At 71.5% G+C, this 56775-nt stretch carries 46 protein-coding genes and 1 tRNA gene (1 of these 47 only partly in view); 12 read left to right on the forward strand and 35 right to left on the reverse strand.

What is annotated here, in order from left to right:
- Window positions 1–131: 131 nt before the first annotated feature.
- Genes D3A59_RS07970 through D3A59_RS07980 form a run of 3 tightly spaced genes read left to right on the forward strand, consistent with a single transcriptional unit; the run spans window position 132 to window position 4416 of the window.
- Window positions 132–1487: an amidase gene (locus D3A59_RS07970; protein WP_119154386.1), complete on the forward strand. Its 1356-nt coding sequence runs from the start codon at window positions 132–134 to the stop codon at window positions 1485–1487.
- A 6-nt stretch (window positions 1488–1493) separates the two neighbouring features.
- Window positions 1494–2804: an FAD-dependent oxidoreductase gene (locus D3A59_RS07975; RefSeq protein ID WP_119154387.1), complete on the forward strand. Its 1311-nt coding sequence runs from the start codon at window positions 1494–1496 to the stop codon at window positions 2802–2804.
- Between the two features lie 49 nt (window positions 2805–2853).
- Window positions 2854–4416 carry an NAD(P)H-hydrate dehydratase gene (locus tag D3A59_RS07980; protein ID WP_119154388.1) on the forward strand — a complete coding sequence of 521 codons (1563 nt, stop codon included), beginning with the start codon at window positions 2854–2856 and terminating at the stop codon, window positions 4414–4416.
- Between the two features lie 68 nt (window positions 4417–4484).
- On the opposite strand, the gene rnr is transcribed toward D3A59_RS07980, so the two are convergent.
- Window positions 4485–6653 (reverse strand): ribonuclease R, encoded by a 2169-nt coding sequence (rnr, locus tag D3A59_RS07985; protein WP_119154472.1) that lies wholly within the window; start codon window positions 6651–6653, stop codon window positions 4485–4487.
- 79 nt (window positions 6654–6732) lie between these two features.
- Here rnr and D3A59_RS07990 point away from each other — a divergent pair.
- Window positions 6733–6817, forward strand: a tRNA-Leu gene (locus D3A59_RS07990).
- Between the two features lie 223 nt (window positions 6818–7040).
- On the opposite strand, the gene D3A59_RS07995 is transcribed toward D3A59_RS07990, so the two are convergent.
- The 19 genes from D3A59_RS07995 to D3A59_RS08085 form a co-directional block, all read right to left on the reverse strand.
- Entirely contained in the window at window positions 7041–7562 is a 522-nt protein-coding gene (locus D3A59_RS07995; protein ID WP_119154389.1) for a phosphoribosyltransferase, read from the reverse strand.
- A gap of 49 nt (window positions 7563–7611) precedes the next feature.
- Window positions 7612–8943 (reverse strand): adenylosuccinate synthase, encoded by a 1332-nt coding sequence (locus tag D3A59_RS08000; protein WP_119154390.1) that lies wholly within the window; start codon window positions 8941–8943, stop codon window positions 7612–7614.
- A gap of 51 nt (window positions 8944–8994) precedes the next feature.
- Window positions 8995–10158: an ATP phosphoribosyltransferase regulatory subunit gene (locus D3A59_RS08005; protein WP_119154391.1), complete on the reverse strand. Its 1164-nt coding sequence runs from the start codon at window positions 10156–10158 to the stop codon at window positions 8995–8997.
- Between the two features lie 215 nt (window positions 10159–10373).
- Entirely contained in the window at window positions 10374–11264 is an 891-nt protein-coding gene (gene hflC, locus D3A59_RS08010; RefSeq protein ID WP_119154392.1) for a protease modulator HflC, read from the reverse strand.
- Between the two features lie 31 nt (window positions 11265–11295).
- A complete protein-coding gene (hflK, locus tag D3A59_RS08015) occupies window positions 11296–12552 on the reverse strand; it encodes an FtsH protease activity modulator HflK (RefSeq protein ID WP_240635985.1) in 1257 nt (418 codons plus the stop codon).
- Between the two features lie 107 nt (window positions 12553–12659).
- Complete coding sequence (gene hflX / locus D3A59_RS08020) at window positions 12660–13907, reverse strand: GTPase HflX (protein WP_240635986.1); 1248 nt, start codon at window positions 13905–13907, stop codon at window positions 12660–12662.
- A 62-nt stretch (window positions 13908–13969) separates the two neighbouring features.
- Window positions 13970–14212: an RNA chaperone Hfq gene (hfq, locus tag D3A59_RS08025; RefSeq protein ID WP_119154395.1), complete on the reverse strand. Its 243-nt coding sequence runs from the start codon at window positions 14210–14212 to the stop codon at window positions 13970–13972.
- A gap of 68 nt (window positions 14213–14280) precedes the next feature.
- Window positions 14281–15624, reverse strand: coding sequence for a ribosome biogenesis GTPase Der (gene der, locus D3A59_RS08030; RefSeq protein ID WP_119154396.1), 1344 nt, complete (start codon window positions 15622–15624; stop codon window positions 14281–14283).
- A 13-nt stretch (window positions 15625–15637) separates the two neighbouring features.
- Window positions 15638–16780, reverse strand: a complete 1143-nt coding sequence (gene bamB / locus D3A59_RS08035; protein WP_119154397.1) for an outer membrane protein assembly factor BamB — start codon at window positions 16778–16780, stop codon at window positions 15638–15640.
- Complete coding sequence (locus D3A59_RS08040; protein ID WP_119154398.1) at window positions 16777–17442, reverse strand: YfgM family protein; 666 nt, start codon at window positions 17440–17442, stop codon at window positions 16777–16779. Before D3A59_RS08040 ends, bamB begins: the two co-directional genes overlap by 4 nt.
- A 41-nt stretch (window positions 17443–17483) precedes the next feature.
- Window positions 17484–18770, reverse strand: coding sequence for a histidine--tRNA ligase (hisS, locus tag D3A59_RS08045; protein WP_119154399.1), 1287 nt, complete (start codon window positions 18768–18770; stop codon window positions 17484–17486).
- Window positions 18771–18874: 104 nt separating this feature from the next.
- Window positions 18875–20167: a flavodoxin-dependent (E)-4-hydroxy-3-methylbut-2-enyl-diphosphate synthase gene (gene ispG, locus D3A59_RS08050; RefSeq protein WP_119154400.1), complete on the reverse strand. Its 1293-nt coding sequence runs from the start codon at window positions 20165–20167 to the stop codon at window positions 18875–18877.
- A gap of 41 nt (window positions 20168–20208) precedes the next feature.
- A complete protein-coding gene (locus D3A59_RS08055; protein ID WP_119154401.1) occupies window positions 20209–21162 on the reverse strand; it encodes a helix-turn-helix domain-containing protein in 954 nt (317 codons plus the stop codon).
- Complete coding sequence (gene pilW / locus D3A59_RS08060) at window positions 21159–21962, reverse strand: type IV pilus biogenesis/stability protein PilW (protein WP_119154402.1); 804 nt, start codon at window positions 21960–21962, stop codon at window positions 21159–21161. Before pilW ends, D3A59_RS08055 begins: the two co-directional genes overlap by 4 nt.
- On the reverse strand, window positions 21959–23104 hold the full coding sequence (gene rlmN / locus D3A59_RS08065) for a dual-specificity RNA methyltransferase RlmN (RefSeq protein WP_119154403.1): 1146 nt from the start codon (window positions 23102–23104) through the stop codon (window positions 21959–21961). The genes pilW and rlmN overlap by 4 nt, the downstream gene beginning before the upstream one ends.
- Before the next feature lie 54 nt (window positions 23105–23158).
- Entirely contained in the window at window positions 23159–23584 is a 426-nt protein-coding gene (ndk, locus tag D3A59_RS08070) for a nucleoside-diphosphate kinase (RefSeq protein WP_119154404.1), read from the reverse strand.
- A 128-nt stretch (window positions 23585–23712) separates the two neighbouring features.
- Window positions 23713–25743 (reverse strand): 23S rRNA pseudouridine(2605) synthase RluB, encoded by a 2031-nt coding sequence (gene rluB, locus D3A59_RS08075; protein ID WP_119154405.1) that lies wholly within the window; start codon window positions 25741–25743, stop codon window positions 23713–23715.
- On the reverse strand, window positions 25740–26480 hold the full coding sequence (scpB, locus tag D3A59_RS08080) for an SMC-Scp complex subunit ScpB (RefSeq protein ID WP_119154406.1): 741 nt from the start codon (window positions 26478–26480) through the stop codon (window positions 25740–25742). The genes rluB and scpB overlap by 4 nt, the downstream gene beginning before the upstream one ends.
- A 254-nt stretch (window positions 26481–26734) precedes the next feature.
- Window positions 26735–27742, reverse strand: a complete 1008-nt coding sequence (locus D3A59_RS08085) for an RluA family pseudouridine synthase (RefSeq protein ID WP_119154407.1) — start codon at window positions 27740–27742, stop codon at window positions 26735–26737.
- A 51-nt stretch (window positions 27743–27793) separates the two neighbouring features.
- Here D3A59_RS08085 and D3A59_RS08090 point away from each other — a divergent pair, with 51 nt between their 5' ends.
- Window positions 27794–28609 carry an outer membrane protein assembly factor BamD gene (locus tag D3A59_RS08090; protein ID WP_119154408.1) on the forward strand — a complete coding sequence of 272 codons (816 nt, stop codon included), beginning with the start codon at window positions 27794–27796 and terminating at the stop codon, window positions 28607–28609.
- A gap of 51 nt (window positions 28610–28660) precedes the next feature.
- On the opposite strand, the gene D3A59_RS08095 is transcribed toward D3A59_RS08090, so the two are convergent.
- Window positions 28661–30634 carry a DNA repair helicase YoaA gene (locus D3A59_RS08095; RefSeq protein WP_119154473.1) on the reverse strand — a complete coding sequence of 658 codons (1974 nt, stop codon included), beginning with the start codon at window positions 30632–30634 and terminating at the stop codon, window positions 28661–28663.
- Between the two features lie 73 nt (window positions 30635–30707).
- Window positions 30708–30911 (reverse strand): DUF465 domain-containing protein, encoded by a 204-nt coding sequence (locus D3A59_RS08100; protein WP_119154409.1) that lies wholly within the window; start codon window positions 30909–30911, stop codon window positions 30708–30710.
- 79 nt (window positions 30912–30990) lie between these two features.
- Here D3A59_RS08100 and D3A59_RS08105 point away from each other — a divergent pair, with 79 nt between their 5' ends.
- Entirely contained in the window at window positions 30991–31758 is a 768-nt protein-coding gene (locus D3A59_RS08105; protein ID WP_119154410.1) for a PP2C family protein-serine/threonine phosphatase, read from the forward strand.
- Between the two features lie 24 nt (window positions 31759–31782).
- Here the strand turns inward: D3A59_RS08105 and zapE are convergent, their stop codons facing one another.
- From zapE to D3A59_RS08135, 6 genes are all read right to left on the reverse strand, one after another.
- Window positions 31783–32883 (reverse strand): cell division protein ZapE, encoded by a 1101-nt coding sequence (gene zapE, locus D3A59_RS08110; protein WP_119154411.1) that lies wholly within the window; start codon window positions 32881–32883, stop codon window positions 31783–31785.
- Between the two features lie 70 nt (window positions 32884–32953).
- Window positions 32954–34384 carry a dihydrolipoyl dehydrogenase gene (gene lpdA, locus D3A59_RS08115; RefSeq protein ID WP_119154412.1) on the reverse strand — a complete coding sequence of 477 codons (1431 nt, stop codon included), beginning with the start codon at window positions 34382–34384 and terminating at the stop codon, window positions 32954–32956.
- Between the two features lie 198 nt (window positions 34385–34582).
- Window positions 34583–35842, reverse strand: coding sequence for a 2-oxoglutarate dehydrogenase complex dihydrolipoyllysine-residue succinyltransferase (gene odhB / locus D3A59_RS08120; RefSeq protein ID WP_119154413.1), 1260 nt, complete (start codon window positions 35840–35842; stop codon window positions 34583–34585).
- A 133-nt stretch (window positions 35843–35975) separates the two neighbouring features.
- Window positions 35976–38834, reverse strand: coding sequence for a 2-oxoglutarate dehydrogenase E1 component (locus D3A59_RS08125; RefSeq protein WP_119154414.1), 2859 nt, complete (start codon window positions 38832–38834; stop codon window positions 35976–35978).
- Window positions 38835–39088: 254 nt separating this feature from the next.
- Window positions 39089–39889, reverse strand: a complete 801-nt coding sequence (gene soxZ / locus D3A59_RS26765) for a thiosulfate oxidation carrier complex protein SoxZ (protein WP_170162321.1) — start codon at window positions 39887–39889, stop codon at window positions 39089–39091.
- Window positions 39890–40139: 250 nt separating this feature from the next.
- Complete coding sequence (locus D3A59_RS08135) at window positions 40140–42035, reverse strand: propionate--CoA ligase (RefSeq protein ID WP_119154415.1); 1896 nt, start codon at window positions 42033–42035, stop codon at window positions 40140–40142.
- 362 nt (window positions 42036–42397) lie between these two features.
- Here D3A59_RS08135 and D3A59_RS08140 point away from each other — a divergent pair, with 362 nt between their 5' ends.
- The 4 genes from D3A59_RS08140 (at window position 42398) to moeA (ending at window position 46255) form a co-directional block, all read left to right on the forward strand.
- A complete protein-coding gene (locus tag D3A59_RS08140) occupies window positions 42398–43075 on the forward strand; it encodes a C40 family peptidase (protein ID WP_240635987.1) in 678 nt (225 codons plus the stop codon).
- 91 nt (window positions 43076–43166) lie between these two features.
- Complete coding sequence (moaA, locus tag D3A59_RS08145) at window positions 43167–44282, forward strand: GTP 3',8-cyclase MoaA (RefSeq protein WP_119154416.1); 1116 nt, start codon at window positions 43167–43169, stop codon at window positions 44280–44282.
- Between the two features lie 54 nt (window positions 44283–44336).
- Window positions 44337–44945, forward strand: a complete 609-nt coding sequence (gene mobA / locus D3A59_RS08150; protein WP_119154417.1) for a molybdenum cofactor guanylyltransferase MobA — start codon at window positions 44337–44339, stop codon at window positions 44943–44945.
- A gap of 23 nt (window positions 44946–44968) precedes the next feature.
- Window positions 44969–46255 carry a molybdopterin molybdotransferase MoeA gene (moeA, locus tag D3A59_RS08155; RefSeq protein ID WP_119154418.1) on the forward strand — a complete coding sequence of 429 codons (1287 nt, stop codon included), beginning with the start codon at window positions 44969–44971 and terminating at the stop codon, window positions 46253–46255.
- 66 nt (window positions 46256–46321) lie between these two features.
- On the opposite strand, the gene D3A59_RS08160 is transcribed toward moeA, so the two are convergent.
- From D3A59_RS08160 to D3A59_RS08175, 4 genes are all read right to left on the reverse strand, one after another.
- Entirely contained in the window at window positions 46322–49393 is a 3072-nt protein-coding gene (locus D3A59_RS08160; protein ID WP_119154419.1) for an efflux RND transporter permease subunit, read from the reverse strand.
- A gap of 26 nt (window positions 49394–49419) precedes the next feature.
- Window positions 49420–50757 carry an efflux RND transporter periplasmic adaptor subunit gene (locus D3A59_RS08165; RefSeq protein WP_240635988.1) on the reverse strand — a complete coding sequence of 446 codons (1338 nt, stop codon included), beginning with the start codon at window positions 50755–50757 and terminating at the stop codon, window positions 49420–49422.
- 121 nt (window positions 50758–50878) lie between these two features.
- A complete protein-coding gene (rnhA, locus tag D3A59_RS08170) occupies window positions 50879–51337 on the reverse strand; it encodes a ribonuclease HI (RefSeq protein ID WP_119154420.1) in 459 nt (152 codons plus the stop codon).
- The gene (locus D3A59_RS08175) at window positions 51334–52134 is read right to left on the reverse strand and encodes a class I SAM-dependent methyltransferase (RefSeq protein WP_119154421.1); all 801 of its coding nucleotides are present in this window, start codon (window positions 52132–52134) and stop codon (window positions 51334–51336) included. Before D3A59_RS08175 ends, rnhA begins: the two co-directional genes overlap by 4 nt.
- On the opposite strand from D3A59_RS08175, the gene gloB reads away from it, so the two are divergent.
- Both gloB and D3A59_RS08185 read left to right on the forward strand, forming a co-directional pair.
- Window positions 52133–52903: a hydroxyacylglutathione hydrolase gene (gene gloB / locus D3A59_RS08180; RefSeq protein WP_119154422.1), complete on the forward strand. Its 771-nt coding sequence runs from the start codon at window positions 52133–52135 to the stop codon at window positions 52901–52903. The two genes, D3A59_RS08175 and gloB, sit on opposite strands and share 2 nt — an antisense overlap.
- A complete protein-coding gene (locus D3A59_RS08185) occupies window positions 52900–54543 on the forward strand; it encodes a transglycosylase SLT domain-containing protein (protein WP_119154423.1) in 1644 nt (547 codons plus the stop codon). The genes gloB and D3A59_RS08185 overlap by 4 nt, the downstream gene beginning before the upstream one ends.
- A gap of 91 nt (window positions 54544–54634) precedes the next feature.
- Here D3A59_RS08185 and recR read toward each other — a convergent pair whose 3' ends face one another.
- The 3 genes in view from recR to dnaX are tightly spaced (at most 60 nt apart) and all read right to left on the reverse strand, a layout consistent with a single transcriptional unit that may run on beyond the window.
- Window positions 54635–55225 carry a recombination mediator RecR gene (gene recR, locus D3A59_RS08190; protein WP_119154424.1) on the reverse strand — a complete coding sequence of 197 codons (591 nt, stop codon included), beginning with the start codon at window positions 55223–55225 and terminating at the stop codon, window positions 54635–54637.
- A gap of 22 nt (window positions 55226–55247) precedes the next feature.
- Window positions 55248–55574, reverse strand: coding sequence for a YbaB/EbfC family nucleoid-associated protein (locus tag D3A59_RS08195; protein WP_119154425.1), 327 nt, complete (start codon window positions 55572–55574; stop codon window positions 55248–55250).
- A 60-nt stretch (window positions 55575–55634) separates the two neighbouring features.
- A protein-coding gene (dnaX, locus tag D3A59_RS08200; protein ID WP_119154426.1) for a DNA polymerase III subunit gamma/tau crosses the window boundary here: on the reverse strand, window positions 55635–56775 show its 3' portion. 893 nt of this gene lie beyond the right edge of the window; 1141 of the gene's 2034 nt are visible here — the last part of the coding sequence; its start codon lies off the right edge, out of view; it ends in the stop codon at window positions 55635–55637.

The following is a 56775-nucleotide window of genomic DNA, read 5'->3' on the forward strand; positions in this document are numbered from 1 at the left end:
TCCACGCTCCTCGCGAGGCGCCCGACCCGCGAATGCCGCAGGATCGAGACACCCGACTCGAAGCGATTGCGAGTCGACCATCAAAAACGGCGGCACAGCCGCCGGGTAAACCCAAAGAGTATAGCACGCCCATGCTCCCCGACCTCCTGGCCGCCCGCGACGAGCTGCGCGCGGGCCGCACCCGCGCCGTCGAGCTGCTCGCGCAGTCCGAGGCGCAGGCCGACACCGAGGCCGTCCGCCCGGCCTTCCTGCGGCGCTTTCCCGTGCAGGCACGCGCCGCGGCGCTTGCCGCCGACGCGGCGCTCGACGCCGGCATCGCGCCGCCGCCGCTCGCCGGCCTCGCCGTCAGCGTGAAGGACCTGTTCGACGTCGAGGGCATGCCGACCACGGCCGGCTCGCGCGTGCTCGAGCACAGCCCGCCCGCAGCGCGCGATGCCGGCGCGGTGCAGCGCCTGCGCCGGGCCGGCGCCGCGCTCGTCGGCCACACCCACATGAGCGAGTTCGCGTTCTCGGGCGTGGGCACCAATCCGCACCATGCCACGCCAGCCAATCCCGGCACCCGGCTCGCGGATCCGCACACGCCGCGCATCCCGGGCGGCTCGAGTTCGGGCGGCGCGGTCAGCGTTGCCGCCGGCGCGGCCTGGGCAGCGCTCGGCTCCGACACCGGCGGCTCGATCCGCATCCCGGCGGCGCTGCAGGGACTCGTCGGCTTCAAGAGCACCGCGCGGCTGACGCCGCTCGACGGCACGATCCCGCTGTCGCCGACGCTCGACACCGCCTGCGCGATCACGCGCTCGGTGCGCGATGCGGCGCTGCTGCACGAGGTGCTCTCGCAGCAGCGCGTCGCGCCCGGCGGCCGGCCGCTGAGCGGCTGGAACCTCGCGGTGGCGCGCAGCGTGGTGCTCGAGGCGCTCGACGCGACCGTTGCCCGCGCCTTCGAGCGCACGCTGCAGACGCTCGCCCGCCGCGGGGCGCGCATCACCGAGATCGAGCTGCCGGAGCTCGCCGGGCTCGCCGATGTGCAGGCGCGCGGCAGCTTCGCGGCGGCGGAGAGCTGGGCCTGGCACCAGCCGCTGCTCGCGGCGCGGCGCGCCGACTACGACCCCCGCGTGGCGCTGCGCATCGAGCGTGGCGCGACGATGAGCGCGGCCGACTACATCGGGCTGCTGCAGGGCCGCGCACAGGCGATCGGACGCGTGACGCAGGCCCTGCGCCCCTTCGACGCGGTGCTGTCGCCGACGGTGCCGATCGTCGCGCCGCCGCTGGCCGGGATGGCGAGCGACGAGGAGTTCTTCCGCGTCAACGCGCTGCTGCTGCGCAACCCGGCGCTGGTCAACCTGCTCGACGGCTGCGCGCTGTCGCTGCCCTGCCACCGCGCCGACGAGCTGCCGGTGGGCCTGATGGTCTGGGCCGGCGCCCTGCAGGACGAGCGCGTGCTCGACATCGGGCTGGCGATCGAGGCGGCGCTCGCCGCCCGGGAGGACTGAGGCGCCATGCGCATTGCCGTCATCGGCGCCGGCATCGTCGGCGTCACCACTGCCTATGAGCTCGCGGCGGACGGCCACCAGCCGGTCGTGTTCGAGCGGCGCAACAGCGTCGCCGCGGAAAACAGCTTCGCCAACGCCGGCATCGTCGCGCCGGGCTACGTCGCGCCCTGGGCCGCGCCCGGCATGCCGCGGCGCCTGCTCGCGCAGATGCTGGCGCGGCACGCCGCCTGGCGCCTGCGGCCGGGCGCGGACCCCGGCGCCTGGCGCTGGCTGTGGCGCTGGTGGCGCGCCTGCCAGCCGGCCCGCTATCAGGAACAGCGCAGCGCGATGCACCGCCTCGCCGCCTACAGCCAGCAGCGCCTGCACGAGATCCGGCGCCTGCACCGGCTCGACTACGAGCGCAGCGAAGGCTACCTGGTGCTGCTGCGCGGCGAGCGCGACGTGGCGCTGGCGATGCCGGGGCTGGAGTTGCTCAGGCAGATGGAGGTGCCCGCGCAGCTGCTCGATCCGCAGCACTGCCGCGAGCGCGAGCCTCACCTCCACCCGGACACCCCGCTCTCCGCCGGCATCGCGGTGCCGGGCGACGAGGTGGGCAACTGCCGCCAGTTCGCGCACCTGCTGCGCGAGGAGGCGCAGCGGCTCGGCGCGCGCTTCGAGTTCGGCACCGAGGCGCTGGCGATCGACCCGGACACGCGCCCGATCCTGCTGCTCGAGGCCCGCGGCGCGGGCAGCGGCGGGCCGGGCCTCGGCGGGCCGGCCGAGGCGGTCGCGCCGAAGCGGCGCCGCGAGCAGTTCGACGCGGTGGTGGTCTGCGCTGCGGTGCCCTCGCTGAAGCTGCTCGAGCCGCTCGGGATGGGGCTGCCGCTGATGCCGGTGCACGGCTACTCGCTGTCGGCCGCGCTGCGCAACCACGAGCGCGGACCGCTGTCGGCGGTGATGGACGAGCGCTACAAGGTCGTGATCTCGCGCCAGGGCTCGCGCGTGCGGGTGGCGGGCGGCGCCGAGCTCGGCGGCGCGCCGGAGCGTCATTCGCAGGCGGTGCTCGCCACGCTCTACAAGGTGCTGCACGACTGGTTCCCGGGCGCGGCCCAGCTGCAGCAGGTGCAGGTCTGGAAGGGCGCGCGGCCGATGCTGCCGGACGGCCCGCCGGTGATCGGCGCGAGCGGCGCACCCGGCGTCTGGCTCAACCTCGGCCACGGCGCGAGCGGCTGGGCCCTGGCTTGCGGCAGCGCGCGGCTGCTCGCCGACCAGCTCAACCGCCGCTCGCCGGCGATCGACGCCGGCGCGTTCTTGGCCGCGCGCTTCGCGCGGCGCTGACGCGGCCGCGCTGCTGGGCAGCGGCGCGCGCGGGCGCTATCGTTGCGCCATGCCTGTCGAAGCCGCCCTCCCCGCCACCCATCCGTCGCCGCTGCCGGTGCTGCCCGACTCCGGGCAGCACGCGGGCTGCTGGCCGCTGCACGGCGTCGCCGCAAGCCGCGCGATCGAGGCCGCCGCGCAGGCGGCGCTGCCGCCGCACACGCTGATGCAGCGCGCCGGGCTGGCGCTCGCGCGGCTGGCACAGGCGATCGCGCCGCATGCCGCGGTCGTGCAGGTGCTGGCCGGCCCCGGGAACAACGGCGGCGACGGCCTCGAGGCGGCGATGCTGCTCAAGCGCGCCGGGCGCGACGCGCGCGTCGCGCTGCTCGGCGACGCGGCACGGCTGCCCGCGGACGCCGCCGCCTCGCTGCAGCGCGCGCTGCAGGCGGGCGTGCCGATCACCGGGGAGCTTCCGGCGCTGCCTGCGAACGCAGGCATGCTGGTGATCGATGCGCTGCTTGGGCTCGGCAGCTCGCGCCCGCCCGAGGGCTGCATCGCCGAGGCCATCGCCTGGATGAATGCCGGCGGGGGGCCGGTGCTCGCGGCGGACCTGCCCTCCGGGCTGGACGCCGACACCGGCCGCTGCGCCGAGGGCGCGAGCGGCTGCGTGCGCGCCCACCACACGCTCGCGCTGCTGACGCTCAAGCCGGGCCTGTTCACCGGCCGGGGCCGCGAGCAGTCCGGCCGGATCTGGTTCGACCCGCTCGGCGTCGCCCTCCCGCCGGCGGCCGATGCGCTGCTGCCGTCGCGCGCTGCCGTCGACGCGCTGCTGCCGCGGCCAGGGCATGCGAGCCACAAGGGCAGCCGCGGCGACGTGCTGGTGGTGGGCGGCGCGCCCGGCATGAGCGGCGCGGCGCTGCTCGCGGCGCGCGCGGCGCTGCTTGCCGGGGCGGGCCGCGTCTACCTCGCGCCGCTCGGAGATGCGCCGGGCCTCGGCGGCAGCGCCCCTGAACTGATGCTGCGGCCCGAGCTCGCGCGCGCGCCCCGGCAGCTCGGCGGCGACCCGACGGTGGTGTGCGGCTGCGGTGGCGGCGACGCGGTGCGCGAGGTGCTGCCCGGGCTGCTGTCGGCCGCGCCACGGCTGGTGCTCGACGCCGACGGGCTGAACGCGGTCGCGGCCGATGCGGCGCTGCGCGGCCTGCTTGCCGGGCGCAGCGGGCGCGGCCAGGCGACGGTGCTGACGCCGCATCCGCTCGAGGCGGCACGGCTGCTGGGCAGCTCGACCGCGGCGGTGCAGCACGACCGCATCGCCGCCGCGACGCGGCTCGCTGCCGAACTCGGCGCGGTGGTCGTGCTGAAAGGCTCGGGCAGCGTGATTGCGGCCGCAGGCGCGACGCCCGCGATCAACCCGAGCGGCAACGCCGCGCTGGCGAGCGCCGGCACCGGCGACGTGCTGGCGGGCTGGCTCGGCGGGCTGTGGGCGCAGGGGCTGGAGGCGCGCGACGCGGCCCTGGCCGCCGTGCATGCGCACGGGGCGGCGGCCGACAGCTGGCTCGCCGGGGGACGCCCCCCGCATGCTCCGCTGACCGCGTCGCGCCTGATCGAGACACTGCACGAGGCCCTGCAGCGCTGAACGCGGCGGCGGGCGCACAGGCATCCCGCGGGCGGACCGCGGCAAGGCAGCCCGGCCCGCCCTCCCCTTCAGCGTGCCGCGCGGGTCTTGCGGCTTGCCTTGGCGGCCGTCTTCGCCCCGGTGCCGCGCGCCGACGAGGCCTTGCCGCGCCCCTTCACGGCGCGGTCCTCGTCCTTGACCGCCTCGAGCTCGGCGGTGCTGCTGCCGGCGCGGCCGCCGCGCGATCCGCGCGATGCCCCCCGCTCCGCGCCCTCCTCGCGCACCATGCGGAAGTCGATCTTGCGCCCGTCGAGGTCGACGCGGCTGACCTGCACCCGCACCCGGCCGCCGACCACGTAGCGCACGCCGGTGCGCTCGCCGCGCAGTTCCTGGCGCGCCTCGTCGAAGCGGAAGTACTCGCCGCCGAGCTCGGTGATGTGCACCAGGCCCTCGACATAGAGGCTGTCGAGCTGCACGAACAGCCCGAAGCTCGTGACCGCGCTGATCGTGCCGCCGTACTCCTCGCCGAGGTGCTCGCGCATGTAGCGGCACTTCAGCCAGGCCTCGACGTCGCGCGAGGCCTCGTCGGCACGGCGCTCGCACATGCTGCAATGCAGGCCCGCCGCTTCCCACTGCGAGGTCTCGGACGCCGGCAGCTTGCGCGCGCCGCGCTTGGGCCGGGGCGCCTCGTCCTCGTCGGCGACGCCGCTGAGGTGGTAGCGCTTGCCGGCGAGCAGCGCCTTGATGACACGGTGCACCAGCAGGTCCGGATAGCGCCGGATCGGGCTCGTGAAGTGCGTGTAAGCCTCGTAGGCGAGGCCGAAGTGGCCGTTGTTGGCGGGCGTGTAGACCGCCTGCTGCATCGAGCGCAGCAGCATCGTGTGAATCTGCGTCGCGTCGGGCCGTTCCTTGGTCGCCTGCGCGATGGCCTGGAACTCGGCCGGCTTCGGATCGTCGCTCAGCCCCATCGGCACGCCCATCGTGCGCAGGTAGTTCTGCAGGATGGTGCGCTTCTCGGGCGTCGGGCCCTCGTGCACGCGGAACAGCGCCGGATGCTTGGCGCGCGCGATGAAGTCGGCGGAGCAGACGTTGGCAGCGAGCATGGCCTCCTCGATCAGCCGGTGCGCCTCGGTGCGCACGCGCGGCACGATCTTCTCGATGCGGCCGTTCTCGTCGCAGACGATCTGCGTCTCGGTGGTCTCGAAGTCGACCGCGCCGCGCTCCGCGCGTGACTTCAGCAGCACGCGGTAGACCTCGTGCAGGTTCAGCAGGTGCGGCACCAGTTCCGAGCGCTTGACCGCCTCGGGCCCGCGCGTATTGCCGAGGATCGCGGCGACCTCGGTGTAGGTCAGCCGTGCGTGCGAGCAGATCACCGACGGGAAGAACTGGTAGGAGTGGATCTCGCCCTTGGCGTTGATGAGCATGTCGCACACCATCGCGAGCCGGTCCTCGTCGGGCTTGAGCGAGCACAGCCCGTTGGACAGCTTCTCGGGCAGCATCGGGATCACGCGGCGCGGGAAGTAGACCGAGGTCGCGCGCAGGTAGGCGTCCTGGTCGAGCGGCTCGCCGGGCTTCACGTAGTGGCTCACGTCGGCGATCGCCACCACCAGGCGCCAGCCCTTGCTGCGCCCGACCTTGGCCGGCTCGCAGTAGACCGCGTCGTCGAAGTCGCGCGCGTCCTCGCCGTCGATGGTCACGAGCGGCACGTCGCTGATGTCGATGCGGTGGCGCCGGTCGACCGGGCGGATCTTGTCCGGCAGGCTCGCGGCCTGAGCCGCGGTCTCGGGCGAGAACTGGTGCGGCACCTCGTACTTGCGCACCGCGATCTCGATCTCCATGCCGGGGTCGTCGATCTCGCCGAGCACCTCGGTGACGCGGCCCACCGGCTGCGAGTACAGCGACGGCGGCTCGGTGAGTTCCACCGCGACCACCTGCCCGGACTGCGCCTTCGCGGTCGCGTTCTTCGGGATCAGGATGTCCTGGCCGAAGCGCTTGTCCTCGGGGGCGACGAGCCAGACACCGCTCTCGTGCAGCAGCCGGCCGATGATCGGCGTCTTCTTGCGCTCGAGGATGTCGAGGATGCGCCCCTCGGGGCGGCCGCGGCGGTCGTAGCGGATCACGCGCACGCGCACGCGGTCGCCATGCAGCACCGCGCGCATCTCCTGCTGCGACAGGTAGATGTCGGCGTCGCCGTCGTCGCGGATCAGGAAGCCGTGGCCGTCGCGGTGGCCCTGCACGCGGCCCTCGACCTCGCTCATCAGCGTCGCCGCCATGCCAGGAGCACTTGCATTGTTTGAATTTTTGATGATAGAATCTCCTTCTGTCCTGAACACCGCAGCCCAGGTGGCGGAATTGGTAGACGCACTAGTTTCAGGTACTAGCGGGTAACTCCGTGGAGGTTCGAGTCCTCTCCTGGGCACCAAACATTGAAGCCTCGCATCGCAAGATGCGGGGCTTTTTTGTTGCCTCGATCCCGATTGTGCGGCACGCGCCCCTGGGCCCGTGCCGGTGCCGCGCATTGGCGGAATCCGCTCATCGGATGCACCGGCCTTGCGCCCGTGCAAACGACGCTCCCGCGCCCGGGTCGGCGGACACCCGGAAAATCGGCCGGTCGCAGGTTTCGATCATGCGCCGGCCGCCTCCGCTCAGACCTCGTACTTGCGCGCCAGCCCTTCGGGCCGCAGACCGTCGTACTCCTCGAAGGGCTGGTGGATCCAGGGGCTGGTCGGCAGCATCTCGACGTAGTAGTCGGGGATGTAGGTCGACACGCCCTTGACCCAGATCACCGCCGAGCGCAGCTCGCTGATCTGCGGCATGCCGCGCAGGCGCTCGACCACGGCCTTGAGCGTCACGCCCGAGTCCGACAGGTCGTCGACCAGCAGCACCCGCCCGGCGAGCTCGCCCTTGGGCATCGTGATGTACTTGGCCATGTCCAGACGACCCTGGATCGTGCCGGCCTCGGCGCGATAGGAGCTCGTCGACATGATCGCCAGCGGCTTGTCGAACACGCGCGACAGCACGTCGCCGGGGCGCATGCCGCCGCGCGCCAGGCACAGGATCTGGTCGAACTGCCAGCCGGAGTTGTGCACCTTGAGCGCAAGGCGCTCGGTCAGCATGTGGTATTCGTCCCAGGAGACGTACAGATGTTTGCCGTCGTCGGTCAGCATGGAAGTTCCTCGTACTGCGAAGTTCCGCTCGGTTGCCGTGAGTGCCGCGTCACGCCTGGTAGGGGTGGCGCAGCAGGATGGTGTGGTCGCGATCCGGGCCGGTCGAGACCATCGCGATCGGGGTGCCGATGAAGCGCTGCACGCACTCCAGGTAGCTGCGCGCGTTCGCCGGCAGCGCGTCCCAGCTGGTCACGCCGAAGGTGGTCTCCTTCCAGCCAGGGAAGGTCTCGTAGACCGGCTGGCACGCGACGATGTCGTCGGCGTCGAGCGGCAGGATGTCGATGCGCTGCCCGTTCAGCTCGTAGCCGACGCAGACCTTGATCTCCTCGAGCCCGTCGAGCACGTCGAGCTTGGTGATGCACAGGCCCGTGATGCCGTTGATGATGATCGAGCGCTTGAGCGCGGCGGCGTCGAGCCAGCCGCAGCGGCGCGCGCGGCCGGTGACGGTGCCGCGCTCCTGGCCGACGGTGGACAGGTGGTGGCCGATGGTGCCCGGCTCGTCGATGGGCAGCTCGGTCGGGAAGGGGCCGCTGCCGACGCGCGTCGTGTAGGCCTTCGTGATGCCGAGGATGTAGTGCAGCTGGTCGGGACCGACGCCGGAGCCGGCCGCGGCGTTGCCGGCGACGCAGTTGCTAGACGTGACATAAGGATAGGTGCCGTGGTCGATGTCGAGCAGCGTGCCCTGCGCGCCCTCGAACAGGATGTTGGCGCCTTCGCGGCCGGCCTTGTGGATCATGTAGCCCACGTCGGCCATCATCGGCTTGAGCTGCTCGGCGACCTTCATCGCGTGATCGAAGATCGGCTGGAACTCGAGCGGCTGCGACTTCAGGTAGCCGGCGAGCGCGAAGTTGTGCAGCTCGAGCAGCTCGCGCAGCTTCTTCTCGAAGCGCTCGGGGTGCTTCAGGTCCTGCACGCGCAGCGCGCGGCGCGCGACCTTGTCCTCGTAGGCCGGGCCGATCCCCTTGCCGGTGGTGCCGATCTTGCCGGCGCCGCTGGTCTCGCGCAGCGCCTCGCGCGCCTTGTCGACCTCGACGTGGAAGGGCAGGATCAGCGGGCAGGACTCGCTGATGAACAGGCGCGAGCGCACCTCGAGCCCGGCGGCCTCGAGCCGCTCGATCTCGGACAGCAGGTGCGTCGGGTCGACCACCACGCCGTTGCCGATGTAGCAGGGCACGCCGTCGCGCATGATGCCCGAGGGGATCAGCTGCAGCGCGGTCTTCTTGCCCTTGATCACCAGGGTGTGGCCGGCGTTGTGGCCACCCTGGAAGCGGGCCACGCCCTGGGCATGGTCGGTCAGCCAGTCCACCACCTTGCCCTTGCCTTCGTCGCCCCATTGCGTGCCGACGACGACGACGTTGCGCCCACGGATTTGCTGCGTCATGGAATCAGTTCCTGAAATCGATCAAAAAGGGAAAAGCGCAGTCCGTTGCGCTCACAGCGGGACGACGGCCCAGTCGCCGCCGGACTGCACCAGTGCGCGGTCGCAGTCGAACTCCTGCACTTCGTGTTCGTGCCCGGGCAGCACGCAGACGACGGTCTCGCCCTGCTCGCGCAGCCGGCGCACCGCGGCACGCAGCCCGGCATCCTCGCCCCAGGGCGCGCGGATCGCGGCACGGACGCCGTCCACCTGTGCCATGCGCACGAGCGCCTTGAGATCGGCGCTGAAGCCGGCCGCCGGTCGGTTGCGGCCGAACACCGCGCCCACCTCGTCGTAGCGCCCGCCGCGCACCAGCGTGTCGCTGCAGCCGGCGGCGTAGATCGCGAAGCGGGTGCCGCTGTAGTAGGCGTAGCCGCTGAGGTCGGCGAGGTCGAAGCCGACCGTGACCGCCGGGTAGGCGCGCCGCACATGCTCGCTCAGCCAGCGCAGGTCGCGCAGCGCGGCGGCGATCCCCTCGTGGCGCGGCAGCACGCGCTCGGCCTCGTCGAGCACCTCGGCGCCGCCGTAGAGCGACGTGAGGGCCAGCAGCCCTTCGCGCGACGCGGCCGGGAAATCGGCGCTGAGCGCGCGCAGCGTCGGCGTGTCCTTGGCCGCCAGCGCGGCATAGACCTCGTCGCGCACGCCCTGCCCGAGCCGCACGCCGTCGAGCAGCGCGCGCACGATGCGGGCATCGGCCAGGTCGATGATCAGCTCCTGCATGCCGGCGCGCTGCAGGCAGTCGAGCGCGAGCTCCTGCGCCTCGAGATCGGCCTCCAGGCCGCCGTGGCCGTAGATCTCGGCGCCGAACTGCAGCGGCTCGCGCGTCGAGTGCAGGCTCGCGGGACGGGTGTGCAGCACGGGGCCGCAGTAGCACAGGCGGGTGACGCCCTGGCGGTTGAGCAGGTGCGCGTCGATGCGCGCGACCTGCGGCGTCGCGTCGGCGCGCACGCCCATCGTGCGGCCGCTGAGCTGGTCGACCAGCTTGAAGGTGCGCAGGTCCAGCTCTCGCCCGGTCCCGGACAGCAGCGACTCGAGGTACTCGAGCAGCGGCGGCATCACGAGTTCGTAGCCGTAGCCGCGCGCCATGTCGAGCATCGCGCGCCGCAGTTCCTCGATGCGTCGCGCCTCGCTGGGCAGGACGTCGGCAATGTGCTCGGGCAACAGCCAAGCAGACGACATAGGAAATACCGGGGGGTTAAAAAGGCAATTGTACCGGTGCCCCGGTACCACGGCCAGAAAGCACGCGGCGGGAGCGCCACTGGCTGCCGGCCGCCGCTGCCCTGTCCGCGGCGGAGTTGCCGTTGCGCAACCGCCGGCAACGACGCGGCACAGGCACTCCGGGAGGCGGCGCGGGACAGGAGTCCCGCGCCGAAGCTACTTCGCGAGCGCGGTGCTCAGCGGGGTGCGGCGGCGGGTGCGCCCAGCCCGCGCATCGCGCGGAAGAACTCCGAGTTCGGGTCCACCACCATCACGTCCGACTTGTTGCGGAAGGACTGGCGATAGGCCTCGAGGCTGCGGTAGAAGTGCGCGAACTGCGGGTCGCGGCCGAACGCGGCGGCGTACAGCGCGGCGGCCTTGGCGTCGCCCTCGCCCTTGACCTTCTGCGCCTCGCGGTAGGCCTCGGCGATGATCACGTCGCGCTGGCGGTCGGCATCGGCGCGGATCGTCTCGCCTTCGGCGGCACCGGTCGAGCGCAACTCGTTGGCCACGCGCTTGCGCTCGGACTCCATGCGGCGGTAGACCGAATCGGTGATGTTGGCGGAGAAGTCGACGCGCTTGACGCGCACGTCCACCACCTCGATGCCGAAGTTCTTGGCGTCGTCGGCAAGGCGCGCGCGCACGCCCTCCATCACCTTGTCGCGCTCGGTGGAGAGCACCCCGCGCACGGTGCGGCGCGTCACCTCCTCGTTGAAGGCCGCCTGCACGATCGGGGTCAACCGGTTCTCCGCGTTGCGCACGTCGACGCCGTTGTTGCGGATGAACTGGCGCGGGTCGGTGATGCGCCACTTGACCAGCCAGTCGATCACCAGCGTCTTCTTCTCGGCAGTGAAGATCGGGCGGGTTTCGGGGCTGTCGAGCGTCAGGATGCGCCGGTCCAGGAACACGACGTTCTGGAACGGCGGCGGCAGTTTGAACTTCAGGCCGGGCTCGGCGACGACCTCCTTGATCTCGCCGAGCGCGTAGACCACCGCGAACTTGCGCTGGTCGACGACGTAGAGCATGGAGCTTGCGATCACCAGCAGCAGCAGGATGCTCGAAGCAATCAATCCGATACGGTTCTTCATCAGGAAGCCTCTGTTCTTCTTGTCCTGGCCGTCAGCGGGTTTCCCGCTCACGGCTGCGCTGCGCGTCCCGGGTGCGGCTGTTCTCGACCGCTGCCGGTGCGCTGCTCGTGGTGCCGCCGCCCTCCGCCGCGGCCGGAGCGCTCGCCGCGCCTCCGGCCACGCCCGGCGAGCCCGCCTGCTGCATCAGCTTGTCCAGCGGCAGGTAGAGCAGGTTGGAGTTGCTGCGCGTGTCGACCATCACCTTGCTGACGTTCGAGAACACCTGCTGCATCGCATCGAGGTAGAGGCGGTCGCGCGTCACGCCCGGCGCCTTCTCGTACTCGGCCTGCACGGAGCGGAAGCGGTCCGCATCGCCGTCGGCCTGCGCGACCACGCGGGCGCGGTAGGCCGCGGCCTCCTCGCGCAGACGCGCTGCCGTGCCCTGTGCGCGCGGGATCACCTCGTTGGCATAGGCCTGACCCTCGTTCTTGAGCCGCTCGCGGTCGGCGCCGGCGCGCACCGCGTCGTCGAAGGCCGCCTGCACCTGCTCGGGCGCCTGCACGCTCTGCACGTTGACGTTCGCGACGATGATGCCGGCCTTCAACCGGTCGAGCTGGTTCTGGATCGACTTCACCAGTTCGACCGCGAGCGCATCGCGCTGCTCGTAGAGCACCGAGTCCATCAGGCTGCGACCGACGATCTCGCGCACGGCCGAAGCGGCCGCCTGCGTGACCGCCTCGTCGGGCCGGTAGTTCTCGAACAGGTACTCGCGCACGTCCTTGAGCCGGTACTGCACGGTGAAGCGGATGTCGACGATGTTCTCGTCCTGCGTCAGCATCGACGAGTCGCGCAGGCCGGTGGCCGGCGCGACCGCGGCCGCACCGACCTCCACCGAGCGCAGCTGCGTGACGTTGACGACCTCGTGCGACTGAAAGGGATAGGGCATGCGCCACTTGAAGCCGGCGTCCACCGTGTGGCTGTAGCGGCCGAAGGACATCACCACGCCCTGCTGCCCTTCCTGCACGATGAAGAAGCCGCTGCCCAGCCAGATCAGCGCGACGACGCCGGCGATCAGGCCGATGCCGATGCGGGCGTTCCTGAAGTCCGGCGGGAAGCCGCCACCGCTGCCGTCCCCATCCCCGCCCCCCTGGCGGCCGGGGCCGCCCGGCTTGCCGCCGAACAGGCCGCTGAGCTTGCGGTTGAAGTCGCGCCACAGTTCGTCGAGGTCGGGCGGGCCGTCGTTGCGGCCGCCACCGCCCTGATTGCGCAGCGGCTCCGGCCTGGAAACGGCCGGCAGACGCGCTGCCACGCTGGCGGAAAAAGCGCGCGCCAGCGCGATCGTCAACTCGGCCAGACGGCCGGGAAAGGAAGCGACGGCCGGACGCCGGACATTGTGATTCGTGTTGTTTGTCATGCTCATGCAATCAGAACCGGAATATCGGGATCACGGTCGTCTTTGCCATCGTTACGGTCGGGCACATTGGTGTCTTCACCCGAAACGTTGGTTCCCGGAATCGCCGACCCCTCGTCCCAGCCCGGCATCCCGTGCACCGCCGCGTGCGCGATCGCGCCGCGCAACAGGTCCAGCCCCTCTCCGCTCGCCGCGCTGACGAACACGCGCTCGACGCTGCGGTTGGGCTCGAGCTCGAAGCGGTCGTGCGCCGAGCGCGGGCGCTGGCTGGCGTCCAGCAGGTCGGCCTTGTTGAACACCAGCAGCTGCGGGATGTCGCTGGCGCCGATCTCGTGCAGCACGCGCTGCACCTCGACGATCTGGTCCTGCCACACCGGGCTCGCGCCGTCGACCACGTGCAGCAGCAGGTCGGCGTCGGCGGCCTCCTGCAGCGTGGCCTGGAAGGCCTCGACCAGGCCGTGCGGCAGGTCGCGGATGAAGCCGACGGTGTCGGACAGCGACACGGCGCGCTCGGCCTCGGCCAGGTAGAGCTGGCGCGTGGTGGTGTCGAGCGTCGCGAACAGCTGGTTGGCCGCGTAGCTGCGCGCCTTGACCAGCGCGTTGAAGAGCGTGGACTTGCCGGCGTTGGTGTAGCCGACCAGCGAGACGCGGAAGGTGTTGCTGCGCTCGCGCGAGCGGCGCTGCGTCTGGCGCTGGCGCTTGACCTTGACCAGTTGCGTCTTGAGCGCCTTGATGCGCTCGCGGATCATGCGCCGGTCGAGCTCGATCTGGGTCTCGCCCGGACCGCCCCGGTGGCCGACACCGCCGCGCTGGCGTTCCAGGTGGCTCCAGCGCCGCACCAGGCGCGTGGACAGGTACTGCAGCCGCGCGAGCTCGACCTGCAGCTTGCCCTCGTGGCTCTGCGCGCGCTGCGCGAAGATCTCGAGGATCAGCGCGGTGCGGTCGGCCACCGAGACGCCGAAATGGCGCTCGAGGTTGCGCTGCTGCACCGGGGTCAGTGCCTGGTCGAACAGGACGGAATGCGCCTGGTGCTGCTCGACCAGGGCCTTGATTTCGTCGGCCTTGCCTTCGCCGACGAACAGCGCGGCGTCAGGCGCGCGGCGCTTGGCGGTCAGCCGAGCCACGGGCTGGTCGCCGGCCGATTCGGCCAGCAGCGCCAGTTCATCGAGAGTGGGGTCGAAGGACGAGCCGGGACCGAAGTCCACGCCCACGAGCACGGTCGGATGGGGCGTCGTCGAGACGGTGGCGCTCAATGTGGATGTCGGGTGGGGGTGTGTCGGTGTAATCGGGCCCGCTTTCGCGGGCCCGGGCAGCATCAGCTGGCGTCGTTGGGTTCGCCCGCGTGGAAATTCACCGCGCGACCGGGAACGACCGTGGAGATCGCGTGCTTGTAGACCATCTGGGTGACGGTATTGCGCAAGAGCACCACGTATTGATCAAAAGACTCAATGTGGCCCTGCAGCTTGATGCCGTTGACGAGATAGATCGACACCGGCACATGCTCCTTGCGCAGCAGGTTCAAAAAGGGGTCTTGTAGGAGTTGCCCTTTGTTGCTCACGATATTCTCCGTGTTGAGTTTTTGGACTTCCGACGTTAACACAGGGTTTGCAGTACCCCTCCCCCCAGTCAGGATTCCTTGTCCGTGAAGGGGTTGCGGGACGAGCGCATCTCGATGCGCAAGGGCGTGCCGACGAGCTTGAAGTGCTCGCGGAAGCGCCCCTCCAGGAAACGCTTGTAGGCGTCGGTGACGTGCTCCAGCGAGTTGCCGTGGATCACGATCAGCGGCGGGTTCATGCCGCCCTGGTGCGCGTAGCGCAGCTTGGGCCGGAACATGCCGGCACGCTTGGGCGCCTGGTGCTCGACCGCCTCGTGCACGAGACGCGTGAGCACGGGCGTGGACATCTTCTTGAAGGCCGAGGCGTGCGCGTCAGCCACCGCCTTCCACACCGGGCCCAGGCCCTGCCGCTTGAGCGCCGAGATGTGCAGGATCGGCGCGAACTTCAGGAAGGCGAGCCGCTGCTCGATCGAGCGCTGCAGCATCTCGCGCTGGTAGGCGTCGACCGCGTCCCACTTGTTGATCGCGATGACGACCGCGCGGCCGCTGTCGAGGATGTAGCCGGCGATGTGCGCGTCCTGGTCCGACACGCCCTGCGTCGCGTCGAGCAGCAGCAGCACGACGTTGGCCTCGGCGATCGCCTGCAGCGTCTTGACCACCGAGAACTTCTCGATCGCCTCGAACACCTTGCCCTTGCGGCGCAGGCCCGCGGTGTCGATCAGCTCGAACTTCTGCCCGCCTCTCTCGAAGGGCACGCGGATCGCGTCGCGCGTGGTGCCCGGCATGTCGAAGGCCACCAGCCGCTCCTCGCCCAGCCAGGCGTTGATCAGCGTGGACTTGCCCACGTTCGGCCGTCCGGCGACCGCGAGCTTGATCGGGCCGTGCCCCTCGGCGGGCGCGGCTTCCGCGTCGTCCTCGTCGAACACGAAGTCCTCGAGCGCCGCGTCGAGCAGGCTGCGCACGCCCTGGCCATGAGAGGCCGACACCGGCAGCGGCTCGCCCATGCCGAGCTCGTGGAACTCGGCCACCGCGGGCGAGTCCTGCATGCCCTCGGCCTTGTTGGCCGCCAGCAGCACCTTCTTGCCGCAGGTGCGCAGGTAGCGCGCGATGTCGTGGTCCTGCGCGGAGAGACCGCCGCGCACGTCGACGACGAAGACCACCACGTCGGCCTCGGCGACCGCCTGGCGCGTCTGCTTGGCCATCTCCTTGAAGATGCCTTCGGAGGAGTCGGGCTCGAAACCGCCGGTGTCGATGACGATGTACTCGCGGTCGCCGATGCGGCCGTCGCCGTAGTGGCGGTCGCGCGTGAGGCCCGCGAAGTCGGCCACGATCGCGTCGCGCGAGCGGGTCATGCGGTTGAACAGCGTGGACTTGCCGACGTTGGGTCGGCCGACCAGCGCGATGACGGGTTTCATCAGGAAGGATGCCTCATTCGATGCGGAAGGCGAACACGCCGCCGGAGCGGGTGACCACCACAAGATTGCCGGCGGCGAGCACCGGTGCGCCCACCACCGGCGAGCCGTCGGTGGAGACGCGCGCGAGCGGGCGGCCGTCGTCGCGCGACAGCAGGTGCACCCAGCCCTCGCCGTCGCCGAACACGACGGCCGACGGCGCGAGGGCGGGACTGCCCAGGCCACGGAAGCGGAAGCGCTCGCTCTGCCACGCGACCTCGCCGTTGGCGCGGCGCCACGCGGTGATGCGGTCGGTGCTGTCGGCGCCGTAGACATGCCGCTCGTCGGCCTGCAGGCCCTGCGCACCGCTGGTGTTGCGGCTCCAGGCGAGCGTCGCGCTGTCGGCGTTGACGCAAGCCACGGCGGCCTGGTAGGCACGTGCGCAGACCATGTCGCCGACCCGCGCCGCGGGCCCGACGAGATCGGCGAGGCGCTCGACCTCGTTGGTGCCACGCGGCGACGCGAGCAGCACGTCCCAGCGCATCGTGCCGTGCAGCGGATCGAGCCCGGCCAGGCGCGTGCCCTGCCCCACCAGCAGCGTGTCGCGCACCGGCAGCAGCACGCCGGGCTGTGCGAGCGTCAGCGGGTCGCCCGGGCGCTGCAGGCGCCACAGCCGCGTGCCGCTGTCCGCGTCGAAGGCCTGCACCGAGCGGTCGGTGCCGTAGACGAACACGCGCTCGCCCGCCAGCAGCGGTGCGGTCAGCGAACGCGCGCCGAGCGGCTGCTTCCAGCGCACCGTGCCGGACTCCATCACGACCAGGTCGCCGCCGCGCGTCACCACCGCGACGCGGCGTGCGTCGCTGCCGACGCCGGCCCCGATCTCGGCACCCGCGGCGCCCCGCCACAGCGGCTGCCCGCTGTCGGCGGCGAAGGCGGCGACCGTGCCGTTGCTCGACGCGACGACGATCGCATTGCCCTGCGTTGCGATCCTCAGCGGCAGCGCCGCGGTGCCGATGCGCTGGTTCCAGACCGGACGCACCGTCAGCGCGGGGGCCAGGGGCTCGAGCGGCGTGGGCTTGGGCTTCTCGGGCGTGCTCGAGCAGGCGCCGAGCAGCGCGGCGAGCGCGAGGACCGGCAGCGGCCGGGCCAGGCGTGCGAACAGGCGGGCGGCGCCGCTCATCGCGCCGCCCCCGAGGCGGCGTCGGCGGCGGCAGGCGCGGCGCCGAGCGCGGTCAGCTTGGCCTCGACGAGCTGCCGGTAGTCCTGCGTCGCCGGCATGGCGGCCCAGGCCTTCTGGTAGGCGGCGCGGGCCTGGTCGAGCTGGCCCTGCGCGCGCAGGATGTCGCCGCGGCGGTCGGCGGCGAGCGCCTCGAACTGCGCCGGCACGCCCTCGGTGAGCTTGAGCGCCTCGTCGTAGGCCTTGCGCTCGAGCAGCAGCGCGGCGCGGCGCAGGCGCGCGATCGCACGGTATTCGGCCTCGCGCGCGTTGTCGCCGACCCAGGCGAGCGCAGCCTCGGCCTTCTCGTTCTCGCCCTTGTCGTGCAGCACGCGCGCGGCCAGCAGGCCGGCCTGCTCGGCGTAGGCGGTGCGACCGTAGCGCTCGCGCATGTCGCTGAAGGCGCGCTCGGCCTTCTGCGCATCGCCGGCCTGCGCGGCGCGCTCGACCTCGTCGTACAGCACCCCGGCCTTGGCGGCCTGGTCGCGCTGCCACCAGCTCCAGCCGTTCCAGGCCGCGAACGCCAGCAGCACGACGGTGATCACGCCGGTGATCAGGGTGCCCCAGCGCTTCCAGAAATGCTTGATGTCCTCAAGCTGCTCTTGTTCGTCGAGATGAGTTGCCATGCCTCGGCCCGTTCGGTCTTGTTGTCTGAAATAAAGGCGGATTATGCGGCGCGCAACTCGGCGGCCCAGGCGGCGACATCGGCGAGCGTGCGGGTGCTCTGCGCCGCGCCCGCGTCGCGCAGCGGCTTCACCGCCACCTCGCCGCGCGCGAGCTCGTCGTCGCCAAACACCAGCGCGACGCGCGCGCCGCTCGCGTCGGCCTTCTTGAACTGCGACTTCATGCTGCCCCAGCCGTCCTTGCCGGCGGCATGCATCAGCACCGCCACGCCCTGCTCGCGCAGCGCCTCGACGGTCTTCATCGCCGCGGCCAGCGCCTGCGGCCCCGGCACCACCGCGTAGACGTCGGGCGCCTTCGGCGCCCGAGCGGTGCCGAGCTCCTTGAGCAGCTCGAGCACCCGCTCCATGCCGAGCGCCCAGCCGACCGCGGGCGCGGGCTTGCCGCCGATCTGCTCGATCAGGTAGTCGTAGCGCCCGCCGCCGCAGACCGTGCCCTGCGAGCCGAGGCGGTCCGTGACCCACTCGAAGACGGTGAGGTTGTAGTAGTCCATGCCGCGCACCAGGCGCGGGTTGATGCGGTAGGGCACGCCGTTGGCGTCGAGCACCGCGCGCACCGCGTCGAGGTGCGCGAGCGAGGCCTCGCCCAGGTAGTCCATCAGCTTCGGAGCCGCTTCCACCAGCGCCTGCATCGCCGGGTTCTTGGTATCCAGAATCCGCAGCGGGTTGCTGTGCAGCCGGCGCTGCGCCTCGGCGTCGAGCTGGTCGCGATGCTGCTCGAAGTAATTGATGAGCGCCTCGCGGTGCGCGCGGCGCTCGTCGGGCTGCCCCAAGCTGTTGAGCTCGAGGCGCACGTCCGCGAGGCCCAGGTCCTGCCACAGCGCGCGGCACATCAGGATCAGCTCGGCGTCCACGTCCGGTCCCGCGAAGCCCAGCGCCTCGGCGCCGATCTGGTGGAACTGGCGGTAGCGGCCGCGCTGCGGGCGCTCGTGGCGGAACATCGGGCCCATGTAGTAGATGCGCTTGCCGCCGTCGTAGAGCAGCGAGTGCTCGACCACCGCGCGCACGACGCCGGCGGTGTTCTCGGGCCGCAGCGTCAGGCGGTCGCCGTTCATGCTGTCCTCGAAGGAGTACATCTCCTTCTCGACGATGTCGGTGACCTCGCCGAGGCCGCGCACGAACAGCGGCGTGGGCTCGACGATCGGCGTGCGCAGGTTCTGGTAGCCGTAGCGCTGCATTAGCGCGCGCACCTTCTCCTCGAGCCATTCCCACCGCGCCGAATCGGGCGGCAGGATGTCGTTCATGCCCTTCACTGCCTTGAGTTGTTCTGCCATTTGTCGTGTCTGCGTGTCGTCCGGAAAAGCGCGCGCGCCGGGACCGGCCCGGCGCGACGCTGCGTGACTGTACTGAAATGCCGGCGCGCCGGCGCGTGCGAGGCTCAGGCCGCGGTGCCCGGCGCCTTCGCGGCCGTGCCGAAGCGCCGCTCGATGTAGTCCGCGACCAGCGCGTGGAATTCCTCGGCGATGCGCTCGCCGCGCAGCGTCACCGCCTTCTCGCCGTCGATGTAGACGGGTGCGGCCGGGGCCTCGCCGGTGCCGGGCAGGCTGATGCCGATGTCGGCGTGCTTGCTCTCGCCCGGGCCGTTGACGATGCAGCCCATCACCGCCACGCGCAGGTTCTCCACGCCGGGATACTGCGTGCGCCACAGCGGCATCTGCGCGCGCAGGTGGTCGTCGATCTGCTTGGCGAGCTCCTGGAACACCGTGCTCGTGGTGCGCCCGCAGCCCGGGCAGGCGGTCACGCTCGGCACGAAGGCCCGCAGGCCCAGCGCCTGCAGGATCTCGAGCGAGACGACCACCTCCTGCGTGCGGCTCTCGCCCGGCTGGGGCGTGAGCGAGACGCGGATCGTGTCGCCGATGCCCTCCTGCAGCAGCACCGACAGCGCGGCCGCTGAGGCGACCGTTCCCTTGGTGCCCATGCCGGCCTCGGTCAGACCCAGGTGCAGCGCGTAGTCGCAGCGCTCGGCCAGCGCCCGGTAGACCGTGATCAGGTCCTGCACGCCGCTGACCTTGCACGACAGGATGATCTGGTTCGCGTCCATGCCGATCGCCTCGGCGCGTTTCGCGGACTCGATCGCCGAGGTCACCAGCGCCTGGTACATCACCTGCTGCGCGTCCCACGGCTTCGCACGCGAAGCGTTCTCGTCCATGAGGGAGGCGAGCAGCTCCTGGTCGAGGCTGCCCCAGTTGACGCCGATGCGCACCGGCTTGGCGTGGCGGATCGCGACCTCGATCATCTGCGCGAACTGCCGGTCGCCCTTGGCACCCTTGCCGACGTTGCCCGGGTTGATGCGGTACTTGGACAGCGCCTCGGCGCAGGCCGGCACCTCGGTCAGCAGCTTGTGGCCGTTGTAGTGGAAGTCGCCCACCAGCGGCGTGTCGATGCCCATGCGGTCGAGCTGCTCGCGGATGTGCGGCACGGCCTGCGCGGCCTCGAGCGTGTTGACGGTGATGCGCACCATCTCGGAGCCCGCGAGCGCGAGCTCCTTGACCTGAATCGCGGTGCCGATCACGTCGACCGTGTCGGTGTTGGTCATCGACTGCACGCGCACCGGCGCGTCGCCGCCGATCGTGACGACGCGGTCGCCCCAGACGACGCGCGCCTGGCGCGAGCGGCGCGGCGCCGGGCGGGCGGCCACGGTGAAGAAATCGCGGTTCTGGGAATCTTGCATGGCGGCGGGATCGGGTCGACGTGGAACGTCCGGCGAAGAGCTCACTGGAGCTCGAGGCGGGCGACGTTGTTGCGGGATTGCGCGCGCAGGTCGAAGGGCTTGCCCCGCACGGTCAGCTCGGTGCCGCCGACGTTGCCGACCTTCAGCTGCATCGGGAAACGGCCCGCGAGCGTCACCGCTTCGCCGCCGGCGAGCTGACGCGACAGCAGCGTCCTGCCGTCCGCGTCGCGCAGCTCGACCCAGCTTGGCGCGCTCGCGCGCACCACCACCGCGTCCGCAGCCTGTCCGGCGGCGGGCACCACGGCCGCCGCGGGCACCGAGGCCGGCGACGGTGCCGCAGGAGCGGGCGCCGGCGGCACCGCGGCGGGGGGCGGCACGGCGGGCAGCGCCGCGGGAGGCGGCACCGCGAGCGGCGGCGTTGCTGCCGGCGCCACGCCGGAGGCGGCCGGATCGAGGGGCACCGGCTCCGAGGGAACGGCTCCGGTGCCGGGCAGCGGCGTCTCGACGACCGGGTCCTGCGCCGCCTCGCCGTCGTCCATCGACGGCAGCATGCCGGCCGGCAGGGCCCACAGGATCAGCGCCGCGACCACCAGCAGCGCCGAGACCACCACCACCGGGCGGCGCAGCGTGTCGGCCTTCAGCAGCTCCTGGCGGCGGGTGCCGTCGCGGAAGGGCTGGTTCAGGCCCTGCGCCACATGCTCGAGCTCGGACATCCGCACGTCGGGCAGCTGCGCGAGCACCGGCGCGGGGTCCACCTTCAGGAAGCGGCACACGGTCTTGGCCAGCGCACGCGCGAAGGTCGCGTCCGGCAGCGCGTCGAGCCGGTCGGCCTCCAGCGCCTCCAGCTTCTGCGGCGTGACCTTGATCGCGGAGGCGAGTGCCGACAGCGGCATGCCGTTCTGCTCGCGCGCGGCGCGCAGCATCTGGCCGGCCGTCATCGAGGTCGCCGCCCCGGCGCCGTCATGCGCAGGCAAGGTGCGCTCGTTCTCAATCATTCAAACAATCCCTTGTCGTAGGCCGCGGCCTGCGCCGACTGCGGAAAGCGCCGGCGCAGCTGGCTGCCGAACTCCTCGGCCCCCACCCGGTTGCCGAGGCGGTGCTCGATGCGCGCGGCGAGCCACAGCGTCTCGGCCGTCACGTACTCGGGCACCGAGTTGACCCGGCGCACGTAGAAGCGCGCGCGCTCGGCCTCGCCGCGCCGCAGCAGCACCAGCGCGAGGTTGACCCCGGTGGCCGGGTTGCCCGGATCGAGCTCGTAGCCGCGGACGAGCGTCTTCTCGGCCTCGGCCAGCTCTCCGGCGCGCGCCTGGCAGACGCCCTTGGCCAGCAGTGTCTTGGAAGCGTCCCGGTACAGCGGCGCGGCCAGGGCCGCGTCGAACTGCGTCATCGCTTCGGCGAATCGTCCCCGCTGGCACAGGAACCATGCGTGGTTGTGCGCGGCGTTGCCGTCGCGCGGGTTGAGCTGGAGCGCGCGGCGGAAGCTCTCGTCGGCGAAGCGCTCGTCGCCCAGCGCGGCGTAGATCAGCCCGCGCAGGCTGTAGGCCTCGGCGCGGTTCGGGTCCGCCTGGATCGCCTGCTTGACCTCGTCGAGCGCGGTCTCGAGCTGGCCGCGCGCGAAGTAGCCCGACGCCAGCTCCAGCCGGATGCGCGCCCGCTTCTGCGCGTCGGTCTCGTCCGACGCGGTGACGATGTCCCGGCCCGCCGTCCCGGCGCAGCCGCCGAGCAGGACGGCCAGGCCGAGGCAGCAGGCGGCGAGCAGCCGCCGTGGCGGGGCGAGGCGGCGTGAGCCGGTCATCGTGATCCCTGCGAACGCGCCGGGCCGGAAGCGGGCCGCGGCACGATCGCGATCGGTGCGCGCGTCATGCGCTGCTCGACCCGCGTGCGGTCGCGCACCTCGCCGGCGAGCTGGCCGCAGGCCGCGTCGATGTCGTCGCCGCGCGTCTTGCGCACGGTGGTGACGATGCCGGCGTCGATCAGCACCTTCGCGAAGGCCTGCACGCGCTCGCGCGGCGAGCGCTTCAGGCCCGAGGCCGGGAAGGGATTGAACGGGATCAGGTTGAGCTTGCACGAGACCTTGCCGCGCACCAGCGCGACGAGCTCGCGCGCATGCTCCTCGCTGTCGTTGACCCCGTCGAGCATGCAGTACTCGAAGGTCACGAAGTCCCGCGGTGCCTTGTCCAGGTAGCGGTTGCACGCGTCCATCAGCTCGGCGAGCGGGTACTTGCGGTTCAGCGGCACGAGCGGGTCGCGCAGTGCGTCGTTGGGCGCATGCAGCGACACCGCGAGCGCCACCGGGCAGTCGTCGCGCAGCCGGTCCATCATCGGGACGACCCCGGAGGTGGAGACGGTCACGCGCCGCCGCGACAGGCCGTAGCCGTGGTCGTCGAGCATCACGCGCAGCGCGGGCACGAGCCGGTCGTAGTTCTGCAGCGGCTCGCCCATGCCCATCATCACGACGTTCGTGATCGCGCGCTCGCCCGGCGCGAGGTTCAGGCGCCCGCGCAGGTGGTGCTCGGCATGCCACAGCTGCGCCAGGATCTCGCCGGTGGCGAGGTTGCGGCTGAAGCCCTGGTGGCCGGTGGAGCAGAAGCGGCAGCCGACCGCGCAGCCGGCCTGCGAGGACACGCACAGCGTGCCGCGGTCTTCCTCGGGGATGAACACCGCCTCGACCGCGTCGCCGTTGCCGACGTCGAACAGCCACTTGATGGTGCCGTCGGTGGAGGCCTGCTCGCTGAGGATGGGCAGGCCGCAGATCTCGGCGCTGCCGGCGAGCTTGCCGCGCAGCGACTTGGCGAGGTCCGACATCTGGTCGAAGTCGGACGCGCCCTTCTGGTGGATCCAGCGGAACAGCTGGGTGGCGCGGAAGCGCTTCTCGCCGAGCTGCTCGCAGAAAGCGGCCAAGCCGTCGAGATCGAAATCAAGCAGATTGGCCGCCATGTGCACTCCTCTGGTTGAGGACGCGATTCAACTACTGGGTACTACGGCCGCGGATCAGCGGCTGTAGACGTTCATGCCGGGGAAGAAGAAAGCCACTTCCACGGCAGCGGTTTCCGGCGCGTCCGAGCCGTGCACCGCGTTGGCGTCGATGCTGTCCGCGAAATCGGCGCGGATGGTGCCCTTGTCGGCCTTCTTCGGGTCGGTGGCGCCCATCAGCTCGCGGTTCTTGGCGATCGCGTTCTCGCCCTCGAGCACCTGGATCATCACCGGGCCGGAGACCATGAAGTCCACCAGATCCTTGAAGAAGGGACGCGCCTTGTGCACGGCATAGAACTGCTCGGCTTCGTTGCGCGACAGGTGGGCCATCTTGGCCGCGATGATCTTGAGACCGGCGCCTTCGAAGCGGGCGTAGATCTGGCCGATCACGTTCTTCGCGACGGCGTCGGGCTTGATGATCGAGAGCGTGCGTTCAATCGCCATGTTTTTCTCCTGAATTCAATGACTTGGCAAAACCTGAAATTGTACCGCTTACCCGCGTCCCCGCCGTGAAGGCCGGGGGCAATGCCACCCGGCCCGGCAGGCCGACAGAACGCGGGCGGCGAAGGCGCTCAGCGCCCGCGGCCACCGCCCCGGCCGCCGCGGTTACCACCGCCGCCGCCGCCGCCGAAACCACCCCCCCCACCGCCGCCGCCACGCCCGCCGCGGCCGCCCTGGCCCTTGCGGTAGAACGCGTCGCCGCCGATGTAGCCGACGCTGGTCTGCAGCGGATCGGGCTGGCGGTTCGGATTGCTCTGGCGCGCCAGCGTCGACTGCGCGAAGCGCTTGTCGTAGGTCTGCTCCAGCGGATCCGGGCCGATGTTCTTCGGCACCGGCTTGCCCTCCTTGGCGCGGCGGGCCGGCACGGCCGGTCCGCCGTTCGGGCGTGGTCCGCCCTGCGCGCCACGTCCTTGCGGCGGCTTGCCGCCGCCGGCGCGCTTGCCGCCGCGGGATGCGCCCTGCTTGCCGCCCGCCTCGTCTGCAACGGCCGGACGCGCCTTGTCGCCGCCGGCCAGATGGCGGATCGTGCGCACGTCGTTCTCGTCGAGCTCGACCCAGACGCCGCGCTTCAAGCCGCGCGGCAGCACCACGGTGCCGTAGCGGATGCGGATCAGGCGGCTCACCGCCAGCCCCACCGCCTCGAACAGCTTGCGCACCTCGCGGTTGCGGCCCTCGGTGATGACGACGCGGTACCAGCGGTTGACGCCTTCGCCGCCGCCGTCCTCGATCGACTTGAAGCTCGCCGGCTGGCCGTCGATCTTCACGCCCTCGAGCAGCTTGCCTTTCGCCTCCTCGTTGAGCGAGCCGAGCACGCGCACCGCGTACTCGCGCTCGACGCCGAAGCGCGGGTGCATCAGCTGGTTCGCGAGCTCGCCCGAATTCGTGAACAGCAGCAGGCCCTCGGTGTTGAGGTCCAGGCGCCCCACCGACTGCCACTTGCCGTTGGGCAGCTTGGGCAGGCGGCGGAACACGGTCGGGCGGCCCTCGGGGTCGCTGAGCGTGACCACCTCGCCGACCGGCTTGTGGTAGGCGAGCAGCCGCGGCGCCGGCGGCGCGATGCGGAAGCGGATCGGCTTGCCGTTGACCTTCACCTGGTCGCCGTAGGAGATGCGCTGGCCGATGTGGGCCGGCTCGCCGTTCACCGAGATGCGGCCCTCCAGGATCATCTGCTCCATGTCGCGGCGCGAGCCGATGCCGGCCTGCGCCAGCACCTTGTGCAGCTTGGGCGCCTCGGGCTCGGGCGCGAGCACGCGCTTGCCCGGCGCCTCGGCGTCGGCCTCGTCGCCCAGCTCGTCGTCGAACTGGCCCGACAGCACCTCGGCGAAGCGCTCGACCGCGGCCCGCACCGGCTGCGGCGCGCCCGCGCCCCGGCCGCCGGCAGCGTCCTTGCGCTTGCGCGTGCCGCCCTGGACGCCGGCCGGGGCCGCCCGCTCGGGTTGCCGGCCGGCAGCTCTCTCACCCTCCTCGCCCGCCCCGTCCGCCACGGCGGGGGCCGCCGCAGTCGCCTCTGCGGCGCCCTGCTCGGCACGCTCCGCACCCTTGGCGCCGCCGGAACGGCGCTCGCGTCGGTCGCGACGGCGGCGACCGGAAGCCTCCCCGGCAGGGCCCTCGCCCGGGCCCGCGTCCGCCGGCGCAGCGGCTTGCGCCTCGGCCGGCGTCGTCACGGGCAGCCCGGCCTCGGCGGGCGCCGCCGCGAAAGCAGCGTCGGCCGCGACCGGTGCCGCGACCTGCGCGTCCGACGCCACCATGACCGCGGGCGCTTCCGCTGCCGGCACGGGCGAGTCGGGCGTCGTCACCGCCTCGGACCCGGCCGCCGCAGCGTCCGCCGTGGCGGCGGCCTTGCGCCGGCGCGGCGTCTTGCGGGCCGGCGCGGCAGCCGGCGCCTCCGCCTCCGCCGCGGGTGCCGCCTCGGCAGGCGCGACGGCCTCCCCGACGGCAGCCTCGGCCGGCGCCTCGGCGGCAGCCTTGGTCTTGCGCGGCGCGCGGCGCTTGGGCTTCGGCGCCTCGCTCGTCTCCGCCACGGCCGGCACGGAGGTCTCTGCGCCGATCGCGGGCGCGTCGGTCGGGGACGCGGCGGGCGTCTCGATGGGATCGTTGCTCATGGCGTAGGGGTATCGGCTTGGGTGTCGGCAGTGATGGGGGAGTCCGTCGGCGTCTCGGCCGGCCGGGATTCGTGGAGGGAGGAAGCCGCCTCCCGCGGGCCTGCAGCAGACGGGGTGCCGCCGGCAGGCAGCGGGAGCGACAACTGCGCATCGGCGGCGTCGCCTGCCGCTTGCGCAGGCGGCGCGGCGCCGTCCGCGAGGCTGGCGAGCAGCTCGGCGCTCACCGGCGCCCTCTCGAGCGCGGGCAGCTGCTCCAGCGACGCGAGCCCCAGGTCGTCGAGGAACTGGCGCGTCGTCGCGTACAGGCCCGGACGGCCCGGCGCATCGCGGTGACCGATCACCTCGATCCAGCCGCGGTCCTCGAGCTGCTTGACGATCTGGCTGCTCACCGTCACGCCCCGGATCTCCTCGATGTCGCCGCGCGTGACGGGCTGGCGGTAGGCGATGATGGCCAGCGTCTCCATCGTCGCGCGGGAATAGCGCGGCGGCTTCTCCGGATTGAGCCGCTCGAGAAACTCGCGCATCTCCGGGCGGCTCTGAAAGCGCCAGCCGCTGGCGAGCGAGACGAGCTCGACGCCGCGCCCCTCCCAGTCCCGCGACAGCTCGGCGAGCAGCGCGCGCAGCACGTCCGCGCCGAGCTCGTCGTCGAACAGCGTGCGCAGATCGCGCAGCGTCAGCGGCTGCTGCGCGCAGATCAGCGCGGTCTCGAGGACGCGCTTCGCATCCTGTACGTTCATCGGTCCCTGGTCTTCGTCTTCAACAGGCGTCACTTCGGCCCGGCACGCGCAGCGGCGCCGGGCGGGGCCCGCGCAATGCGCCGGCCGGGAAAGCGGATCGTCGTCTGTGTCAGCCGCGGATGTCGCGATCGCCTTCGCGGGCGTCGCGTCCGGCCTTTTCGGCGCTGCCGGGCGTGGTGACCCGGGGCCGGAGGCTGCGGCGAATTGGAATCTGTGCAGACATTGTAGCCCTCTCTCGCGAGGAGCCCCTACGGTTACACCGCGTCGCCGGCAAGCTGCAGCCAGGCCTGCGCGAAATCCGCGGGCGCCGGCGCCTCGAAGACGAGCGGCTCGCCGGTGCAGGGATGCTCGAAGCCCAGGCGCGTCGCGTGCAGCGCCTGCCGCTCCATGCCGAGCGCCGGCCTGCCGCCGTAGACGGCGTCCGCCACCAGCGGGAAGCCCCGCGACGCAAGGTGCACGCGGATCTGGTGCGTGCGTCCGGTGTGCAGCTTGCAGCGCACCGCGCTGAAGTCGTCCCGCGCCGCCACCAGCGTCACGTCGGTGCGTGCCGGCTTGCCGCCGGCCACCACCGCCATGCGCACGCGCGACTGCGGGTCGCGGCCGATCGGCGCCTCGATGCTCGCCAGGCGCTGCGGCTCGCGGATCTCGCCGTGCGTGATCGCGAGGTACTCGCGGCGCACCTCGCGCGCCGCGATCAGGCGCACGAGCTGCGTGACCGCCGGCAGCGTCTTGCCGACCACCATCAGGCCGCTGGTGTCCTTGTCGAGGCGGTGCACGATGCCGGCACGCGGCAGCTGCGCCGCGCCGCGATGGTGCGCGAGCAGGCCGTTGAGCAGCGTGCCGGACCAGTTGCCGGCCGCCGGGTGCACCACCCGCCCGGCCGGCTTGTGCAGCACCATCAGGTGCTCGTCCTCGTACACGATGGCGAGCGGCACCGGCTCGGGCCGGAAGGCCTGGCTCTCGGGCGTCGGCCGCAGCTCCACCGTCACCCGCTGCCCGAAGGCGACCTTGCGGCTCGCCGTCGTCACCAGCCGCCCGTCGACCTGCACGCAACCGTCCTCGATCAGGGTCTGGAGGTGGCTGCGCGAGAACTCGCCCGCGAGGCCGACGAGCAGCTTGTCGAGCCGCTGGCCGTGCGTGCCTTCGTCGACCACGGCGGTGCGCACCTCCGGCTCGGTGCCGCCTTCGACGGCCTCGTCCTCGATGTCGGGGGTGGCCGGGGCCGGGGGGGCGTCGAGCGCTTCGCGCGGGGGGCGGGCCATATAATCCTGGGTCCTCTTCTGAGCGGCGGGGCGACCGCCGGTGATGCTGGTATGACTGCTGTGAAGCCTGTGCGGGCAAAGCCCCTGGCAGCTTGTGTCGCCGCGCTGACCTTGGCGCTGGCGGCAGGGTGTTCGTCGACCCCGAAGGACGAGACGGCCGGCATGTCGGCCGAGAAATTGTATGCAGAGGCGCGCCAGGAGGCGGCGGCGGGCAACCACGAGCGCGCGATCCGCTTCCTCGAGCGCCTCGAAGGCCGCGCGGCCGGCACGATGCTGGCGCAGCAGGCGCAGCTCGATCTCGCCTATGCCTACCACCGCAGCGGCGAGCGCGCGCAGGCGCTGGCCACGCTCGACCGCTTCATCCGGCTGCATCCCGCCAGCCCCGCGATCGACTACGCGCTCTACCTGCGCGGCGTCGTCAACTTCAACGACAACCTCGGCCTCTTCGGCAAGGTCTCGCGCCAGAACCTCTCGGAGCGCGACCAGCAGGCCTCGAAGGACGCCTACCAGTCCTTCCGCCAGCTCGTCGAGCAGTACCCGAACTCGCGCTATGCCGAGGACGCGCGGCTGCGCATGAGCTACATCGTCAACGCGCTGGCCGAGTACGAGGTGCACGTGGCGCGCTACTACTTCAGCCGCGGCGCCTACCTGGCCTCGGTGAACCGCGCGCAGCAGGCGGTGCAGGAGTACCAGCGCTCGCCGGCCACCGAGGAGGCGCTGTACCTGATGGTGCAGGGCTACGAGCGGCTCGGCATGCCGCAGCTGCGCGACGACGCGCAGCGCGTGCTGAAGACGAACTTTCCCGACAGCCGCTTCCTGCGCGAGGGACTGCGGCGCCCCGATGCGCCGTGGTGGCAGCTCTGGTGATCCCCCGGGCGCGGATCGCCGGGCCGCACTGAGGCGCCGCCTACCGCGCCTTCAGCCGGCGTCCGCCTCCGGCGGCTGCGCCAGCGCTTCCAGCCACTCCAGCGCCTCGCGCTCCTGCGCGAGCCGCGTCATTGGCGGCAGCGCCGCCATCAGCCGACGGCCGTAGCCCATCGTCGCCATGCGCGGGTCGCACACCACGAGCAGCCCCCGGTCGGTCTCGCTGCGGATCAACCGCCCCGCCCCCTGCTTGAGCGCCACCGCCGCCTCGGCGACGAAGTACTCGTTGAAGGCGTTGCGCCCCTCGCTCTCCAGCCGCCGGATGCGCGCCTCGACCAGCGGGTCGTTCGGCGGCGGAAACGGCAGCTTGTCGATCACGACGCACTGCAGCGCGTCTCCGGGGACGTCGATGCCCTCCCAGAAGCTCTGCGAGCCGACCAGCACCGCGCGCGGCCGCTCGACGAACTGCTCGAGCAGCTTGCGCTTGGGCGCGCTGCCCTGCACCAGCACGTCGACCGCCGCGCCCTCCGCGTCCAGGTGCTCGCGCAGCGCCGGGCCGATCTGCTGCAGCGCGCGCAGCGTCGTCGTCAGCACGAAGCAGCGTCCGCCAAGCACGGCCGCGAACCTCGCCACCAGCGCCGCGACCGCCGCCGCATGCCCGGCCTCGCTCGGCTTCGGAAAGGCGCGCGGCACGTACACGCGCGCATTGCGTGCGTAGTCGAAGGGACTGCCGACGCGCACCGTGCGCGCCTCGTCGAGCCCGGCCGGCTCGGTGAACCAGCGCAGGCGCTCGTCGTCGCCGAGCGTCGCCGACGTGAACACCCAGGCGCGCGGCACCGCGTCGAGCTGCTCGCGCATCGAATCGCGGATGTCGAGCGGCGACTCCACCAGCCGCGCCTGCTGCGGCCCGACGTCGATCCAGCGCACCTGCCCCACCGGCTCCGGCTCGGCGAAGCGCTGCGCGCGCTGTGCCAAGGCCTGCGCGCGCGCCTGCAGACGCTGGAAATCGGGCGACAGCCCGCCGACCGTGTCCAGCCCCTGCGCCGCCGCGGTGCACGCCGCCTCGAGTGCCTGGAGCGCCTCGCCGAAGCCGGGCACGTCGGCGCGCTCCTGCCAGCGCAGCTTGATCACGCCGCGCGGCTCGCGCAACGGTCCGGCACAGGCCAGCCGCAGCTCGCGCGCCGCGCGCTCGCAGCCCGCGGCGAGCTCGTCCCAGGGCACCAGGCCGCGGGCCTGCTGCAGCCCGGCGGCGAGCATGTCGCGCGCGAAGTCGAGCACCTGGCTGCTGCCGAGCGCCGCGCCGAGGAACTGCACGCCCGCCTCGACGAGCTGGTGCGCCTCGTCGAAGATCAGCACCTCGACGCTCGGCAGCAGCTCGGCCATGCCGGTCTCGCGCAGCGCCACGTCGGCGAAGAACAGGTGGTGGTTGACCACCACCACGTCGGCCGCCAGCGCCTCGCGGCGCGCCTTGTGCACATGGCACTGGCGGAAGCTCGGGCAGTCGCCGCCGAGGCAGTTCTCGCGCGTCGAGGTGACGATCGGGATCACCGGCGAGCGCTCGTCGAGGCCGTCGAGCTCGGCGAGGTCGCCCGAGTCGGTCGCCTGCGCCCACTGCTCGATGCGCGCGAGCGTGCGCAGTGCCCAGCGGTCGGCCTGCGGCATCGCCTGGCGCGCCTGCTCGAGCCGATGCAGGCAGAGGTAGCTGGCGCGGCCCTTGAGCAGCGCGAGCTGCACCGGCAGCTGCAGCGCGTCGCGCACGTGCGGCAGGTCGCGCAGGAAGAGCTGGTCCTGCAGGCTCTTGGTCGCGGTGCTCACCAGCACGCGCTGGCCCGACAGCAGCGCGGGCACCAGGTACGCGAAGGTCTTGCCGACGCCGGTGCCGGCCTCGGCGACGACCGGCCGCCGCTCCTCGATCGCGCGGGCGATCGCGCAGGCGAGCGTGGTCTGGGCCGGCCGCTCGCGATAGCGGGGATCGGAGCGCGCCAGCGGCCCCTGGTCGGCGAAGCTCGCCTCGACGAGCGCGAGCAACTCGCCGTCGCCCGCCTCGTCGGTCGGGGCGTGCGGCGGGAGGCCCGATGCGGCTTCGGTCAAGACGGCGCCCTCATGCGGGCTCTTTGGGCTGGAGTTCGGACTCGAGGCGGGCGATGCGGTCGCGCAGCAGCAGGCGCCGCTTCTTCAGTCGCCGCAGGCCCAGTTCGTCGAGCACCGGCTCGTGTGCGAGCCGGTCGATCATGCCGTCGAGATCGGCGTGCTCGATGCGCAGCTCGATCAGGTGACGCTGCGGCGAGTGCAGGTTTTCGTCCATGGGCGGTCACCGGTTGATCCCGCGCGGGAATGCGCGTGCAGGGCATGGATTATAGTTTTGGCCGACTTCCGGGCATTCGATGAGCACCCCCAGCAAAGGCTACCGACTCACGGCCTCCACCGGCATCCACCGGGGCGACCGCCACTACCAGCAGGACCAGGTCGCGATCCTCGCCCACGGCCAGGTACCGGGCTGCGTGCTCGCGGTGGTCGCCGACGGCATGGGCGGGCGCAGCGGCGGCCGCAAGGCCTCCGACCAGGTGATCCTCACCGCGCGCCAGATCTTCGACCGCTTCTCGCCGAGCCGCGACGACGCGGGCCAGGTGCTGAGGCAGCTGGTCGAGGAGGCGCACCTGATGATCAAGCTGACCGCGATCACCTCCGAGGAGGAGCCGCACAGCACGCTCGCCGCCTTCCTCCTCAGCCCGAACCGCGAGTGCACCGTGGTGCATGCCGGCGACTCGCGCGTCTACCACTTCCGCGGCGCACGCATGGTGAGCCGCACGCGCGACCACTCCTACGTGCAGCGGCTGGTCGACGAGGGCCAGATCAGCGAGGACGAGGCCAACACGCACCCGCAGTCCAACCTGCTGACGGGCTGCCTCGGCGGCGCGCAGGAGCCGCCGACGACGCTGCACCACATCTCGCAGCTCGAGGTCGGCGACAGCATGCTCGCCTGCAGCGACGGGCTGTGGCACTACTTCACCCCGCAGGAGCTCGGCGCGGTGGTGCACGCCCGGCCGCCACGCGAGGCGACCGAGCTGCTGGTGAGCAAGGCCCGGCAGCGCGCCGGCGGAGGCGGCGACAACCTGTCGCTGGCGCTGGTGCGGCTCGAGCCGCTGGGCTGACGCGCCCCGCCGACGCGCTCCCGCTCAGGTCAGCGAGGTGTCGACCTCGCGGCGCTCGAGCGACAGGAACTCCTTCGACTGCATCTCGTTGAGGCGCGAGACCGTGCGCGGGAACTCGTGCGCGAGCGGGCCCTCGGTGTAGAGCTGCTCGGGCGGCACCTCGGCCGACATGATGAGCTTCACGCGGCGGTCGTAGAGCACGTCGACGAGCCAGGTGAAGCGCCGCGCCTCCGACGCCAGCCGCGGCGACATCTGCGGCACGTCCGACAGCAGCAGCGTGTGGAACTGGGTCGCGAGCTCCAGGTAGTCGTTGTGCGAGCGCGGCCCGCCGCACAGCTGCTTGAAGTCGAACCACACCACGCCGCCGGCACGGCGCCGCGAGCGGATCTCGCGCCGCTCGATGTGCAGCAGCGGGTCCTCGTCCTGCACCTCGGCGAGCTCCTCGAAGGCCTGCTTCATCTCGGCGTCGGCCTCGGGCCCGAGCGGGCAGTGGTAGAGCTTGACGTGCTCGAGCGTGCGCTGGCGGTAGTCGGTGCCGTTGTCGACGTTGACCACCTCCATCTGCGCCTTCAGCAGCTCGATCGCCGGCAGGATCCGGTCGCGGTGCAGCCCGTTCGGATACAGCCCGTCGGGATGGAAGTTGGAGGTGGTGACGATGCTGACGCGGTGCTCGAACAGCGACTCGAGCAGCCGGTGCAGGATCATCGCGTCGGTGACGTCGGCGACGTGGAACTCGTCGAAGCAGATGAGCCGGAAGCGCCGCGAGATGCGCCGGCCGAGCTCGTCGAGCGGATTCACCGTGCCTTTGAGCTCCTGCAGCTCGCGGTGCACCTCGCGCATGAACTCGTGGAAGTGCAGCCGCGTCTTGCGCTTGAGCGGCACGGCCTGGAAGAAGCTGTCCATCAGGAAGCTCTTGCCGCGCCCCACCCCGCCGTACATGTAGACGCCGCGCGGCAGCGGCGGGCGGCGCAGCAGCTTGGTGATCGCGTTGGAGCGGCGGGCCTTGTAGTCGGTCCATTCGTCCTGGCAGCGCTGCAGCGCGGCGACGGCGCGCAGCTGGGCCGGGTCGCTCTGGTAGCCGCGCTCGGCGAGCGTGCGGTGGTACAGCTCGGTGACGGTGGTCATGGTGCTTTGGATTCCAATGGAAAAAGGGGCGACCTGCGCCGCCCCTTCGTGTGCCGATCGTCGCCGACGATCAGAAGTTCAGCGTGCGCTTGTCCACCGCGAGCGCCGCTTCCTTGGTCGCCTCGGACAGCGAGGGATGCGCGTGGCAGATGCGCGCGATGTCCTCGGCGCTGGCCTTGAACTCCATCGCGACGACGGCTTCCGCGATCAGCTCGGAGGCCATCGGGCCCACGATGTGCACGCCCAGGATCTCGTCGGTCTTCGCGTCGGCGAGGAACTTCACCATGCCGGTCGTGTCGCCGAGCGCGCGGGCGCGGCCATTGGCGAGGAACGGGAAGGTGCCGGCCTTGTAGGCGCGGCCCTCGGCCTTGAGCTGCTGCTCGGTCTTGCCGACCCAGGCGATCTCGGGGCTGGTGTAGATGACCCAGGGGATGGTGTCGAAGTTGACGTGGCCGTGCTGGCCGGCGATGCGCTCGGCGACCGCCACGCCCTCTTCCTCGGCCTTGTGCGCGAGCATCGGACCGCGCACCACGTCGCCCACCGCCCAGACGTTGGGCAGGTTGGTCTTGCACTCGCCGTCCACGACGATCGCGCCGCGCTCGTCGAGCTTCAGGCCCACGGCTTCCGGGTTCAGACCGATGGTGTTGGGCACGCGGCCGATCGAGACGATCAGCTTGTCGCACTCGAGCACCTGCTCGGCGCCCTTGGCGTCGGTGTAGGCCACCTTGACGCCGGCGTCCGACGTCGTCACGTCGCCGATCTTCACGCCGAGGTTGATCTTCAGGCCCTGCTTGGTGAAGACCTTGTGGGCTTCCTTGGCGATCTGCTCGTCGACCGCGCCGAGGAAGGTCGGCAGGCCTTCCAGCACCGTCACGTCCGCGCCCAGGCGGCGCCACACCGAGCCCATCTCCAGGCCGATGACGCCTGCGCCGATCACGCCGAGCTTCTTCGGCACCTCGTTGACGTCGAGCGCGCCGGTGTTCGAGAGGATCAGCTTCTCGTCGAAGGCGGCCTGCGGCAGCGTGCGCGGGTTGGAGCCGGTGGCGAGGATGACGTGCTTGCCGGTGATGACTTCCTCGTTGGCGCCGGCGACCTTGATGCCGTAGACGCCGCCCTCGGCCGCCACGAAGGAGCCGCGGCCGTGGAAGAAGCTGACCTTGTTCTTCTTGAAGAGATACAGGATGCCGTCGTTGTTCTGCTTCACGACGGTGTTCTTGCGGCCGATCATCTTCGGCACGTCCATCGACAGGTTGGACAGGCTGATGCCGTGGTCGCCGAAGTGGTGCGCGGCCTGCTCGAAGTGCTCGGAGGACTGCAGCAGCGCCTTGGACGGGATGCAGCCGACGTTGGTGCAGGTGCCGCCGGGGGCGGGGCCGCCCTTGTCGTTCTTCCACTCGTCGATGCAGGCGGTGTTGAAGCCGAGCTGCGCGGCACGGATCGCGGCGATGTAGCCGCCGGGGCCGCCACCGATGACGATGACGTCGAATTGCTTGGAGGACATGGTTCTTCTCTCTTGTGGTCTCGGACGCTTGCTGAAGCGTCGCGGGCAGGACGGCTGCGGCCGATGCGGGCGATCAGGGGCCCGGGCGGGCAGCAGCGGCGCCGCGCTTGAATGGCATGAAGGGGGACGAGCCCCCTTCGAACGCCCTGAGGGCTCGGCCCTCCGCGCCGCGGAAAGGCGGCGCGGATGTCAGGCGCTTCAGATGTCGAACAGCAGGCGGGCCGGATCTTCCAGCGCTTCCTTCATCGTCACCAGGCCCAGCACGGCCTCGCGGCCGTCGATGATGCGGTGGTCGTAGGACATTGCGAGGTAGTTGATCGGGCGCACCACGACCTGGCCGTTCTCGACCACGGCGCGGTCCTTCGTGGCGTGCACGCCGAGGATGGCCGACTGGGGCGGGTTGATGATCGGGGTCGACAGCATCGAGCCGAACACGCCGCCGTTGGAGATCGAGAAGGTGCCGCCGGACAGATCGTCCAGGGACAGCTTGCCGTCGCGCGCCTTCTGGCCGAACTCGGCGATCTTCTTCTCGATGTCGGCGAAGCTCATCTGGTCGACGTCGCGCAGGATCGGCACTACCAGGCCGCGCGGCGAGCCCACCGCGATGCCGATGTCGAAGTAGCCGTGGTAGACGATGTCGTTGCCGTCGACCGAGGCGTTCAGGACCGGGTACTTCTTGAGGGCGGCGACCGCGGCCTTCACGAAGAAGCTCATGAAGCCGAGCTTGACGCCGTGCTCCTTCTCGAACTTGTCCTGGAACTTCTTGCGCATCTCCATCACCGGCGCCATGTTGACCTCGTTGAAGGTGGTCAGGATGGCGTTGGTGGCCTGGGACTGCAGCAGGCGCTCGGCGACGCGGGCGCGCAGGCGGCTCATCGGCACGCGCTGCTCGGGGCGGTCGCCCAGGTTCTGCACGGTGGGGGCGGCGACCTGCGCGAGCGGCGCCTTCGGCGCGGCAGCGGGCGCCGGGGCCGGGGCGGGCTTGACGCCGGCGGCGATCGCGCCGAGCACGTCGCCCTTGGTGACGCGGCCGTCGCGGCCGGTGCCGGACACCGAGCCCGAGGCCAGGTTGTTGTCGGCCATCAGCTTCGCGGCGGCGGGCATCGCGACGTCGGACTTGCTGCCACCGGTGGCGGCAGCGGCTGCGGCGGGAGCCGGCGCGGCAGCCGCGGCGGCGGGCGCTGCGGCAGCCGCGGGGGCGGCTGCGCCGGCCTTCGCTTCCGTGTCGATGCGCGCGATCACCTGGTCGGACACCACGGTGGCGCCGTCGGCCTCGACGATCTCGCCGAGCACGCCGGCGGCCGGCGCCGGGACTTCCAGCACGACCTTGTCGGTCTCGACCTCGATCAGGATCTCGTCGATGGCCACGGCCTCGCCGGGCTTCTTCTTCCACTGCAGCAGCGTGGCCTCGGCCACGGACTCGGACAGCTGCGGAACCTTGACTTCTACGATTGCCATTTGAATTCTTTCCGGATTCGTTCGTTCTGGGTGTGAACCGGAGCGGACGCGATGCGCGCAGGCCCCGGTGGCGCCGCGGTCCCGGGACCCCGCCTCTGCGGCGGGGCCTCGCGGGGCGCGACGCCCGAGGCGCTTACTTGGTCAGCACGAAGCCCTTGAGCTTGGCGAAGGCCTGGTCCAGCAGCGCCTTCTGCTGCTCCTGGTGCAGGTGCGAGTAGCCCACGGCGGGCGACGCCGAGGCCGGGCGGCCGGCGTAGCCGAGCTTCTGGCCGTCGAGCATGTTCTCGTGGATGTAGTGCTGCACGAAGAACCAGGCGCCCTGGTTCTGCGGCTCGTCCTGGCACCACACGAGGTCGGTCGCGTTCGGGTACTTCTTCAGCTCGGCGGCGAAGGCCTTGTGCGGGAAGGGATAGAGCTGCTCGACGCGGATGATCGCGACGTCGGCGGCCTTCTTCTCGGCGCGGGCCTTGACCAGGTCGTAGTAGACCTTGCCGGAGCAGATGACCACGCGCTTGACCTTGGCGGCGTTGATCTCGGCATCGGTCTCGCCGATCACGGTGCGGAACTCGCCGCCCGTGAACTCGGACAGCGGCGAGGTCGCGTCCTTGTTACGCAGCAGCGACTTCGGCGTCATGATGACCAGCGGCTTGCGGAACATGCTGACCTGCTGGCGGCGCAGCAGGTGGAAGATCTGGCTGGCCGAGGTCGGCTGGCAGACCAGCATGTTGTTGTCCGCGGCGAGCTGCATGAAGCGCTCGAGGCGCGCCGACGAGTGCTCGGGGCCCTGGCCCTCGTAGCCGTGCGGCAGCATCAGCGTCAGGCCGTTGATGCGGCCCCACTTCACCTCGCCGGAGGCGATGAACTGGTCGATCACGACCTGCGCGCCGTTGGCGAAGTCGCCGAACTGCGCTTCCCAGATCGTCAGCGTGGTCGGGTCGGCGGACGCGTAGCCGTACTCGAAGCCGAGCACCGCCTCTTCCGACAGGATCGAGTCGATGCAGGTGAACGGCGCCTGGTTCTCGGCGACATGCTGCAGCGGGATGTAGGTTCCGGTGTCCCACTTCTCGCGGTTCTGGTCGTGCAGCACGGCGTGGCGGTGCACGAAGGTCCCCCGCCCGACGTCCTCGCCCGACAGGCGCACCGGGTAGCCGCTGGCGACCAGCGACGCGAACGCGAGGTGCTCGCCCATGCCCCAGTCGACGTTGATCTCGCCACGGCCCATCGCGGCGCGGTCGGCGATGACCTTTTGCACCAGCGCGTGCGGCTTGAAGTTCTCCGGCAGCGTCGTGATGCGCTCGGCCAGGCGCTGGATCTCGGCCAGCGGCAGCGCGGTGTCGGCCGCATCCGTCCACTTCTTGCCGAGGTACGGCGTCCAGTCGACCGCGTACTTGCTCTTGTAGTTGGTCAGCACCGGGTCGACCGTGTGCTTGCCGGCGTCCATCGCGGCACGGTAGTCCTTGACCAGCTGGTCCGGCACGTCGGCGCCGATCGCGCCCTGCGCGACGAGCTTGTCGCCGTAGAGCTTGCGGGTGCCGGGGTGCGCGCCGATCTTCTTGTACATCAGCGGCTGGGTCAGCGACGGCGTGTCCTGCTCGTTGTGGCCGAGCTTGCGGAAGCACACGATGTCGAGCACCACGTCCTTGTTGAACTCCTGGCGGTAGTCCATCGCGAGCTGCGTGGCGAGCACGACCGCTTCCGGATCGTCGCCGTTGACGTGCAGCACCGGCGCCTCGATCATCTTGACGACGTCGGTGCAGTACAGCGTCGAGCGGGTGTCGCGCGGGTCGGAGGTGGTGAAGCCGATCTGGTTGTTGATGACCAGGTGCACCGTGCCGCCGGTGTAGTAGCCGCGGGTCTGCGCCAGCGCCAGCGTCTCCATCACCACGCCCTGGCCGGCGAAGGCCGCGTCGCCGTGCACCAGCACCGGCAGCACCTGGTTGCCTTCCTTGTCGCCGCGGCGGTCCATCCGCGCCTTGACCGAGCCCTCGACCACCGGGTTGACGATCTCGAGGTGCGAGGGGTTGAAGGCGAGGCTCAGGTGGACCGGGCCGCCCGGGGTGGACACGTCGCTCGAGAAGCCCTGGTGGTACTTCACGTCGCCCGAGGGCAAGTCTTCCGGCGCGGTGTGCTCGAACTCGGCGAACAAGTCCTTCGGCGCCTTGCCGAGGGTGTTGACCAGCACGTTGAGGCGGCCGCGGTGGGCCATGCCGATGACGATCTCCTGCACGCCCTTCTCGCCGCCGCGCTTGATCAGCTCGTCCATCGACGCGATGAAGCTCTCGCCGCCCTCGAGCGAGAAGCGCTTCTGGCCGACGTACTTGGTGTGCAGGTAGCGCTCGAGGCCTTCGGCCGCCGTCAGGCGCTCGAGGATGGACTTCTTCTTCTCGGGGCTGAAACTGGGCTTGGAGCGGATGCTCTCGAGCCGCTGCTGCCACCAGCGCTTCTCACCGGGATCGGTGATATGCATGAATTCGGCGCCGATCGAGCCGCAGTAGGTCTCACGCAGGGCCTGCACGATCTCGCGCAGGGTCATCTGGTCGGCCTTGGTGAAATAGGTGTTCGTCGCGCTGAACGTGATGTCCATGTCGGACTCGGTCAGGTCGTAGAACGCCGGCTCGAGTTCGGGGATGCGCGGGCGCTCCTGGCGCTTGAGCGGATCGAGGTCGGCCCAGCGCGAACCGAGGAAGCGGTAGGCGGCGATCAGCGACTGGACGTGCACCTGCTTGCGCGCGACGGCGAGGTCAGCGGCGGAAGTGCGGGTGTTGAGGGCGTTGGCCTTGGCGCGCTGCGCGAAGGATTCGATCACGGGCGCGTGCGGCACGTCGCGTGCCTCGCTGCCGTCGACCGCCGGAACGTTCTGCAGCGCGTCGAAATATTCGCGCCAGTTGTCGGGCACCGAGCCCGGGTTGTCGAGGTAGGCCTCGTAGAGTTCCTCGACGTAGGGCGCATTGCCCCCGAACAGGTAGGAGTTCAACCTGTACTGCTGCATCATTTCTCGCTCACCTTTCGTCCCGGTCTGCAGGACTTAATCGATGGGTTGATAAACCTTCCGCGACACGGCTTGACCGGTTGGCGGATTGCGACCCGCCTTCACTAGGATTCTGGTGAAACCAGCAAAGGGGACGGGAAGGACCTAAGGAGTCAAGACTTTGACTCTAGCACTATTGCAGGGCCCCGCCAATGCGGCGAACACGAGTTCTTGCCGGGATGCGAGCTGTCTTCCCGGATCGTGAAAACCGACACGAATCAAGCGAGTGCCGCCTCGTCGCTGCGCGTCGCGCCGTGGCTGTCGATCCAGCTTGCGCGCAGTCGGTCACCCGGCTTGCCGCCGAGGAAGGTGAACTGCAGATAGGGATTGCGCGAAACGGCGGTGCCCCATTGCGCCGCCAGCACGGTGCGGCCGTTGTGCTGGATCTCCACTTCGCGGATGTGGCGGGCCGGCACCAGCTTGCCGGCGGCGTTCCTGCGCTGGCCGCTCTCCATCTCGTGGCTCATCAGCAGCCGCACCTGCGTGCGGTCGCCCTGCACCTGCGCACGGATGCGCGTCGGCTGCGGAGCACGGGCCGCCGGCTCCTCGGGGGCGCCGTCATTGCCGCAGCCGCCGATCGTGACGCGCACGAGGCGCGAGGCGCGGGCCGTCTGCTGCGGGGTGCGCGCCAGCAGGATCAGCGGCGACGATTCGGCCACCTTGAGCTGCGTCGTCACCTGCGGCAGCGTGCCGGCCGGGAACTCGAACAGCGCGGCCAGCAGGCTGGGATTGCGCTCGACCAGCAGCGCGATCTGCTGCGTGCCGGGCAGCGAGCTGCCCGCGGTCACGCGCACCGCGGCGCCGTTGTCCACCAGGTCGTCGGCCAGCAGCTGCAGCTCGCCCGAGTCCTGCGGCGCGCCGCCGCCGAGCAGGCGGGCCAGCTCCTGGGGCGTGCGCGCATCGAACAGCGAGGCGTTCCACGCCGCCCGCGCCGGCGGCGCCCAGGCGCCGAGCAGCGAGCCGGCGGTGCCGGCCAGCAGCGCGGCCAGCAGGCGCCGGCGCGCCAGGCCGCCCGGCATCGTGTCTTCGGGGGCGGGCAAAGGAGAAGCGGGGAAGCGGGGGTTCATCGGAAACGGCGGCGGGGCACGGGAAAAGGAGCGCAAAGATAGCCGGAATCCCGTCCGCCACCTGCCGCCCGGCGCAATGTCCGCGAGTTCCGCACCGGAAAGCGGCCCCGCGGGCCGGTCAGGCGACCGCGCGCTGCAACGCGCCGGCGGCACGAAAGGCGCCGGCCCGCGGGGGCCGGCCCTCCTTCCCCGGCCCGGCGGCTCAGCGCGCAACGACCAGCGAGCGGATCAGCTCCAGCGCGGCCGGGTCCTCCATGGTCGTCAGGTCGCCCGGATCGCGCCCTTCGCAGACGGCCTGGATCGCGCGGCGCAGCAGCTTGCCCGAGCGGGTCTTGGGCAGTACGTTGACGAAGCGCACGCGCGCCGGACGGGCGACCGCGCCGAGTTGCTCGTCGACGACCTTCATGATCTCGCCCTCGAGCTTCAGCGCGTCCTGGTCGCTCGCCGCCTTCGACGGATCCTTCAGCACCGCGAAGGCCATCGCGACCTGGCCCTTGAGCTGGTCGGCGACGCCCACCACCGCCACCTCCGCGACGTTGGGGTGGCTGGAGATGCTCTCCTCGATCTCGCGCGTGCCGAGGCGGTGGCCGGCGACGTTGATCACGTCGTCGGTGCGGCCGAGAATGAAGAAGTAGCCGTCCTCGTCCTTCACGCCCCAGTCGAAGGTGCTGTAGACGTAGCGGTTCGGGAAGCTGCTCCAGTAGGTGTTGACGAAGCGCTTGTCGTCGCGCCACACGGTCTGCAGGCAGCCCGGGGGCAGCGGGCCCTCGATCGCGACCACGCCCTTCTGGTTCGGCTCGGTGAGCTCCTCGCCGGTGGCCTCGTGCAGCAGCTTGACGTTGTAGCCGTAGACGGCCCGGCCCGGCGAGCCGAACTTGCTCGGCGCCGGCTCGACGCCGTTGCAGATCGACAGGATCGGCCAGCCGGTCTCGGTCTGCCAGTAGTTGTCGATGATCGGCTTGCCGAGCGCCTCGGCGATCCACTTCGCGGTCGGCTCGTCGAGCGGCTCGCCGGCGAGGAACAGCGCGTGCAGCGAGGACAGGTCGTACTTCGTCAGGAAGGCCGGGTCCTGCTTCTTCAGCACTCGCACCGCGGTGGGCGCCGAGAACATCACCGTGACCTTGTACTTCTCGACCAGGCTCCACCAGATGCCGGCATCGGGGCGGATCGGCAGGCCCTCGTACATGATGGTCGCCATGCCGGCGATCAGGGGCCCGTAGATGATGTAGCTGTGGCCCACCACCCAGCCGATGTCGCTGGTGGAGAAGTAGGTCTCGCCCGGGTTGCCGCAGTAGATGTGCTTCATGCTCGCGGCCAGCGCCACTGCGTAGCCGCCGGTGTCGCGCTGCACGCCCTTCGGCTTGCCGGTGGTGCCGCTGGTGTAGAGCGTGTAGCTCGGGTGCTCGGACTCGACCCACTCGCAGGGCACCTGCGCGTCCATGTTCTGCTCGCGCAGCGCGTTGTAGTCGAGGTCGCGCCCCGGCACGGTTTCCATCGGCGCGAGGCCGCGGTCGACCAGCAGCACCTTCTCGGGCTTGGCTTTCGCCAGATTGATCGCCTCGTCGAGCAGGTGCTTGTAGGGCACGACCTTGCCGCCGCGGCTGCCGGCGTCGGCGCTGACGATGAGCCTGGGCTCGGCGTCGTCGATGCGGCTGGCCAGCGAGTGGCTGGCGAAGCCGCCGAACACCACCGAGTGGATCGCGCCGATGCGCACGCAGGCGAGCATCGCGAAGGCCGCCTCGGGGATCATCGGCATGTAGATCAGCACGCGGTCGCCCTTGGAGACGCCCTGCGACTTCAGGATCGCGGCCATGCGCTGCACCTCGGCGTGCAGCTCGCGGAAGCTGTAGGTGCGCTCGGTACCGGTTTCGGTGGAGACGAAGACCAGCGCGTTCTGCTCGGCCCTCTCCAGCAGGTGGCGGTCCACCGCGTTGTGGCACAGGTTGGTCAGCCCCCCGACGAACCACTTCGCGAAGGGCGGGTTGCCGAAGTCGCACACCTGCGTGAAGGGCTGTTGCCAGTCCACGAGCTGCGCCTGCTCGGCCCAGAAGCCGTCGCGGTCGTCGATCGAGCGACGATAGAACTCGTTGTAGCGCATGGGGGGTCTCCTTGGGGGTGCCGCCGAGGACGGCGGTCGTTGGGATGGGACCTGTCGCACCGCTGCCGGCTCGCTCCGGCACCGCTGCAATGGCCTGTTCTTGCCTCTGGAGCATAGGATTGAATTCAGGCGTGCTTACCAAGGACTGACGTCCGATCAGGAGGGTTATTCGCGGCCGCCAGGGCCCGGCAAGCCGTGCCTCGCGATGCGCCGCTGCCTTCGCAAGCGTGCCGAGACGCGGCACCTTGCCCCGAAAGATGCCGTGGAAAACCTCGAAACTTTCACCGAAATCCTTTCCAAGCCCTTGTAAGCAAAGCTTTTTCTGATTGACGGCATTTTTTCCCGTGGTGTAATCCCGCCCCATGTCGCACGCGCGCCGTCCCTCCCGTTTCTCCGCCCTGCTGTCCGTCGCGCTGTGCGTGGCCGCCCTCGGCGGCTCCCCCTCGTCCGCCTGGTCGGCGCCCACCGTCAACGAGGAGGCGATCAAGCGCTTCCTCGCCGAGCGCGGTCTCGCTGCCGAAGCGCCGCTGGAGAGCGAGGCGCCCGCCGGCGAGCGGGGGCTGATGCAGCAGATGCGGGAGACCGCGTCGGACATGGTGATGACGGCGATGGGCTTCCTCGGCGTGCCCTACCGCCGCGGCGGCGACTCCGCCGAGGAGGGTTTCGACTGCAGCGGCTTCACGCGCTTCATCTTCGAGAGGAGCATCGGGCTCGTGCTGCCCCGGCGCGCCGACGACCAGGCGAGCGCCGCCGGCCTCGTGGCGGTGCAGCGCGACGAGCTCAAGCCGGGCGACCTGGTGTTCTTCAACACGCTGCGGCGCACCTTCTCGCACGTCGGCATCTACGTCGGCGAGGGCAAGTTCATCCACTCGCCGCGCACCGGCGCCAAGGTGCGCGTCGAGGACATGCGCGCGGCCTACTGGACCAAGCGCTACACCGGCGCGCGCCGCGTCGGCGCGGCCGGCGACGCGGCGCAGCAGGGCGAGTCGCGTGCAGGCGGCCAGATCGCCGGGCAGTCGTCCGGGCTGAAGGCGCGCTGACCCCGAAGGCTCGCGCCGCCGGGGCGCGATTCCCCTGCGGCGAGAAGCCTCCCGTGCCTTCACCCCGTCCCCACCCGGGCACAATCGCGACATGACGGAAAAAGTCATCCCGCTCGCCGACCACCGCTACGCCGCGCGCGTGCCGGTGATCCCGGCCCACCTCACCGCCCCCGACGGCCTGCTCGCCGACCGGCTCGGTCGCCCGCTGCGCGACCTGCGCATCTCGGTCACGGACCGCTGCAACTTCCGTTGCAGCTACTGCATGCCGAAGGAGGTGTTCGACAAGCACTACAACTTCCTGCCGCAGAGCTCGCTGCTGAGCTTCGAGGAGCTGCTGCGCACCGCGCGCCTGTTCGTCGCGCACGGCGTGCAGAAGATCCGCCTCACCGGCGGCGAGCCGCTGCTGCGCAAGCACCTCGAGAAGCTGATCGGGATGCTGTCGGAGTTGCGCACGCCGGAAGGCCGCCCGCTCGACCTCACGCTCACCACCAACGGCTCGCTGCTCGAGCGCAAGGCGCAGGCGCTGAAGGATGCCGGGCTGCAGCGCATCACCGTCAGCCTCGACGCGCTCGACGACGCGATCTTCCGCGGCATGAACGACGTCGACTTCCCCGTGGCCGACGTGCTGCGCGGCATCGAGGCGGCCGAGCGCGTCGGCCTCGGCCCGATCAAGGTCAACATGGTGGTCAAGCGCGGCACCAACGACCACGAGATCCTCGCGATGGCCGAGCGCTTCCGCCACACGCCGGTGATCCTGCGCTTCATCGAGTTCATGGACGTGGGCGCGACCAACGGCTGGCGCATGGACGAGGTGCTGCCCTCGGCCCAGGTGGTCGAGCGCATCCACGCGGTGCACCCGCTCGAGGCCATCGAGCCCAACGCCACCGGCGAGACCGCCGAACGCTGGCGCTACCTCGACGGCGGCGGCGAGATCGGCGTGATCTCGAGCGTCACGCAGGCCTTCTGCCGCGACTGCAACCGCGCGCGGCTGTCCACCGAGGGCAAGCTCTTCCTGTGCCTGTTCGCCAACGAGGGCCACGACCTGCGGGCGCTGCTGCGCGGCAACTACAGCGACGAGCAGATCGCCGCGGCGATCGGCCTGATCTGGCAGAACCGCGACGAGCGCTACTCCGAGCTGCGCAGCGCGATGCAGGCCGACACCGGCAGCGGCCAGCGCCGCGTCGAGATGCACTACATCGGGGGCTGATCCCGGCTCGCGCCGCGCGCCGCCGGCCCCCGCCTTTCCCAGAAGAAACACGACATGATCGAACCGAAGGACATCACGGGCCTGATCCTCGCCGGCGGGCGCGGCAGCCGCATGGGCGGCATCGACAAGGGCCTGCAGAACTTCCGCGGCATGCCGCTCGTGATGCACGCGGTGCTGCGCCTCGGGCCCCAGGTCGGCGAGCTGCTGGTGAACGCGAACCGCAACCTCGGCGCCTACGAGTCGCTCGGCGTGCCGGTGTGGCCCGACGCGCTGCCCGACTTCGCCGGGCCGCTCGCCGGCTTCCTGACCGGGCTCGAGCAGTGCCAGACGCCCTGGCTCGTCACGGTGCCCTGCGACACGCCGCTGTTCCCGGCCGACCTCGTGCCCCGCATGGCGCAGGCGCTCGAGGCGCAGGACGCGGAGATCGCGATGGCCGCGACGCGCGGCGCCGACGGCGGCGAGCCGCAGGTGCAGCCGGTGTTCTGCATGATGAAGACCGCGCTGATGGAGAGCCTGATGCAGTTCACGCAGGAGGGCGGCCGCAAGATCGACCTCTGGACCGCGCAGCACCGCTGCGTCGTCGTGCCCTTCGACGACGAGCGCGCCTTCTCCAACGCCAACACGCTGGCCGAGCTGCAGGCGCTCGAACGCCAGGCCGACTGAGACTCTCCGCACGCCCCACCGCCATGACGACCCCGCCCCGCCTCGAACAGATCGCCTCCTGCGTGAACGGCTACGACCCCGATGCGCTGCCGGTGCCGCAGGCGCGCGAGTTCATCGCGCGCTTCGTGCCGCGCGTCGCCGCGGTCGAGAAGCTCGCGCTGCGCGCCGCGCTCGGCCGCGTGCTCGCCGCCGACGTGATCTCGCCGATCGACGTGCCCTCGCACGACAACTCGGCGATGGACGGTTTCGCATTTCGCGGCGCCGACCTCGCCACTGACGGCCCGACGGTGCTGCGCATCGCCGGCACCGGCCTCGCCGGCCAGCAGTTCGAGGGCGTCGCGCAGGCGGGCGAATGCGTGCGCATCATGACCGGCGCGGTGATGCCCGAGGGGCTCGACACGGTGGTGCCGCAGGAGTTCGTGCGGGTCGAGGGCGAGCGCGTCACGCTGCCTGCCGGCGCGGTCAAGCCCGGCGACAACCGCCGCCTGCGCGGCGAGGACCTCGCCGCGGGCCAGCCGGCGCTCGCCGCCGGCCGCGTGCTGCGCCCGGCCGACCTCGGGCTGCTCGCCTCGCTCGGCCAGGCCGAGGTGGCGGTGTTCCGGCGCCTGCGCGTCGCCTTCTTCTCCACCGGCGACGAGCTGCGCTCGATCGGCGAGCCGCTCGAGCCGGGCTGCGTCTACGACAGCAACCGCTACACGCTCTGGGGCATGCTCGCGCGGCTCGGCGTCGAGCTGATCGACATGGGCGTGGTGCGCGACGACCCGGCGGCGCTCGAGGCCGCCTTCCGCAGTGCTTGTGAAAACGCCGACGCGGTGATCACGAGCGGCGGCGTGAGCGTCGGCGAGGCCGACTACACGAAGAAGATCATGGCGCAGCTCGGCGAGGTCGCGTTCTGGAAGATCGCGATGCGCCCGGGCCGCCCGATGGCGTTCGGGCGCATCGAGAGCCAGGGGCGCAGCGCGGTGCTGTTCGGGCTGCCGGGCAACCCGGTGGCGGTGATGGTGACCTTCTACGCCTTCGTGCGCGACGCGCTGCTCGCGATGGGCGGCGCCACGCCGGCGCCGCTGCCGCTGCTGCGCGCCGCGAGCGTCGCGCCGCTGCGCAAGAAGCCCGGCCGCACCGAGTTCCAGCGCGGCATCGTCACGCCCACCGAAAACGGCGGCTGGCAGGTGCGACTGACCGGCCAGCAGGGCTCGGGCGTGCTGAAAAGCATGTCGGAGGCCAACGGCCTCGTCGTGCTGCACCACGACCAGGGCAACGTCGCGGCGGGCGAGCTGGTCGACGTGCTGCCCTTCGAGGGACTGATCTGAAGGCCGCGCCGCGCTGCGCCCGTCACGTGACATGAAGCAGAGGGGCCGCGGCCCCTCTATTCTTTTTCAGGCCGCGTGCGGCGCCTCGTCCGCGGGCCGCGTGATCGGCCCCGGCGTGCTGCGGCGCGCCAGCAGCGTGTACATCGTCGGCACCACGAACACCGTCAGCAGCGTGCCGAGCGTCATGCCGCCGACGATCACCCAGCCGATCTGGCGCCGGCTCTCGGCGCCCGCCCCTTCGGCCAGCGCCAGCGGCACCGCGCCGAGCACCATCGCGCCGGTCGTCATCAGGATCGGCCGCAGCCGCAGCACCGCCGCGCGCGTCACCGCCTCGAGCGTCGCCTGGCCCTGCTGGCGCTGCTGGTTCGCGAACTCGACGATCAGGATGCCGTGCTTGGTGATCAGGCCGACGAGCGTGATCAGCCCGATCTGCGAATAGACGTTGAGCGTGCCGCCGGCAAGCTGCAGCGCGGCCAGCGCCCCGACCATCGACAGCGGCACCGACAGCAGGATCACGAAGGGATCGACGAAGCTCTCGAACTGCGCCGCGAGCACCAGGAAGATGAACAGCAGCGCGAGCACGAAGACGATGCCGAGCGCGCCCGACGAGGCCCGGAACTCGCGCGACACGCCGTTGAGCTCGGTCGCGTAGCCCGCGGGCAGCAGCTTTTCGGCGGTCGCGTCCATGAACTGCAGCGCCTCGCCGAGCGAGTAGCCGGGCGCGAGGTTGGCGGTGATCGACACCGAGCGGCGCTGGTTGAAGTGGTTGAGCTCGCGCGGCGCCACCGACTCGCGCACCTTCACGAGCGAGGCGAGCGGGATCATCGCGTCGTTGCGACCGCGCACGAACAGCCGCTCGATGTCGTCCGGCGTCGCGCGGCCCCTCGCCTCGGTCTGCACGATCACGTCGTACTGCTCGGCCTCGCGCTTGTAGCGCGTGACGTTGCGCCCGCCGAGCATCGTCTCGATCGTGCGCGCGACCTGGTCGACCGCGACCCCCGCGTCGGCTGCGCGCTCGCGGTCGACCTCGATGTAGATCTCGGGCTTGTTGAGCCGCAGGTCCACGTCGGGCTGCACGAAGCCGGGGTTGCGCCCCATCTCGGCGACGAACTGCTGCGCCACCCGCGACAGGTTCTGGTAGCTGTCGGAGCTGACGATGACGAAGTTCACCGGCCGCTCGCGGAAGCCCTGCCCCAGCGAGGGCGGCGTGACCGGGAAGGCGTTCACCCCCGGCAGGTTCATGAAGCCGGGCTGCAGCGCCTGCGCGAGCTCGCTCGTGCTGCGCTCGCGCTCGCTCCAGTCGCGCGTGCGCAGGAAGGAGATGCCCTGCGAGACGGTCGGGTTGCCGGCGACGACGAAGATGCGGTCGAACTCCGGGTGCTTCTGCCCCAGCGCCTCGATCTCGCGCATGTAGCGCTCGGTGTAGGCGAGGGTCGAGCCGTCGGGCGCGTTGACGGTCGCAAGGATCACGCCGCGGTCCTCGATCGGCGCGAGCTCGCTCTTCATCTGCGTGAAGAGCCACCAGCTCAAGGCGCCGCTCGCCACCATCAGCGCCACCACCAGCCAGCGCCGCCCCAGCGTCCAGCGCAGCACCCGGCCGTAGCCGGCCTCCAGCGCCCCGAGCGCGCGCTCCATGCCGCGGTCGAAGCGGCCGGGCGCCGGGTTGTGGCGCAGCAGCTTCGAGCACATCATCGGCGAGAGGGTGAGCGCGACGAAGCCCGACACCAGCACCGCGCCGGCGAGCGTCAGCGCGAACTCGGTGAACAGCCGCCCGGTGCGGCCCGGCGCGAAGGCGAGCGGCGCGTAGACCGCCGCGAGCGTCAGCGTCATCGCCACCACCGCGAAGCCGATCTCGCGCGCGCCCTTGATCGCCGCGGCGAAGGGTTCCATCCCCTCCTCGATGTGGCGGTAGATGTTCTCGAGCACGACGATCGCGTCGTCCACCACCAGGCCGATCGCGAGCACCAGCGCCAGCAGCGTCAGCGTGTTGATCGTGAAGCCCGCGAGCGCCATCAGCGCGAAGGCGCCGATCAGGCTCACGGGAATCGTCACCAGCGGGATGATCGACGCGCGCAGCGTGCGCAGGAAGACGAACACGACCAGCGCGACCAGCACCACCGCCTCCGCGATCGTGCTGTAGACCGCCTTCACCGAGCGGTCGATGAAGACCGAGTTGTCGTTGGCGACCTGCACGCGCACGCTCTCGGGCAGCTCCTGCTGCAGGCGCGGCAGCATCGCGCGCACGCCCTCGGCCATGTCCAGCGGGTTCGCGGTGGCCTGGCGGATCACGCCGAGCGAGACCGAGGGCACGCCGTTGAGCCGCACGATCGAGCGCTCGCTCGCCGGCGCCTGCTCGATGCGCGCGACGTCGCGCAGCCGCACCGTGTAGCCCTTGGACTGGCGCAGCGCCACCTCGCCGAACTGCGCCGGCGTGGCGAGGTCGGTCTGCGCGGTGACGCTGAACTCGCGCTGCCGCCCCTCGATGCGCCCGGCCGGCACCTCGAGGTTCTGGCGCCGCAGCGCGTCCTCGACGTCCTGCACGGTGAGCCCGTGCGCGGCGAGCCGGTCCGGGTCGAGCCAGACGCGCATCGCGAACTTGCGCTCGCCGTTGATCTGCACGTCGGCCACGCCCGGCACGGTCTGCACGCGCGGCTTGACGAGCCGGTTGGCGAGGTCGGTCAGCTCCAGCGCCGAGAGCGTGTCGCTCGTGAACGCGAGCCACACGGTCGGCGTCGCGTCCGCCTCGACCTTCGAGATCACCGGCTCGTCCGCCGCGGCGGGGAGCCGTCCGCGCACGCGCGAGACGCGGTCGCGCACGTCGGCGGCGGCATCGTCGGGGTTCTTCTCGAGCTTGAAGCGCACCGTGATCTGGCTCTGCTCGGCGCGCGAGATCGAGGTCAGGATGTCCACGCCGTCGATGCCGGCGATGGAGTCCTCCAGCGGCTTCGTGACCGTCGATTCGATCACCTCGGACGAGGCGCCGGTCAGGCGCGTCGTCACCGTCACCGCCGGCTCGTCGATGCGCGGGTACTCGCGCACCTGGAGGCGCTGGAAGGCCACCAGGCCGACGAGCAGCAGCAGCAGCGACAGCACGGTGGCGAACACCGGGCGCCGGATCGAGATTTCGGGCAACTGCATGGTCGTGCTCCTCGGCAGGCGGCGCCTCAGCGCACCGCGTCGCCGCGTTGATGGGCCGCGAGCGCGGTCGGCGTCGCCGCCGCGGCGCCGGCGCTGCTGCCGGGTCCGCCGCCGCTGCCCGCCGCGGGCGCCGAGGCCGGGACCGCGGGGGCCGCCGCGCCGCCCGGCCTGCCGCCCTGTTGCCCGCCCTGTTGCCCGCCCTCGCGTGCCGCGCCGAGCTCGACGATGCGCAGCGCCATGCCGTCGCGCTGCAGGCGCTGGTGCCCCGCCGTCACGACGGTGTCGCCGGCGCTCACGCCCTCGAGCACCTCGACGCGCCCGTCGCGGCGCAGGCCGAGCCTGACCTCGGTGCGCTGGCCGACCCGGGCCGGGCGGCCGTCCGGCGCCTTGCCCTCGACCACGCGGATCACGAACTGGCGGCCCGCCTGCGGCACGATCGCCTCCTCGGGCACCACCAGCGCGTCCTCGCGGGTGGCGAGCACCGCCTCGACGCGAGCGAACATGCCCGGGCGCAAGTTGCCGCCGCTGTTCTCCAGCGCAGCGCGCACCAGCACCGAGCGGCCGTTGGCGTCCACCAGTGGCTCGAGCGCCTCGATGCGCGCTGGCAGCCGCAGCCCCGGCAGCGCGTCGGGGGCGACCTGCACCGCCTGGCCCGGCCGCAGCTGCGGCAGGTAGCGTTCGGGCAGCCGGAAATCCACCAGCAGCCCGCGCGTGTCCTCGAGGTTCACGAGGTCGGCGCCGTCCTTCACGTAGTCGCCGACGTTGACGAGCCGGATGCCGGCGGAGGCGTCGAAGGGCGCGACGATGCGCAGCCGCGCGACGCGGGCCTTCGCGAGCGCGACCTGCGCCTCGGCCACCGCGAGGTTGGCCGCGGTCTGCTCCAGCGCGCTGCGGCTGACGAAGTTCTGCGCCACCAGCTCCTCGTTGCGGCGGTGGTTGGCGCGCGCGATGCTGGCCTGCGCCTCGGCCTGCTTCAGCTCGGCCGCGGGCAGGGTGTCGTCGAGCTGGAACAGCATCTGGCCGCGCCGCACCGGCTGGCCGTCGCGGAAGCCGATCGCCACGATGCGCCCGGCCACTTCCGGCCGCACCACCACCGACTGGCGCGACCGCAGCGTGCCCACCGCCTGCGCCTCGTCGCTCATGCGCTGCGTGCGCACCTGCGCCACCTCGACCGCCACCGGACCGCCCCGCCCGGGTGCGCCCGCGCCGCCCCCGGCGCCGGGCCGCGTCGGCCCCGGAGCTGCCGCCACGGTAGGTGCATCGGCGGCCGGGGCGGGCGCGCGATGCTGCCACCACCAGGCCGCCCCGCTGAGGACGGCAATTCCGACCACGGCCACCGTGGCATGCAGTTTCTTTATCGCCATGAAGGAATCTCCCGGACGGGACTGTAACGGGGGGCATCGCCGGCCGCTGCGGCGGCGCCGATGCCCGGCGCGCGGGAAGGGACTGCGGGGGAGAGGAAGGGGCGAAGCCTCCCGGCCCGCGTCAGCGCCGCGCCGCCGCCGACACGCCGCGGTTGGCCAGCGCGTCGGCGCGCTCGTTGCCCGGGTCGCCGGCGTGGCCCTTGACCCAGTGCCAGTCGACGTGGTGCAGCGCCGCGAGCGCCTCCAGCCGCTGCCACAGCTCGGCATTCTTCACCGGCTTGCGGTCCGCAGTGGTCCAGCCGCGCTTCTTCCAGCCGTGGATCCACTCGGTGATGCCCTTGCGCACGTATTCGCTGTCGGTGTAGATCGCGACGTCGCAGCTGCGCTTGAGCGAGGCGAGCGCCTCGATCACCGCGGTCAGCTCCATGCGGTTGTTGGTCGTCGAGGCCTCGCCCCCGAAGAGCTCCTTCTCGTGCTCGCCGGAGCGCAGCCAGGCGCCCCAGCCGCCCGGGCCGGGATTGCCCTTGCAGGCGCCATCGGTGTAGACCACCACGCGGGGCCGGGAAATCGTTGCCGTCATAAACCTTCTTTGTTGGGATGGGCGACCACCGCGGGCGCCGCACCCGGTTTCTGTCTCGTCTTCCACGCCGGGCCGACCAGCCGCATGCCGCGCACGCGCTTGACGGCGACCAGGAAGTACACCGCGCCGAACACCGGCCACCAGCGATCGCCCGCCGACTCCATCCACGCGTAGCGCTCCAGCCAGTGCTCCGTGCGCAGCGCCGGGCGGTAGCAGCCGAAACGCCCCGCCTCGATGTCCAGGCTCAGCAGCTGCAGCCAGTCGCGCAGGCGGCGGTAGCCGATGAAGTCGCCGCCCGAGGGCAGGAACAGGCTGCCGAAGCCGAGCCGCAGCGCGATGCGGCCATAGCGCTGGCGCAGCCCCCACAGGCTGGTGGGATTGAAGCCGGCGATGACGACGCGCCCGCCCGGCACCAGCACGCGGTCGACCTCGCGCAGCGTCTGGTGCGGGTCCTGCGCGAGCTCGAGCGTGTGCGGCAGCACCACCAGATCGAGGCTTCCCGTGTCGAAGGGCAGCGCCTCAAAATCACTCACCAGTGCGCGAGGCACGGGCAGGCAGCCGGCCACCGGCTCCGGCACCGTGTCAAGCTGGGACGCCTCGCTCAGCGCCACCCAGCGGTGCGGCATGCGGTTGCAGGCCAGCGTATCGAGCTGCGGCAGCCCGAGCTGCACGGCATGGAAGCCGAACAGGTCGCTCACCGCGCGGTCGAACTGCTGCCGCTCCCATTCGAGCAGGTAGCGGCCGGGCGGGGTCTGGAGCCAGGGGTCCAAACCTATAATCCAGGGTTTTTGCGTCATGGAACTGGTTGCTCTACCCGCCTTCGCCGACAACTACATCTGGATGCTGCACGATGGCCGGCAGGCGCTTGTGGTGGATCCCGGGGACGCCGCGCCGGTGCTCGAGGCACTCGATGCTCGCGGCCTGACGCTGACGGGCATTCTAGTGACCCACCACCATGGCGATCATGTCGGCGGCCTCGGGGTGCTGGCACCGCGCCTGCAGGGCGAGATCTTCGGCCCGGCCGGAGAAACGATCCCGCACCGCACCCGGCCGCTGCGCGACGGCGACACGGCGACGTGGAACGGCCTGCGCTTCCAGGTCCTCGACGTGCCCGGCCATACCGCCGGGCACATCGCCTACTGGACCGAGCCCGCGGGCGAGGCGCCGCTGCTGTTCTGCGGCGACACGCTCTTCGCGGGCGGCTGCGGCCGCCTGTTCGAGGGCACGCCGGCACAGATGTGGCATTCGCTGCAGCGCCTGGCCGCGCTGCCGGGCTCGACCCGGGTGTGCTGCGCGCACGAGTACACGCTGTCCAACCTGCGCTTCGCCAGCGAGGTGGAGCCGGGCAACGAGGCGCTGCGGGCATGGCGCGAGCATTGCGAGCGTCGGCGTGGCGAAGGCCTGCCGACGCTGCCGAGTTCCATGGATCAGGAATTGAGAACCAACCCCTTCATGCGCTGCGAGCAGCCCGAGGTGCGGGCCAGCGCGATGGCCCGCGGCGCCACCGCCGCGGATCCGGTCGCGGTGTTTGCCGCGCTGCGCGAATGGAAGAACAACTACCGATGATTGATCGACTTCACCGGGCGGGACTCGCCCTGGGCCTCGGGGGCAGCCTCCTGTTCGCCGGCTGCGCCTCCGTGCCCTCCCCGGCGCCGGGCGACGGTGCCCTGGCGGGCGTCCCGACGTCCGACCAGGCCCAGGCCCCGGCCGCGCCGCGCCCCCTGCGTCCCGGAGAGGCTGCGCTGAAGGCGCTCGAGGGCGCGCCCGCCCTGCCCTCGGCCGCGTCGACGGCGTCGGGCGATGCCGCGGAGGCGGCCGTGGCGCCGGAGGAGCTGCTGAAGTCGCGCGACCTGTGGACCCGCATCCGCAACGGCTTCGCGATGCCCAACCTCGAGAACGACCTGGTGCGCGACCGCGAGCAGTGGTATTCGAACCGCCCGGACGCGATGAAGCGCATGACCGAGCGCTCGTCGCGCTACCTCTTCCACATCGTCGAGGAGATCGAGTGGCGCGGCATGCCGACCGAGCTGGCGCTGCTGCCCTTCGTCGAGAGCGCCTTCAACCCGCAGGCGCTGTCGGTGGCACAGGCCTCCGGGATGTGGCAGTTCATCCCCTCGACCGGCAAGTACTTCGACCTGAAGCAGAACCTGTTCCGCGACGACCGGCGCGATGTGCTCGCCTCGACCCGCGCGGCGCTCGACTACCTCAGCAAGCTCTACGGCATGTTCGGCGACTGGCATCTCGCGCTGGCCGCCTACAACTGGGGCGAGGGCAGCGTGCAGCGCGCCATCGAGCGCAACCGCAAGGCCGGGCTGCCGACCGACTACGAGAGCCTGCGCATGCCGGCGGAGACGCGCCATTACGTGCCCAAGCTGCAGGCGATCAAGAACCTGCTGGCCGACCCGCAGAAGTTCGGGCTCTCGCTGCCGACGGTCGAGAACCATCCCTACTTCCTGAGCGTGCCGATCGAGCGCGACCTCGACGTGGCGCTGGCCGCGAAGCTCGCCGGCCTGACGCTCGACGAGTTCAAGGCGCTCAACCCCTCGCTGAACAAGCCGGTGATCCTCGCCGCCGGCACGCCGCAGGTGCTGCTGCCCTACCAGAACGCCAACCGCTTCATCACGGGCCTCGCGCGCCACACCGGCCCCACCGCGAGCTGGACCGCGTGGGTGGTGCCGAAGACGATGCGCCCGGAGGACGCCGCCAGGCAGCTCGGCACCGAGCTCGCCACGCTGCGCGAGGTCAACAAGATCCCGCCGCGCATGCTGGTCAAGGCCGGCTCGACGCTGCTCGTGCCGCGCACGCAGCAGCGCGCCGACGACGTGGATGAGCACATCGCCCAGAACGCGATGATGCAGTTCGCCCCGGACGTGCCGGAGAAGCGCCGCGTCGTGCTGCGCGCCGGCAAGGGCGAGACGGTGGCGACGCTCGCGCGGCGCTACAAGCTGCCCGCGGACGACGTCGCGGAGTGGAACCGGCTCGGTGCCGCCGCCCGCTTCAAGCCGGGCCAGCAGGTGGTGGTCTACCTGCCGAACCGGGTCGCCGCGGCAGCGCCGAAGTCCTCGGCGCGGCAGCAGGCCCGCTCGAAGCCGGCCGCGACCACGGCGGTGGCCAAGGCGCGCAAGGCCGCGCCGGCGGCGCGCACCGCCAAGGCCAGGCAGGCCCCCGGCCGCCCGCAGGGCAAGGTGCAGGTGGCGAAGAACTGACGGCGCCCGGCGGCGCAACGGCGCCGGGCATTCCGGGCAGGCCGCCCTCCGGGCGGCCTTTTTCATGGCCGGGGTTCGATGCGCCGCGGCCTCAGCGCCGGTCGACCAGCGCGTGCGCGATCGTGCCGAGGTCCACGTACTCCAGCTCGCTGCCCACCGGCACGCCGCGCGCGAGCCGCGTGACCTTCAGGCCGCGCGCCTTCAGCGCCTCGCCCAGGTAGTGAGCGGTGGCCTCGCCCTCGGCGGTGAAGTTGGTGGCGACGATGACCTCGCGCAGGTTCTCGTCGGCGGCCCGGTCGAGCAGGCGGTCGAGCCCGATCTCGCGCGGCCCGACCCCGTCGAGCGGGCTCAGCCGCCCCATCAGCACGAAGTAGAGGCCGCGGTAGCTGCCGGTGCGCTCCACCGCACCCTGGTCGGCCGGCGTCTCGACCACGCACAGCTGGGCGCGGTCGCGCTCCGGGTCGAGGCAGGTCGGGCACACCTCGGACTCGGTGAAGGTGTTGCACTGCGCGCAGTGGCGCACCTGCTGCATCGCCGCCTGCAGCGCCTGCGCGATCCGCTCGGCGCCGGCACGGTCGTGCTGCAGCAGGTGGAAGGCCATGCGCGAGGCCGACTTCGGGCCGACGCCGGGCAGGCGCCTCAGGGCCTCGACCAGGGCGTCGAGCGCCGTGTTCTGCGTCATCGGCGGAGCGGGCGCGTCGCGCTCAGAACGGGAACTTCATGCCCGGGGGCATCGGCATGCCGGCGGTCAGCTTGCCCATCTTCTCCTGGCTCACCTCCTCGGCCCGCCGCACGCCGTCGTTGAAGGCCGCGGCCACCAGGTCCTCGAGCATGTCCTTGTCGTCGGCGAGCAGGCTCGGGTCGATCGTGATGCGCTTAACGTCGTGCTTGCAGGTCATCACCACCTTCACGAGGCCAGCGCCGGACTGGCCCTCGACCTCCATCTGCGCGAGCTCGTCCTGCGCGCGCTTGAGGTTTTCCTGCATCGCCTGGGCCTGTTTCATCAGGCCGGCCAGTTGTCCCTTGAGCATGTCGTTTCCTTTCAGGTCAGAAATCGGGTTGCCTGCGATGCAGGTCGGATCGGTGGACGGTCACAGCGGGCGGATCGAGCCAGGCACGATGCGCGCCGTGCGGAACTGCTGCATCAGCTCGACCACCAGCGGGTCGTTGCGGATGATCTCCTCGGCCTCGCGCTGGCGCTCGGCGCGCGCGGCGGCCTCGCGGCGCGCGGGCGAATCGGCGACGGACGCGATCGCGATCTGGAGCTGCCCGGGGCGCTCCAGCACCTCGGCGAGCGCCGCCTGCAACTTGTTGCGGTTGGCGTCGCCGGCCAGCGTCTCGCGCTCGACCTGCAGCCGGCACAGCCAGCCGTCCGAGCCCTCGTCGAGCCCAACGCACTGCGACTGCATCGCCAGCTCGCGCACCAGCGCGACGATGCGCTCGCGCTCGATCATCTGCTGCACCAGCGCATGCCAGCGGTCGCCCAGCGCGCCTGCACCCGCATCGGGCGCAGCGGCGCCGCCCGCCGGAGCAGTCACCGGACTCGGCGCAGGGGCGGAAGCGGGCGCAGCCGGAGGCGGGGGCACCGCTACGGCCGGACGCGTGGGCTCGGGCGCGGCACGGGGTTCGGCTGCGGCCGGGCGTGCGGGGCGTGCGGCCCCGGCGGGCGCAGGCGCCGTGCGCCTGGGCGCCTCGAACTGCGCCAGCTCGGACTCGTCGATCGGCACGTCCTCCCAGGGCGGCGGCTCGCCGCCGGCCGGCGCAGCGCTGCGGGCCGGCGCCTCCACGCTGCGGCCGGCCGGCGCAGCACGGGGCGGGACCGGCGCGCCGGGCGAAGGCATCGCGGCGGGAGATCTCGCCGCAGGGGTCGGGACCGCTGCGGCGGGCGGAGCGACCCGCTCCGCCATCGCGGGCCGAGGGCCGGACGGCGGCGCCGTGGCCGTCGCCGGCGCCGCGGCCGGCGCGCTCGCCCGGGTATCGCCGGTCCGTGCCGGCGGCACGGCGGCCGGCTGCATGACGCGCCCGCCTGGAGGCCGGAACGCGAGCATGCGCAGCAGCACCATCACCATGCCACCGTACTCGTCCGGCGCCAGGCCGAGCTCCTGGCGACCGTGCAGCGCGATGCTGTAGAGCAGTTGCGTCTCGTCCGGGGCCAGCGCCGCGGCGAGCCGCGCCACCGTCTCCGCATCGGGGTCCGCCGCGTCGGCGGCCTGCGGCACCGCCTGCAGCACC

The sequence above is a fragment of the Caldimonas tepidiphila genome, assembly GCF_003569765.1.
Taxonomy (GTDB): domain Bacteria; phylum Pseudomonadota; class Gammaproteobacteria; order Burkholderiales; family Burkholderiaceae_C; genus Caldimonas; species Caldimonas tepidiphila.

Excerpts from the sequence above, each read along its gene's own strand:
- hflC (WP_119154392.1), bottom strand. The coding sequence starts at position 11,264 with ATGAAGAACCGTATCGGATTGATTGCTTCGAGCATCCTGCTGCTGCTG.
- D3A59_RS08100 (WP_119154409.1), bottom strand. The coding sequence starts at position 30,911 with ATGGACGAAAACCTGCACTCGCCGCAGCGTCACCTGATCGAGCTGCGC.
- gloB (WP_119154422.1), top strand. The coding sequence starts at position 52,133 with ATGGAACTGGTTGCTCTACCCGCCTTCGCCGACAACTACATCTGGATG.
- lpdA (WP_119154412.1), bottom strand. The coding sequence starts at position 34,384 with ATGTCCTCCAAGCAATTCGACGTCATCGTCATCGGTGGCGGCCCCGGC.
- rnr (WP_119154472.1), bottom strand. The coding sequence starts at position 6,653 with ATGAGCGAGGTCGAGGGCCGCGTGCAGGGCCACCGCGACGGCCACGGC.
- rluB (WP_119154405.1), bottom strand. The coding sequence starts at position 25,743 with ATGAGCAACGATCCCATCGAGACGCCCGCCGCGTCCCCGACCGACGCG.
- D3A59_RS08140 (WP_240635987.1), top strand. The coding sequence starts at position 42,398 with ATGTCGCACGCGCGCCGTCCCTCCCGTTTCTCCGCCCTGCTGTCCGTC.
- hisS (WP_119154399.1), bottom strand. The coding sequence starts at position 18,770 with ATGGCAGAACAACTCAAGGCAGTGAAGGGCATGAACGACATCCTGCCG.
- rlmN (WP_119154403.1), bottom strand. The coding sequence starts at position 23,104 with ATGGCGGCCAATCTGCTTGATTTCGATCTCGACGGCTTGGCCGCTTTC.
- der (WP_119154396.1), bottom strand. The coding sequence starts at position 15,624 with ATGAAACCCGTCATCGCGCTGGTCGGCCGACCCAACGTCGGCAAGTCC.
- D3A59_RS08175 (WP_119154421.1), bottom strand. The coding sequence starts at position 52,134 with ATGACGCAAAAACCCTGGATTATAGGTTTGGACCCCTGGCTCCAGACC.
- recR (WP_119154424.1), bottom strand. The coding sequence starts at position 55,225 with ATGACGCAGAACACGGCGCTCGACGCCCTGGTCGAGGCCCTGAGGCGC.
- moeA (WP_119154418.1), top strand. The coding sequence starts at position 44,969 with ATGACGACCCCGCCCCGCCTCGAACAGATCGCCTCCTGCGTGAACGGC.
- pilW (WP_119154402.1), bottom strand. The coding sequence starts at position 21,962 with ATGACCGGCTCACGCCGCCTCGCCCCGCCACGGCGGCTGCTCGCCGCC.
- D3A59_RS08195 (WP_119154425.1), bottom strand. The coding sequence starts at position 55,574 with ATGCTCAAGGGACAACTGGCCGGCCTGATGAAACAGGCCCAGGCGATG.
- D3A59_RS08085 (WP_119154407.1), bottom strand. The coding sequence starts at position 27,742 with ATGGCCCGCCCCCCGCGCGAAGCGCTCGACGCCCCCCCGGCCCCGGCC.
- ispG (WP_119154400.1), bottom strand. The coding sequence starts at position 20,167 with ATGCAAGATTCCCAGAACCGCGATTTCTTCACCGTGGCCGCCCGCCCG.
- D3A59_RS08105 (WP_119154410.1), top strand. The coding sequence starts at position 30,991 with ATGAGCACCCCCAGCAAAGGCTACCGACTCACGGCCTCCACCGGCATC.
- D3A59_RS08185 (WP_119154423.1), top strand. The coding sequence starts at position 52,900 with ATGATTGATCGACTTCACCGGGCGGGACTCGCCCTGGGCCTCGGGGGC.
- D3A59_RS08005 (WP_119154391.1), bottom strand. The coding sequence starts at position 10,158 with ATGTCGTCTGCTTGGCTGTTGCCCGAGCACATTGCCGACGTCCTGCCC.
- D3A59_RS08125 (WP_119154414.1), bottom strand. The coding sequence starts at position 38,834 with ATGATGCAGCAGTACAGGTTGAACTCCTACCTGTTCGGGGGCAATGCG.
- rnhA (WP_119154420.1), bottom strand. The coding sequence starts at position 51,337 with ATGACGGCAACGATTTCCCGGCCCCGCGTGGTGGTCTACACCGATGGC.
- D3A59_RS07975 (WP_119154387.1), top strand. The coding sequence starts at position 1,494 with ATGCGCATTGCCGTCATCGGCGCCGGCATCGTCGGCGTCACCACTGCC.
- moaA (WP_119154416.1), top strand. The coding sequence starts at position 43,167 with ATGACGGAAAAAGTCATCCCGCTCGCCGACCACCGCTACGCCGCGCGC.
- soxZ (WP_170162321.1), bottom strand. The coding sequence starts at position 39,889 with ATGCCGGGCGGCCTGGCGCGCCGGCGCCTGCTGGCCGCGCTGCTGGCC.
- D3A59_RS08160 (WP_119154419.1), bottom strand. The coding sequence starts at position 49,393 with ATGCAGTTGCCCGAAATCTCGATCCGGCGCCCGGTGTTCGCCACCGTG.
- D3A59_RS07980 (WP_119154388.1), top strand. The coding sequence starts at position 2,854 with ATGCCTGTCGAAGCCGCCCTCCCCGCCACCCATCCGTCGCCGCTGCCG.
- D3A59_RS08040 (WP_119154398.1), bottom strand. The coding sequence starts at position 17,442 with ATGGCAACTCATCTCGACGAACAAGAGCAGCTTGAGGACATCAAGCAT.
- zapE (WP_119154411.1), bottom strand. The coding sequence starts at position 32,883 with ATGACCACCGTCACCGAGCTGTACCACCGCACGCTCGCCGAGCGCGGC.
- D3A59_RS08165 (WP_240635988.1), bottom strand. The coding sequence starts at position 50,757 with ATGGCGATAAAGAAACTGCATGCCACGGTGGCCGTGGTCGGAATTGCC.
- D3A59_RS08000 (WP_119154390.1), bottom strand. The coding sequence starts at position 8,943 with ATGACGCAGCAAATCCGTGGGCGCAACGTCGTCGTCGTCGGCACGCAA.
- bamB (WP_119154397.1), bottom strand. The coding sequence starts at position 16,780 with ATGAGCGGCGCCGCCCGCCTGTTCGCACGCCTGGCCCGGCCGCTGCCG.
- D3A59_RS07995 (WP_119154389.1), bottom strand. The coding sequence starts at position 7,562 with ATGCTGACCGACGACGGCAAACATCTGTACGTCTCCTGGGACGAATAC.
- D3A59_RS08090 (WP_119154408.1), top strand. The coding sequence starts at position 27,794 with ATGACTGCTGTGAAGCCTGTGCGGGCAAAGCCCCTGGCAGCTTGTGTC.
- ndk (WP_119154404.1), bottom strand. The coding sequence starts at position 23,584 with ATGGCGATTGAACGCACGCTCTCGATCATCAAGCCCGACGCCGTCGCG.
- mobA (WP_119154417.1), top strand. The coding sequence starts at position 44,337 with ATGATCGAACCGAAGGACATCACGGGCCTGATCCTCGCCGGCGGGCGC.
- D3A59_RS07970 (WP_119154386.1), top strand. The coding sequence starts at position 132 with ATGCTCCCCGACCTCCTGGCCGCCCGCGACGAGCTGCGCGCGGGCCGC.
- odhB (WP_119154413.1), bottom strand. The coding sequence starts at position 35,842 with ATGGCAATCGTAGAAGTCAAGGTTCCGCAGCTGTCCGAGTCCGTGGCC.
- D3A59_RS08135 (WP_119154415.1), bottom strand. The coding sequence starts at position 42,035 with ATGCGCTACAACGAGTTCTATCGTCGCTCGATCGACGACCGCGACGGC.
- D3A59_RS08055 (WP_119154401.1), bottom strand. The coding sequence starts at position 21,162 with ATGATTGAGAACGAGCGCACCTTGCCTGCGCATGACGGCGCCGGGGCG.
- scpB (WP_119154406.1), bottom strand. The coding sequence starts at position 26,480 with ATGAACGTACAGGATGCGAAGCGCGTCCTCGAGACCGCGCTGATCTGC.